Origin of the sequence: Serratia ureilytica, assembly GCF_013375155.1 — a bacterium.
GTDB classification, from domain to species: Bacteria; Pseudomonadota; Gammaproteobacteria; order Enterobacterales; family Enterobacteriaceae; genus Serratia; species Serratia ureilytica.
The window spans coordinates 228,826-285,737 of sequence record NZ_JABXOF010000009.1; the positions used below are offsets into that span (position 1 = coordinate 228,826).

At 58.1% G+C, this 56,912-nt stretch carries 56 protein-coding genes and 1 pseudogene (2 of these 57 only partly in view); 21 read left to right on the top strand and 36 right to left on the bottom strand.

Going from position 1 to position 56,912, the window contains the following annotated elements:
- Together ibpB and ibpA are read right to left on the bottom strand one after the other, a co-directional pair.
- Positions 1 to 12, bottom strand: partial view of a small heat shock chaperone IbpB gene (gene ibpB, locus HWW83_RS17845; protein ID WP_004933922.1) — the 5' portion only. It extends 417 nt beyond the left edge of the window; 12 of the gene's 429 nt are visible here — the first part of the coding sequence; it begins with the start codon at positions 10 to 12; its stop codon lies off the left edge, out of view.
- A 106-nt stretch (positions 13 to 118) separates the two neighbouring features.
- Positions 119 to 532 (bottom strand): small heat shock chaperone IbpA, encoded by a 414-nt coding sequence (ibpA, locus tag HWW83_RS17850; protein ID WP_004933919.1) that lies wholly within the window; start codon positions 530 to 532, stop codon positions 119 to 121.
- A 309-nt stretch (positions 533 to 841) separates the two neighbouring features.
- Here ibpA and HWW83_RS17855 point away from each other — a divergent pair, with 309 nt between their 5' ends.
- Positions 842 to 1,189, top strand: coding sequence for a YceK/YidQ family lipoprotein (locus tag HWW83_RS17855; protein WP_016929593.1), 348 nt, complete (start codon positions 842 to 844; stop codon positions 1,187 to 1,189).
- 30 nt (positions 1,190 to 1,219) lie between these two features.
- On the opposite strand, the gene HWW83_RS17860 is transcribed toward HWW83_RS17855, so the two are convergent.
- Positions 1,220 to 2,500, bottom strand: a complete 1,281-nt coding sequence (locus HWW83_RS17860) for a YidR family protein (RefSeq protein WP_103101713.1) — start codon at positions 2,498 to 2,500, stop codon at positions 1,220 to 1,222.
- A gap of 462 nt (positions 2,501 to 2,962) precedes the next feature.
- Between HWW83_RS17860 and HWW83_RS17865 the strand changes: the two genes are divergently transcribed.
- Together HWW83_RS17865 and HWW83_RS17870 are read left to right on the top strand one after the other, a co-directional pair.
- On the top strand, positions 2,963 to 3,931 hold the full coding sequence (locus HWW83_RS17865; protein WP_042783385.1) for a threonine/serine dehydratase: 969 nt from the start codon (positions 2,963 to 2,965) through the stop codon (positions 3,929 to 3,931).
- Positions 3,918 to 4,859, top strand: coding sequence for an ornithine cyclodeaminase family protein (locus HWW83_RS17870; RefSeq protein ID WP_033645142.1), 942 nt, complete (start codon positions 3,918 to 3,920; stop codon positions 4,857 to 4,859). The genes HWW83_RS17865 and HWW83_RS17870 overlap by 14 nt, the downstream gene beginning before the upstream one ends.
- Before the next feature lie 25 nt (positions 4,860 to 4,884).
- Here HWW83_RS17870 and yidA read toward each other — a convergent pair whose 3' ends face one another.
- The 5 genes from yidA to dnaA form a co-directional block, all read right to left on the bottom strand.
- On the bottom strand, positions 4,885 to 5,700 hold the full coding sequence (gene yidA / locus HWW83_RS17875; protein WP_033645143.1) for a sugar-phosphatase: 816 nt from the start codon (positions 5,698 to 5,700) through the stop codon (positions 4,885 to 4,887).
- 125 nt (positions 5,701 to 5,825) lie between these two features.
- Positions 5,826 to 8,240: a DNA topoisomerase (ATP-hydrolyzing) subunit B gene (gyrB, locus tag HWW83_RS17880; RefSeq protein WP_004933898.1), complete on the bottom strand. Its 2,415-nt coding sequence runs from the start codon at positions 8,238 to 8,240 to the stop codon at positions 5,826 to 5,828.
- An 18-nt stretch (positions 8,241 to 8,258) separates the two neighbouring features.
- The gene (gene recF, locus HWW83_RS17885) at positions 8,259 to 9,344 is read right to left on the bottom strand and encodes a DNA replication/repair protein RecF (protein WP_004933895.1); all 1,086 of its coding nucleotides are present in this window, start codon (positions 9,342 to 9,344) and stop codon (positions 8,259 to 8,261) included.
- Positions 9,345 to 9,389: 45 nt separating this feature from the next.
- A complete protein-coding gene (dnaN, locus tag HWW83_RS17890) occupies positions 9,390 to 10,490 on the bottom strand; it encodes a DNA polymerase III subunit beta (RefSeq protein WP_004933892.1) in 1,101 nt (366 codons plus the stop codon).
- A gap of 4 nt (positions 10,491 to 10,494) precedes the next feature.
- Positions 10,495 to 11,889, bottom strand: coding sequence for a chromosomal replication initiator protein DnaA (dnaA, locus tag HWW83_RS17895; RefSeq protein ID WP_004933889.1), 1,395 nt, complete (start codon positions 11,887 to 11,889; stop codon positions 10,495 to 10,497).
- Between the two features lie 682 nt (positions 11,890 to 12,571).
- On the opposite strand from dnaA, the gene rpmH reads away from it, so the two are divergent.
- The 6 genes from rpmH (at position 12,572) to HWW83_RS17925 (ending at position 17,359) form a co-directional block, all read left to right on the top strand.
- Positions 12,572 to 12,712: a 50S ribosomal protein L34 gene (rpmH, locus tag HWW83_RS17900; RefSeq protein ID WP_000831330.1), complete on the top strand. Its 141-nt coding sequence runs from the start codon at positions 12,572 to 12,574 to the stop codon at positions 12,710 to 12,712.
- 17 nt (positions 12,713 to 12,729) lie between these two features.
- Entirely contained in the window at positions 12,730 to 13,089 is a 360-nt protein-coding gene (gene rnpA / locus HWW83_RS17905; protein WP_004933883.1) for a ribonuclease P protein component, read from the top strand.
- Positions 13,053 to 13,310 carry a membrane protein insertion efficiency factor YidD gene (gene yidD / locus HWW83_RS17910; RefSeq protein ID WP_004933881.1) on the top strand — a complete coding sequence of 86 codons (258 nt, stop codon included), beginning with the start codon at positions 13,053 to 13,055 and terminating at the stop codon, positions 13,308 to 13,310. Before rnpA ends, yidD begins: the two co-directional genes overlap by 37 nt.
- A gap of 2 nt (positions 13,311 to 13,312) precedes the next feature.
- A complete protein-coding gene (yidC, locus tag HWW83_RS17915; protein WP_176589460.1) occupies positions 13,313 to 14,950 on the top strand; it encodes a membrane protein insertase YidC in 1,638 nt (545 codons plus the stop codon).
- A gap of 96 nt (positions 14,951 to 15,046) precedes the next feature.
- Positions 15,047 to 16,411, top strand: coding sequence for a tRNA uridine-5-carboxymethylaminomethyl(34) synthesis GTPase MnmE (gene mnmE / locus HWW83_RS17920; RefSeq protein ID WP_004933873.1), 1,365 nt, complete (start codon positions 15,047 to 15,049; stop codon positions 16,409 to 16,411).
- 147 nt (positions 16,412 to 16,558) lie between these two features.
- On the top strand, positions 16,559 to 17,359 hold the full coding sequence (locus tag HWW83_RS17925) for an MBL fold metallo-hydrolase (protein WP_069101018.1): 801 nt from the start codon (positions 16,559 to 16,561) through the stop codon (positions 17,357 to 17,359).
- A gap of 10 nt (positions 17,360 to 17,369) precedes the next feature.
- On the opposite strand, the gene HWW83_RS17930 is transcribed toward HWW83_RS17925, so the two are convergent.
- Complete coding sequence (locus HWW83_RS17930) at positions 17,370 to 18,377, bottom strand: amino acid permease (protein ID WP_230358662.1); 1,008 nt, start codon at positions 18,375 to 18,377, stop codon at positions 17,370 to 17,372.
- Between HWW83_RS17930 and HWW83_RS25730 the strand changes: the two genes are divergently transcribed.
- Positions 18,376 to 18,522 (top strand): hypothetical protein, encoded by a 147-nt coding sequence (locus HWW83_RS25730; RefSeq protein ID WP_226772979.1) that lies wholly within the window; start codon positions 18,376 to 18,378, stop codon positions 18,520 to 18,522. The genes HWW83_RS17930 and HWW83_RS25730 overlap by 2 nt on opposite strands.
- Positions 18,523 to 18,547: 25 nt before the next feature.
- Here the strand turns inward: HWW83_RS25730 and HWW83_RS17935 are convergent, their stop codons facing one another.
- Positions 18,548 to 19,441 carry a hypothetical protein gene (locus HWW83_RS17935; protein ID WP_176589461.1) on the bottom strand — a complete coding sequence of 298 codons (894 nt, stop codon included), beginning with the start codon at positions 19,439 to 19,441 and terminating at the stop codon, positions 18,548 to 18,550.
- 193 nt (positions 19,442 to 19,634) lie between these two features.
- On the opposite strand from HWW83_RS17935, the pseudogene HWW83_RS17940 reads away from it, so the two are divergent.
- The 4 genes and pseudogenes from HWW83_RS17940 (at position 19,635) to HWW83_RS17955 (ending at position 22,594) form a co-directional block, all read left to right on the top strand.
- Positions 19,635 to 19,736: pseudogene (locus HWW83_RS17940) on the top strand.
- 275 nt (positions 19,737 to 20,011) lie between these two features.
- Positions 20,012 to 20,737, top strand: coding sequence for a 4'-phosphopantetheinyl transferase family protein (locus HWW83_RS17945; RefSeq protein ID WP_033645147.1), 726 nt, complete (start codon positions 20,012 to 20,014; stop codon positions 20,735 to 20,737).
- 161 nt (positions 20,738 to 20,898) lie between these two features.
- A complete protein-coding gene (locus tag HWW83_RS17950; protein WP_033645148.1) occupies positions 20,899 to 21,465 on the top strand; it encodes an NADPH-dependent FMN reductase in 567 nt (188 codons plus the stop codon).
- 76 nt (positions 21,466 to 21,541) lie between these two features.
- On the top strand, positions 21,542 to 22,594 hold the full coding sequence (locus HWW83_RS17955) for an alpha/beta hydrolase (RefSeq protein ID WP_033645149.1): 1,053 nt from the start codon (positions 21,542 to 21,544) through the stop codon (positions 22,592 to 22,594).
- A gap of 35 nt (positions 22,595 to 22,629) precedes the next feature.
- Here the strand turns inward: HWW83_RS17955 and HWW83_RS17960 are convergent, their stop codons facing one another.
- Positions 22,630 to 23,967 carry an NCS2 family permease gene (locus tag HWW83_RS17960; RefSeq protein ID WP_176589462.1) on the bottom strand — a complete coding sequence of 446 codons (1,338 nt, stop codon included), beginning with the start codon at positions 23,965 to 23,967 and terminating at the stop codon, positions 22,630 to 22,632.
- A 235-nt stretch (positions 23,968 to 24,202) separates the two neighbouring features.
- On the opposite strand from HWW83_RS17960, the gene HWW83_RS17965 reads away from it, so the two are divergent.
- Both HWW83_RS17965 and yieH read left to right on the top strand, forming a co-directional pair.
- Positions 24,203 to 24,607, top strand: coding sequence for an NUDIX hydrolase (locus HWW83_RS17965; protein WP_033645151.1), 405 nt, complete (start codon positions 24,203 to 24,205; stop codon positions 24,605 to 24,607).
- A gap of 46 nt (positions 24,608 to 24,653) precedes the next feature.
- Complete coding sequence (gene yieH / locus HWW83_RS17970) at positions 24,654 to 25,322, top strand: 6-phosphogluconate phosphatase (protein ID WP_004933845.1); 669 nt, start codon at positions 24,654 to 24,656, stop codon at positions 25,320 to 25,322.
- Here yieH and HWW83_RS17975 read toward each other — a convergent pair.
- The 23 genes from HWW83_RS17975 to asnC form a co-directional block, all read right to left on the bottom strand.
- Positions 25,319 to 26,059, bottom strand: coding sequence for an amino acid ABC transporter permease (locus tag HWW83_RS17975; RefSeq protein WP_033645153.1), 741 nt, complete (start codon positions 26,057 to 26,059; stop codon positions 25,319 to 25,321). The two genes, yieH and HWW83_RS17975, sit on opposite strands and share 4 nt — an antisense overlap.
- 1 nt (position 26,060) lies before the next feature.
- The gene (locus HWW83_RS17980) at positions 26,061 to 26,774 is read right to left on the bottom strand and encodes an amino acid ABC transporter permease (RefSeq protein WP_033645154.1); all 714 of its coding nucleotides are present in this window, start codon (positions 26,772 to 26,774) and stop codon (positions 26,061 to 26,063) included.
- An 81-nt stretch (positions 26,775 to 26,855) separates the two neighbouring features.
- Positions 26,856 to 27,695: an ABC transporter substrate-binding protein gene (locus tag HWW83_RS17985; protein ID WP_025304747.1), complete on the bottom strand. Its 840-nt coding sequence runs from the start codon at positions 27,693 to 27,695 to the stop codon at positions 26,856 to 26,858.
- Positions 27,696 to 27,863: 168 nt separating this feature from the next.
- Entirely contained in the window at positions 27,864 to 28,598 is a 735-nt protein-coding gene (gene phoU, locus HWW83_RS17990; protein WP_004933833.1) for a phosphate signaling complex protein PhoU, read from the bottom strand.
- An 11-nt stretch (positions 28,599 to 28,609) separates the two neighbouring features.
- A complete protein-coding gene (pstB, locus tag HWW83_RS17995) occupies positions 28,610 to 29,380 on the bottom strand; it encodes a phosphate ABC transporter ATP-binding protein PstB (protein WP_016929614.1) in 771 nt (256 codons plus the stop codon).
- Between the two features lie 54 nt (positions 29,381 to 29,434).
- Positions 29,435 to 30,325, bottom strand: coding sequence for a phosphate ABC transporter permease PstA (gene pstA, locus HWW83_RS18000; protein WP_019455481.1), 891 nt, complete (start codon positions 30,323 to 30,325; stop codon positions 29,435 to 29,437).
- Position 30,326: 1 nt separating this feature from the next.
- Positions 30,327 to 31,283, bottom strand: a complete 957-nt coding sequence (pstC, locus tag HWW83_RS18005; protein ID WP_004933822.1) for a phosphate ABC transporter permease PstC — start codon at positions 31,281 to 31,283, stop codon at positions 30,327 to 30,329.
- Positions 31,284 to 31,374: 91 nt separating this feature from the next.
- Positions 31,375 to 32,415, bottom strand: a complete 1,041-nt coding sequence (pstS, locus tag HWW83_RS18010) for a phosphate ABC transporter substrate-binding protein PstS (protein ID WP_033645155.1) — start codon at positions 32,413 to 32,415, stop codon at positions 31,375 to 31,377.
- 336 nt (positions 32,416 to 32,751) lie between these two features.
- Positions 32,752 to 34,581, bottom strand: a complete 1,830-nt coding sequence (gene glmS / locus HWW83_RS18015; protein WP_089197565.1) for a glutamine--fructose-6-phosphate transaminase (isomerizing) — start codon at positions 34,579 to 34,581, stop codon at positions 32,752 to 32,754.
- 152 nt (positions 34,582 to 34,733) lie between these two features.
- Positions 34,734 to 36,107, bottom strand: a complete 1,374-nt coding sequence (gene glmU / locus HWW83_RS18020) for a bifunctional UDP-N-acetylglucosamine diphosphorylase/glucosamine-1-phosphate N-acetyltransferase GlmU (protein ID WP_046687989.1) — start codon at positions 36,105 to 36,107, stop codon at positions 34,734 to 34,736.
- Between the two features lie 290 nt (positions 36,108 to 36,397).
- On the bottom strand, positions 36,398 to 36,817 hold the full coding sequence (locus HWW83_RS18025) for a F0F1 ATP synthase subunit epsilon (protein WP_004933814.1): 420 nt from the start codon (positions 36,815 to 36,817) through the stop codon (positions 36,398 to 36,400).
- 20 nt (positions 36,818 to 36,837) lie between these two features.
- Complete coding sequence (gene atpD, locus HWW83_RS18030; protein ID WP_004933813.1) at positions 36,838 to 38,220, bottom strand: F0F1 ATP synthase subunit beta; 1,383 nt, start codon at positions 38,218 to 38,220, stop codon at positions 36,838 to 36,840.
- A 32-nt stretch (positions 38,221 to 38,252) separates the two neighbouring features.
- The gene (gene atpG / locus HWW83_RS18035; protein WP_004933811.1) at positions 38,253 to 39,116 is read right to left on the bottom strand and encodes a F0F1 ATP synthase subunit gamma; all 864 of its coding nucleotides are present in this window, start codon (positions 39,114 to 39,116) and stop codon (positions 38,253 to 38,255) included.
- 59 nt (positions 39,117 to 39,175) lie between these two features.
- Positions 39,176 to 40,717 carry a F0F1 ATP synthase subunit alpha gene (gene atpA / locus HWW83_RS18040; RefSeq protein ID WP_004933808.1) on the bottom strand — a complete coding sequence of 514 codons (1,542 nt, stop codon included), beginning with the start codon at positions 40,715 to 40,717 and terminating at the stop codon, positions 39,176 to 39,178.
- Positions 40,718 to 40,729: 12 nt separating this feature from the next.
- A complete protein-coding gene (gene atpH, locus HWW83_RS18045) occupies positions 40,730 to 41,263 on the bottom strand; it encodes a F0F1 ATP synthase subunit delta (protein ID WP_025160298.1) in 534 nt (177 codons plus the stop codon).
- A 14-nt stretch (positions 41,264 to 41,277) separates the two neighbouring features.
- Complete coding sequence (gene atpF, locus HWW83_RS18050) at positions 41,278 to 41,748, bottom strand: F0F1 ATP synthase subunit B (RefSeq protein WP_004933804.1); 471 nt, start codon at positions 41,746 to 41,748, stop codon at positions 41,278 to 41,280.
- A gap of 57 nt (positions 41,749 to 41,805) precedes the next feature.
- Positions 41,806 to 42,045 (bottom strand): F0F1 ATP synthase subunit C, encoded by a 240-nt coding sequence (gene atpE / locus HWW83_RS18055; protein ID WP_004093904.1) that lies wholly within the window; start codon positions 42,043 to 42,045, stop codon positions 41,806 to 41,808.
- Between the two features lie 49 nt (positions 42,046 to 42,094).
- A complete protein-coding gene (gene atpB / locus HWW83_RS18060; protein WP_015376132.1) occupies positions 42,095 to 42,874 on the bottom strand; it encodes a F0F1 ATP synthase subunit A in 780 nt (259 codons plus the stop codon).
- Positions 42,875 to 42,896: 22 nt separating this feature from the next.
- On the bottom strand, positions 42,897 to 43,280 hold the full coding sequence (gene atpI / locus HWW83_RS18065) for a F0F1 ATP synthase subunit I (protein ID WP_004933796.1): 384 nt from the start codon (positions 43,278 to 43,280) through the stop codon (positions 42,897 to 42,899).
- 639 nt (positions 43,281 to 43,919) lie between these two features.
- Positions 43,920 to 44,540 (bottom strand): 16S rRNA (guanine(527)-N(7))-methyltransferase RsmG, encoded by a 621-nt coding sequence (gene rsmG / locus HWW83_RS18070; RefSeq protein ID WP_025304738.1) that lies wholly within the window; start codon positions 44,538 to 44,540, stop codon positions 43,920 to 43,922.
- Positions 44,541 to 44,678: 138 nt separating this feature from the next.
- Positions 44,679 to 46,568 (bottom strand): tRNA uridine-5-carboxymethylaminomethyl(34) synthesis enzyme MnmG, encoded by a 1,890-nt coding sequence (gene mnmG, locus HWW83_RS18075; RefSeq protein WP_033645158.1) that lies wholly within the window; start codon positions 46,566 to 46,568, stop codon positions 44,679 to 44,681.
- A 380-nt stretch (positions 46,569 to 46,948) separates the two neighbouring features.
- Complete coding sequence (gene mioC / locus HWW83_RS18080; RefSeq protein ID WP_015379470.1) at positions 46,949 to 47,389, bottom strand: FMN-binding protein MioC; 441 nt, start codon at positions 47,387 to 47,389, stop codon at positions 46,949 to 46,951.
- Between the two features lie 100 nt (positions 47,390 to 47,489).
- Entirely contained in the window at positions 47,490 to 47,951 is a 462-nt protein-coding gene (gene asnC / locus HWW83_RS18085) for a transcriptional regulator AsnC (protein ID WP_004933786.1), read from the bottom strand.
- A 155-nt stretch (positions 47,952 to 48,106) separates the two neighbouring features.
- Between asnC and asnA the strand changes: the two genes are divergently transcribed.
- On the top strand, positions 48,107 to 49,099 hold the full coding sequence (gene asnA / locus HWW83_RS18090; RefSeq protein WP_033645159.1) for an aspartate--ammonia ligase: 993 nt from the start codon (positions 48,107 to 48,109) through the stop codon (positions 49,097 to 49,099).
- Between the two features lie 6 nt (positions 49,100 to 49,105).
- On the opposite strand, the gene viaA is transcribed toward asnA, so the two are convergent.
- Complete coding sequence (viaA, locus tag HWW83_RS18095; protein WP_004933781.1) at positions 49,106 to 50,569, bottom strand: ATPase RavA stimulator ViaA; 1,464 nt, start codon at positions 50,567 to 50,569, stop codon at positions 49,106 to 49,108.
- 2 nt (positions 50,570 to 50,571) lie between these two features.
- On the bottom strand, positions 50,572 to 52,080 hold the full coding sequence (gene ravA / locus HWW83_RS18100; protein WP_089197564.1) for an ATPase RavA: 1,509 nt from the start codon (positions 52,078 to 52,080) through the stop codon (positions 50,572 to 50,574).
- Between the two features lie 283 nt (positions 52,081 to 52,363).
- Here ravA and kup point away from each other — a divergent pair, with 283 nt between their 5' ends.
- From kup to rbsC, 4 genes are all read left to right on the top strand, one after another.
- Positions 52,364 to 54,232, top strand: a complete 1,869-nt coding sequence (gene kup, locus HWW83_RS18105; RefSeq protein ID WP_015379467.1) for a low affinity potassium transporter Kup — start codon at positions 52,364 to 52,366, stop codon at positions 54,230 to 54,232.
- A gap of 170 nt (positions 54,233 to 54,402) precedes the next feature.
- Positions 54,403 to 54,822 carry a D-ribose pyranase gene (gene rbsD / locus HWW83_RS18110; protein ID WP_033652331.1) on the top strand — a complete coding sequence of 140 codons (420 nt, stop codon included), beginning with the start codon at positions 54,403 to 54,405 and terminating at the stop codon, positions 54,820 to 54,822.
- A gap of 7 nt (positions 54,823 to 54,829) precedes the next feature.
- Positions 54,830 to 56,335, top strand: a complete 1,506-nt coding sequence (gene rbsA, locus HWW83_RS18115; protein ID WP_033652332.1) for a ribose ABC transporter ATP-binding protein RbsA — start codon at positions 54,830 to 54,832, stop codon at positions 56,333 to 56,335.
- 6 nt (positions 56,336 to 56,341) lie between these two features.
- A protein-coding gene (rbsC, locus tag HWW83_RS18120; RefSeq protein ID WP_019455467.1) for a ribose ABC transporter permease crosses the window boundary here: on the top strand, positions 56,342 to 56,912 show its 5' portion. The gene runs 398 nt beyond the window's last position; only the first 571 of its 969 coding nucleotides appear in the window; it begins with the start codon at positions 56,342 to 56,344; the stop codon falls past the right edge of the window.

The window sequence follows — 56,912 nt, forward strand, 5'->3', positions numbered from 1 at the left end:
GTAATTACGCATAGGAACAACTCCTTTCATTAAGCGAGATGTGTTTATTCAGCCCCCTGACGGCAGGCGGATTATTACTGCATATTTGCCGACAGCGTTCCTGCCGGCGAAAACGGAATTATTTAATTTCGATACGGCGCGGTTTTAATGTTTCCGGCACGATGCGCTGCATATCGATATACAGCAGACCGTTCTCCAGTTTGGCGCCTTTAATTTGAATATGTTCGGCCAGCTGGAATTTACGCTCGAAATTACGCTCAGCGATGCCCTGATATAAATAGGTTTTTTCTGCCGGTTCGTTATTGTGCGCACCGCGCACGATCAGCAGATTATCTTGCGTGGTGATCTCCAGCTCCTGCTCGGCAAACCCGGCTACCGCAATGGCGATGCGATAATGATTTTCGTCCACCAGCTCGACATTATAAGGGGGATAACCGCCGTTGCCCTGGCTCTGGCCGGCCTCCAGCGCGTTGAACAGGCGATCGAAACCAATGGCGGAACGGTATAGCGGAGAAAGATCGAAATTACGCATAAAACAGCCTCCTAAGGCACTTCAGCGAGGTTGAAATAAATACGCCTTCCATTCTGGACAGGCTAATTAAGCCAGAATTCCCTTACGGCAAATTCTCAATCCGGCTCTGATGATAAAATGGGGGTTGATTTCATCAATTCAACGGGCGAGGATCAAAAAAAGCGCTTTTCGGTTAGGTGAAAGTTTTTTTACCACTTACACTAAAGTGAGAGAGCCGCCACAGAGCGGGATTTTGCTTCTTTTAAAGCAGCAACAGGATGTTATAAATCAGCTTAATTTAGGGGCACAGCAACCCTGCAGGATGGATTAATGACGACGATGAAAGCGATAGCGACGGGCTGCATGTTGTTGGCGACCAGCGGTTGCTCCAGCGTGATGAGCCATACCGGCCCGAATCAGGGTTACTATCCCGGCACCCGCGCCAGCGTGGACATGCTGAAGGACGACAACACCAGCTGGGCGATGATGCCGCTGGTGGCGCTGGATCTGCCGTTCTCCGCAGTGATGGATACCGTGCTGCTGCCTTACGACTATCTGCGTTCAGGCAATGACGCCACCGCAGACTCGCCAAAAGCGCGCATCCTGCGCAGCGAGCAGCAGAATCTGGCGGCAACCGGCAACCCCGGCGAGGGCAACGACAGCACCGCCACACACTAATCACGCACGCAGCGGGCCATCAGGCCCGCCTTACGCCTCAACCACAAAGATCTGGTTGAATCCGGCAATCTCGCGCATAAATGCCACTTTCTTGCCATCCGGCGAAAACACCACGGCATCCCCCGACGGCGGCTGCACGCTGCGCTGCGTTAAACGCTGCAGGCGGCCGCTGGCGACCTCACACAGCATCACGCTGTTGTCACACACCAGGGCTATCGTCCCGCCCTGCGGGTGCCAGCTGAACGCCGACTGGATGTCATGCTCGCCGCGGCTGACCTGGCGCGGCTCACCGCCGTTCGGCGACACCGTCCACAGTTGCACCACGCCGCCGTCATCCTTCATCAGAAAAGCTATCTGGCTGCCGTCCGGCGAGCTGCGCAGCCAATGGCGCGGCGCACCGACCACGCCCGGAAAACGGCGTTCACCGGTAAAGGTCACCCGCCGCTGCCTGACGCCAAGCGGCGGCGCCGGCAGCTCGCTTTCCGTCCCCTGCAGCGGCACCGCGCCGGCCCTGGCGTAGTCGGCGTCGCTCTCCGGCAGATCGACGATAAACACCTCCGGCAGTTTCTCGCCGGCGGCGGAAAGCGTATCGCCGATGAACGCCAGCGCCCAGCGCTGTCGGCTGCCGTCGGCCTTACGGTAGCCTTCGCGGCCAATCCAGCCTTCTTCGTAGGCGCGATTGATCTGATCGCTGCCCGGCTGCGGCTGCGGCACGGTCTCGCTAACCAGCACGCAATAGTGGCTGCCGTCATATTCACGGGGATGCTGTTTCGGCGGATTGACCCCGTGCAGCGGCACAGCCACGCCGACGTTGCGCAGATCGCGCGCCGGATCGCATTCATGCATCACGTGATCGTTGTAGGTAAAGCTGAGGCGGCTGCCGTCCGGGCTGAAAACGTGCACATGGCTGCCGCCGCGCAGCGCGCCGGGCGTGTAGGGCGCCGTGATATCCAGCGCGTCGAGGGTAATGGCCAACTCGCGATCCGGTTCGCTGACGATCACCCCGCGGCGGTGATGAAAATCATACTGCCAGGCGCTGTCCGGGTGTTCCGGGCCGTGGATGAAGACGTAACGCGCCGGCGCATCGGGGCTGACCGTGACCACGCCGACGTGTGCGCCGTGCTGGGCGCGATAAACCACTTCCACCGCGCCGCTGGCGACGTTAACCCGCTCGATGCTCAGGCCGGTGAAAGAGGCGCCGCGCGGGCGCACGTCATAAGCCAGCCATTGGCTGTCCGGCGTCCAGACGTTGATATTGGTTAACTGATGCCCGCGTGGGTCGAAAGTCAGTTGTTTTTCCCGATGGCTCATGGCGGCTCTCCTGCGCATGCTGGCACTGAACGGCCATCTTACCGGATCGGCAGCCGCGTTTCATATGGCCGGCGAGGACGAGCCGGGGGCTTTCCCGCGTCGAAATGTCCATGAGACTTATCCGTTAAGCCTATCGACGACGCCGGCAGGAAATAAACGCCCGGCTAGCCGGCCACATTCCTGATGGGGAAACTCAACGACGCCCAAACGGTATAAGTAAAGGAAGCGAGCATTATTTTATTGATTATCCTTCTCCTCATTAAATACGCCCACAGCGGCACCTTACTTAACGCAAATAAATAAAAAATTGTGCCGCTAAACGCCCAGTAATGTTTATTTTCACCGCATACGCGATGCCGTACCCCCGCCATTTCCGCTTTCTGGCCGGGTTGCCCGACGGGGTTTACAATCCATACAAAAAAGTACAAACTGGATTTTAAGTCTAAAAAATCCGGAGCCGGTATGAACCCCCTTTTCGATGCCATTGTTTCTGCCCATCAGCAACTGCGCCCTCAGGTGCGAGTCACGCCATTGGAGCGCAGCGTGCTGCTTTCTCAGCAATTGGGTTGCGAGCTGTATTTGAAATGCGATCACCTGCAGCACACCGGTTCCTTTAAATTTCGCGGCGCCAGCAACAAGCTGCGGCTGCTGGATAACGAGCAACGCCGGCGCGGCGTGATCGCCGCCTCTACCGGCAACCACGGTCAGGCCGTCGCTTTGGCGGGGCAACTGATGGGCGTTGGCGTCACGGTTTATGCGCCGGAGACGGCGGCGAGCATCAAGCTCGACACCATTCGCGCGTTGGGCGGCACCGTGGAATTGGTGCCGGGCGATGCGCTGAACGCCGAACTGGCGGGGGAACAGGCCGCACGCGAACAGGGGAAAACCTATATCTCGCCGTATAACGACGAGCAGGTGATCGCCGGCCAGGGCACCTGCGGCATGGAGCTGGTTGAACAGCTCACCGATCTGGACGCCGTGTTCGTGGCGGTCGGCGGCGGGGGTTATATCGCCGGCATCGGCACCGTTCTGCGGCAACTGTCGCCGAACACGCAGCTTATCGCCTGCTGGCCGGAAAACGCCACCAGCCTGTACAGCGCGCTGGAAGCGGGCCATATCTTCCCGGTGGAAGAGCAAGAAACCCTGTCCGACGGCACCGCCGGCGGCGTCGAGCCGGGCGCCGTGACCTTTCCGCTGTGCCAACAGCTGATCGACCGCAAAGTGCTGGTCAGCGAGGCGGAGATTAAACACGCGATGCGCCGGATAGCCGCCAGCGATCGCTGGATTATCGAAGGCGCGGCCGGCGTGGCGCTGGCGGCGGCGATCAAACTGGCGCCGGAATACCAGGGTAAAAAGGTGGCGGTGGTGCTGTGCGGCAAGAACATCGTGCTGGAGAAATACCTCAAGGCCATCGCCGATGCACATCCTTAATCGGCAGCAAATCCTCGCCGCGTTCGATGCCGAGACCATAACGCCGCTGCTGAAGCAGGGTTTTATCGCCTACTCGCAACAGCGGGTGCAACAGCCGCCGGTGCAGCATTTCCTGTTCGAGCGGGCCGACGGCGACTGCTGCATCAAGTCCGCCTGGTTGGAAGGCGACGAACTGTTCGTGGTCAAGATCTCTACCGGTTTCTATCGCAATGCCGAACACGGCCTGCCGAGCAATCAGGGGCTGATGATGGCGTTCTCCGCCCAAACCGGCGAGCCGCAGGCGCTGCTGCAAGATGAAGGTTGGCTGACCGCGCTGCGCACCGCCCTGGCCGGCCGCATCGTCGCCGAGCTGTGCGCGCCGCCGCATATCCAGGCGATCGGCATTGTCGGCACGGGCCTGCAGGCGCGGCTGCAGCTGCAATGCCTGAAACCGGTGACCGATTGCCGCGAGGTGTGGGTGTGGGGGCGAGACGAACAGGCGCTGGCGGCGTATCGGCGCGATACCGAAGCCGAGGGTTTTCGGGTGCGGGTTACGCAGAATGCGGCGGAACTGGCGGCGCACTGTCAGCTGATCGTGACCACCACGCCCAGCCGCGAACCGATATTGCAGGCGGCGGATATTCGGCCCGGTACGCACATCACCGCCGTGGGCGCCGACACGCCCGGCAAGCAGGAACTGGCGACCGAGCTGGTGGCCCGCGCAGACGCGCTGCTGGTCGATGCGCTGACGCAGTGTGCGGACTATGGCGAGATCGCGACGGCTTATCGGCAAAATAGGCTGATTTCAACGCCAATCGTCGAAATTGGCGCCGTCTTGGCGCAGGGAGGGCGGGTACGACGCGAGCCGCAGCACATCACCATCGCCGATCTCACCGGCTTGGCGATTCAGGATCTGCAGATCGCCAAAGGGGTGTTGGCGAAAGTATAAAGGGGCGCCGCAGCGCCCCGCGTTATCAGGCGTTGAGCACGAACTTCTCGATAGCGCGCGCCACGCCGTCTTCGGTATTGGCGCTGGTGACAAACTGCGCCACCGCTTTCAGCTCGGGAATGGCATTGCCCATCGCCACGCCGACGCCGGCATATTCGATCATCGCCGTATCGTTGGCCTGATCCCCCAGCGTCATGATGTTCTCCCGCGCCACGCCGAGATGCTCGGCCAGCATTCTCACCCCGGCGCCTTTATCGACGTTTTTGTGCAGGATCTCGAGGAAATAAGGCGCGCTTTTCAGGATGGTGTAACGCGCGCGCGTTTCCGCCGGGATGCGCGCGATGGCGCGGTCCAGCAGCTCCGGCTCGTCGATCATCATCACTTTCGGGAAACGCATCTGGCGATCCATCTCTTCCACGCTGCGGTATTTCAGCGGAATACCGGTCATTTCCGCCTCGTGTATGGTGTACTTGCCGATGTCCTTGTTCGGGGTATACAGGGTATCGAAATCAAACGCCTGGAAGTGAACGCCGAACTCGCGCGCCATCTGCTCGAAATGCAGATAATCCTCAAAGCCCAGCGTTTCTTGCAGAATGCAGGCGCCGTCGACCGCACGCAGCACCAGCGCGCCGTTATAGGTGATACAGAAATCGCCGGGGCCCTGAATGTCCAACTGGCGCAGATAATCCTGCACGCCGACATAAGGCCGCCCGGTGGCCAGCACCACGTGTACCCCTTTGCGCCGCGCCGCCGCGATAGCCTGCTTTACCGCCGGCGTGATTTGGTGCTGCGGATCCAGCAACGTGCCGTCCATGTCGATCGCAATCAGTTCAATAGCCATTCAACGCTTCTCCCAGTGGTTTTTATTCATGCTAACGCGTTTCAGCCTCGGCTGTCAGCGCCAAAAAAGGCCAAAAAAAAATCCGCGCGGGTCGCCCGGCGCGGATTTTCACAGCCATTAACGCATCAGATATCGATGTTCGCCGCTTTCAGGGCGTTTTCTTCGATAAAGGCGCGACGCGGTTCAACCGCATCGCCCATCAGCGTGGTGAACAGCTGATCGGCAGCGATGGCGTCCTTGACGGTCACGCGCAGCATGCGGCGGCTTTCCGGATCCATGGTGGTTTCCCACAGCTGCTCCGGGTTCATCTCGCCCAGACCTTTATAACGCTGCACCGACAGGCCGCGGCGCGACTCTTTCACCAGCCACTCCAGCGCCTGTTCGAAGCTGTCTACCGGCTGACGGCGTTCGCCGCGCTCAATGAACGCGCCCTCTTCGATCAGCCCGCGCAGCTGCTCGCCCAGCTGGCAGATCTTGCGGTATTCACCGCCGTGGATGAAATCGAAGTCCAGCTTATAGTCGGTATCCACGCCGTGGGTACGGATGCGCAACGCCGGCTCGAACATCTGGCGCTCGCGGTTCTCGAAGATCACGAAGTCATAGCTGCTGCCGTGCTGCTCTTTGTCGTTCAGCGCCTGCACCAGCGACGCGATCCAGGTTTTCACCTTGGCTTCATCGCTGAGATCGCCTTCGTTCAGCGTCGGCTGGTAGATCAGGCTGTTCAGCAGCGCGCGCGGGTAGCGGCGCTCCATGCGGCCAATCAGCTTCTGCACGCCGTAGTGCTCGGCCACCAGTTTCTCCAACTGCTCGCCGCCGAGCGCCGGTGCGCTGGCATTGGTGTGCAGCGTAGCGCCATCCATCGCGATGGCGATCTGATACTGATCCATCGCCTCGTCATCTTTGATGTACTGCTCCTGCTTGCCTTTCTTCACCTTGTACAGCGGCGGCTGTGCGATGAACACGTGGCCACGCTCGATGATTTCCGGCATCTGGCGGTAGAAGAAGGTCAACAGCAGCGTACGGATGTGCGAACCGTCGACGTCGGCATCGGTCATGATGATGATGCTGTGGTAACGCAGCTTGTCCGGGCTGTACTCGTCGCGGCCGATGCCGCAACCCAGCGCGGTGATCAGCGTCGCCACTTCCTGCGAAGAGAGCATTTTGTCGAAACGCGCTTTCTCGACGTTGAGGATTTTCCCCTTCAGCGGCAAGATAGCCTGATTCTTGCGGTTGCGCCCCTGCTTGGCAGAGCCGCCCGCGGAGTCCCCTTCCACCAGGTACAGTTCGGACAGCGCCGGATCGCGTTCCTGGCAGTCCGCCAGTTTGCCCGGCAGGCCGGCCAGATCCAGCGCGCCTTTGCGGCGGGTCATCTCACGCGCTTTACGCGCCGCTTCGCGCGCGCGCGCCGCGTCGATGATTTTGCCGACCACGATTTTCGCGTCGCCCGGATTCTCCATCAGGTAATCCACCAGCTTCTCGTTCATCAGCGTTTCAACCGCGGTTTTCACCTCGGAAGAGACCAGCTTGTCCTTGGTCTGAGAAGAGAACTTCGGATCCGGCACCTTCACCGACACCACGGCGATCAGGCCTTCACGCGCGTCATCGCCGGTGGCGCTGACCTTGGCCTTCTTGCTGTAGCCTTCCTTCTCCATGTAGCTGTTCAGCGTACGGGTCATCGCGGTACGGAAACCGACCAGGTGCGTGCCGCCGTCGCGCTGCGGAATGTTGTTGGTGAAGCAGTAGATGTTTTCCTGGAAACCGTCGTTCCACTGCAGCGCCACTTCCACGCCGATGTCGTCTTTCACGGTGGAGAAGTAGAACACGTTCGGGTGAATCGGGGTTTTGTTCTTGTTCAGGTACTCGACAAACGCCTTGATGCCGCCTTCGTAATGGAAGTGGTCTTCACGGTCGGTGCGCTTGTCCTTCAGGCGAATAGACACGCCGGAGTTGAGGAAGGACAGCTCGCGCAGACGCTTGGCCAGAATGTCGTACTCGAATTCGGTCACATTGGTGAAGGTCTGGTGACTCGGCCAGAAGCGCACCATGGTGCCGGTCTGCTCGGTTTCGCCCACCACGTTCAGCGGCGCCTGCGGCTCGCCGTGGCTGTAAGTTTGTTCGTGCACTTTGCCTTCGCGGCGGATCACCAGCTCCAGTTTCTCCGACAGGGCGTTAACCACCGAGACGCCCACGCCGTGCAGGCCGCCGGAAACTTTATAGGAGTTGTCGTCGAATTTACCGCCGGCGTGCAGCACGGTCATGATGACCTCTGCGGCTGAAACCCCTTCTTCCGGGTGAATGCCGGTCGGAATGCCGCGGCCGTCATCCTGCACCGATACCGAGTTGTCGGCATGGATGGTGACCTGAATGTCACTACAGTGGCCCGCGAGCGCTTCGTCGATAGCGTTGTCCACAACCTCGAATACCATGTGGTGCAGACCGGTGCCGTCATCGGTATCGCCGATATACATGCCCGGGCGCTTGCGCACCGCATCCAGCCCTTTTAATACCTTGATACTTGAGGAGTCATAAGAATTCGACATCAACGTTTCTCGCTCATTTTAGTCCTGTGGTTGAACCTCTATTTTACCCTGTTCCACGCGGAACATCTTGCCCTTTTCACCGGCCATGTCGGTCACTTGTTCAGCGCTGACCGCGCTGACAAAAACCTGGGCCTGGGTGGCTTTCAGGCGATCGGCCAGCAACCGGCGACGGCCGGTGTCCAGCTCGGAGGCAAAATCATCAATCAGATACAGGCAACGCCGCCCGCTCTGCCGGGTGAGAAACTCACCCTGCGCCAAGCGCAACGCGCACATCAGCAGCTTAAGCTGACCGCGCGATAACAAATCCTCTACCGGCGTGCCGTCGGCACGAATGCGAAAGTCCGCTTTATGCGGCCCCACCGCGGTATAGGTCAACGCCCTGTCGCGCTCAAACTGGCGCTCCAGCAGCTCGCCGTAGTCGCTCTCTTTGTCCCAGCCGCGCTGGAAGGAGAAGCTCAGGGCGAATTCAGGCAGAAACTGCGCGCAGGTCGCGGTGATATCCGCGGCGATCGCGTCGCTGTATTCCGCCCGCCATTCGCTGATGCGCTCCGCGAGCGGGATCAGTTCCTGATCCCAGGCGCGGATCTGCGCATAGCGACTCACCTGGCGCAGCGCGGCATTGCGCTGCTTCAGTAACCGTTTCAGGTTGCTCCAGGCGGTGAAAAAACCGGGTTCGTTATGAAAACAGCCCCAGTCCAGGAAAGCGCGCCGGAATTTCGGCCCGCCGTTCAGCAGGGTAAAACCTTCGGGGGTGATCAGCTGCATGGGCAGCAGCTGCGCCAGCTCGGCCACCTTGTGGCCGTCGCTGCCATCGATGCGTACTTTGCTGTCACCCTGACGGCTCTTGCTCAATCCTACCGATAGCTCGCGCTCCGCGCCTTCGATGCGGCCATGCAGCACGAACTCCGGTTGGTCGTGGCGGATCACCCGACCGGCCTGCAGACTGCGAAAGGCGCGGCCATGGCCGAGCGTATACACCGCCTCCAGCACGCTGGTCTTGCCGCTGCCGTTAGCGCCGACCAGGAAGTTGAATCCCGGCGCCAGCGCCAAATCCGCCGCCTCGATATTGCGGAAATCTTTAATCAATAAACGCGTCAGAGCCATGCAATCTCTTTACCGATGACGGTGCTGTAATTCAAGGTAACGAGACTACAACCGCATTGGCATGACAACGTAGGCCGCCGCCTGGCTGGCGCCGTCTTCGATCTGCACGCTGGAGACCGAGTCGGTCAACAGCAGGCGCACGTCTTCACACTTGAGCGCGTTCAACACGTCCAGCACGTAGCTGACGTTGAAGCCGATCTCCATCTCCGCGCCGTCGTAGCTGACGTCGAGGATCTCTTCCGCCTCTTCCTGTTCCGGGTTGTTGGCGGTGATCTTCAGCTGATTCTGGCTGACGTACAGCCGCACGCCGCGGAATTTCTCGTTCGAGAGAATAGCCGCGCGGGCGAACGCCTGCTTGAGCAGATCGCAGCCGGCTTCCAGCGTTTTGTCCGGGTTCTTCGGCAAAACGCGGCGATAGTCCGGGAAACGGCCGTCAACCAGCTTGGACGTGAAGATGAAATCGCCGACGTGGGCGCGAATGTTGTTGCTGCCGATCTGCAGCTGCAGCAGCGAATCGCCGCCGTCCAGCAAGCGCACCAGCTCCATCACCCCTTTACGCGGCACGATCACCGAATGCGACGGCAACTGCTGGCCGATCGGCATCGAGCACACCGCCAGGCGGTGGCCGTCTGTCGCGACGGTGCGCAGCTCTTCGCCTTCGGTTTCAAACAGCATGCCGTTCAGGTAGTAACGTACGTCCTGATGGGCCATCGAGAACTGGGTGGCTTCGATCAGGCGCTTCAGCGTCGCCTGCGGCAAGGTGAATTCCACCTCGCTCTGCCAGTCGTCCAGGTTCGGGAAGTCCGCCGCGGGCAGCGTGGACAGCGAGAAACGGCTGCGGCCGGATCGCACCAGCATGCGCTCGCTCTCCAGCGTGACGGCGATCTCCGCCCCTTCCGGCAGGCCACGGCAGATATCAAAGAATTTGCGCGCGGGCACGGTGGTCGCGCCCGGCTCATGCGGCTGGGACAGGGCGACGCGCGCCACCATCTCCATCTCCAGATCGGTGCCGGTCAGCAGCAGGGAGCCTTCCGTCACCTGCAACAGCAGGTTGCCCAGGATCGGCAAGGTCGGGCGGCCGCCCAGCGGGCTGCTCACCTGTTGCAGCGGTTTTAGCAGATGCTCACGTTCAACGATAAATTTCATAGCGCTATGAAGATAATGTTCTGATTAAATTGGAGAAATCTTCTTTGATGTCGTGACTTTCCTCACGCAGCTGCTCGATCTTCCGGCAGGCGTGCAACACCGTGGTATGGTCGCGGCCACCAAACGCATCGCCGATTTCCGGCAGGCTGTGGTTGGTGAGTTCCTTCGCCAGCGCCATCGCCATCTGGCGCGGGCGGGCAACGGATCGCGAACGCCGCTTGGACAGCAAATCCGCGACTTTAATCTTGTAATACTCCGCCACCGTCTTTTGGATATTGTCGATGGTGACCAGCTTTTCCTGCAGCGCCAGCAGATCGCGCAGCGCTTCGCGCACGAAATCGATGGTGATGGCCCGGCCGGTAAAGTTGGCGTTGGCGATCACGCGGTTCAGCGCCCCTTCGAGCTCACGCACGTTGGAACGCAGGCGCTTGGCGATGAAGAACGCCACTTCGCCCGGCAGGCGAATGTCGTTTTCGTCGGCCTTTTTCATCAGGATCGCCACGCGGGTTTCCAGCTCCGGCGGCTCGATCGCCACCGTCAGCCCCCAGCCGAAGCGGGACTTCAGACGATCTTCCACTCCGTTGATCTCTTTAGGGTAGCGATCCGAAGTCAGGATGATCTGCTGATTGCCTTCCAACAGGGCGTTAAAGGTATGGAAGAACTCTTCCTGCGAACGCTCCTTGTTGGCGAAGAATTGGATGTCATCGATCAGCAACGCGTCGACCGAACGGTAGTAGCGCTTAAACTCTTCGATGGCATTGTTCTGCAACGCTTTGACCATGTCCTGCACGAAGCGTTCCGAGTGCATGTAGACCACTTTGGCGTTGGCTTTGCGCGCCATGATGCCATTGCCGACCGCGTGCAGCAGGTGAGTTTTACCCAGGCCGGTGCCGCCATACAGGAACAAAGGGTTGTAGGCGCCGCCCGGGTTGTCCGCCACCTGGCGAGCCGCCGCGCGCGCCAGCTGGTTGGACTTACCCTCGACGAAGTTGTCGAAGGTGTGCTTGGGGTTGACGTTGGAGCGGTAAGAGAGCTCGGGTTGCGCCGCCGCGTTGTCCCAGCTCGGGCGCGAAGGCGCGGCCGTGCGCGCCGCCGGGGCTGCGGGGGCGCTGCTGACGCTGGCGGTCACGGTCTGGCTGATCACCTGCGTGATCGGCTTGCTGCCGACTTCAAAACGCAGCAAAGGCGCATCCGTGCCGCAGAAATCATTCAGCAGACCATTGATGTTGTTTAAGTACTTATCGCGAACCCAATCCAGCACAAAACGGTTAGGCGCGTACAGCGCCAGGGTGTTGTCACTCAGTTCCGCCTGCAATGGGCGAATCCACATACTAAATTCTGTGGCAGGTAACTCATCCTGCAATCGGGCAAGACACTGCTGCCAAAGCGAAAGTGACACGGCGGACTCCACTCGAACAAGATCAATAAAGAAAAGAAACGGGCAACTTTTTTATAACTCATGATTTTTGACACATACCCGGCATCGGCTGTTTGCCTGTGGGGGATGCGAACCGCCTTTCACGGTTTGTGTCCCTCACGATCCCGGTATGAGGGATCGCGATCGGAATGACGGATCATAGCGCAATCCGCGCAAGAGATCCTCCCCTTCCTCACAGATTAGATCCATTTTATCCACAGGCCGCAGCCGGCGGCGATCTTTTCACCGCCGGCGCCGAATGGCCGCGCAGATCCCGGCCGCTGCGCCGCGTTTTTTACATTGTCAACCGGTTATACCCTGTTATCCACGCCGGATCCTGAGATCGCGCGCAAAGGATCTCACGGGGATCCTTGCGATTTCACCCCGAGTCCGTATAATCTTCGCCCTACGTGTGATACCTGGTTCCTTATGGTGCGTCATTAGCCAGACAGGATTCTGCGGTGACCACGGGCCAAGACCGGATTTTGTTCCGTTATTGGCAGACAACCAGGTAGGCTGGCGCGATGCGAATTGACTCAGGACTGTACAATTATTACAATCCCGCTTCTTTATGTATTGCGATTGAGGCGTCGGTCATCTTCACGCCGAGTAGCCAAACGCGTTTACTGATCAGTAATTATTTTAAGTTTAGGTAGAAATCGCTATGAAACGCACTTTCCAACCGTCCGTATTGAAGCGCAACCGTAGCCACGGTTTCCGTGCTCGTATGGCCACCAAAAATGGTCGTCAAGTTCTGGCCCGCCGTCGTGCGAAAGGCCGTGCTCGTCTGACTGTTTCTAAGTAATAAAGCTAACCCGCTGAGTGGTTAAGCTCGCTTTTCCCAGGGAGTTACGTTTGTTAACTCCCACTCATTTCACTTTCGTCTTCCAGCAGCCACAACGGGCTGGCACGCCGCAAATCACCATCCTCGGCCGCCTGAACCAGCTGGGGCATCCCCGCATCGGTCTTACCGTCGCCAAAAAACACGTCAAACGCGCGCACGAGCGTAATCGGATCAAACGCCTAACCCGCGAAAGCTTCCGCCTGCGTCAGCACGAATTACCGGCGATGGATTTTGTCGTGGTGGCCAAAAAGGGGATAGCGGATTTGGATAACCGCGCGCTGACGGAAGCTTTGGATAAATTATGGCGTCGCCACTGTCGCCAGGCTCCCGCATCCTGATCGGGCTGGTGCGGGCCTATCAGCTCGTCATCAGTCCGCTGCTAGGGCCTCGTTGTCGCTTCCAGCCGACATGCTCTCATTACGCAATTGAGGCATTAAGCAGGTTTGGCATGATAAAAGGCAGTTGGTTAGCATTGAAACGCGTATTAAAATGCCACCCTTTGAACCCAGGTGGCGATGATCCGGTGCCGCCAAAAACCGACGATAACAGAGAACACTAACGATGGATTCGCAACGCAATCTTCTCCTCATCGCTCTGCTGTTCGTGTCTTTCATGATCTGGCAGGCATGGCAAACGGACAACGCTCCGCAGCCGGCCGCACAGACCACGCAACAGACTTCGAACGCAGTAGCCGGTGATGCCGCCAACCAGGCCGTGCCAGCCAGTGGTCAGGGTAAGCTGATTACCGTGAACACCGACGTGCTGTCACTGACCATCAACACCCGTGGTGGCGATATCGAGCAGGCTAAACTGTTGGCCTACCCGGAAACTCTGGGTTCATCGACTCCGTTCCAACTGCTGGAAACCACTCCGTCGTTCGTCTATCAGGCGCAAAGCGGCCTGACCGGTAAAAACGGCCCGGACAACCCGGCCAACGGCGAACGCCCGCTGTACCAAGCGGCGCAGGACAGCTACACCCTGCCGGAAGGCCAGGACGAGCTGCGCATCCCGCTGACCTACACCGATAAAGACGGCGCGGTCTACACCAAGACCTTCGTGCTCAAACGCAACCACTATGCGGTCGGCGTGGATTACAGCATCGACAACAAAGGCGCGGCGCCGCTGGAGCTGACCCTGTTCGGCCAGCTGAAGCAGACCACCGAATTGCCTAAGCACCGCGATACCGGCAGCAGCAACTTCGCGTTGCACACCTTCCGCGGCGCGGCATACTCGTCCAGCGAGGACAAGTACCAGAAATACGCGTTCGACAAAGACGAAAACCTGAGCGTCACCACCAAAGACGGTTGGGTCGCCATGCTGCAGCAGTACTTCGCCACCGCGTGGGTACCGGCGACCAAGGGTGACAACACCTTCTACACCGCCAAACCGGGTGACAACTTGTCCACCATCGGCTTCAAATCTACCCCGGTCGTGGTGCAGCCTGGCGCTCAGCAGCAGCTGAACGCGACCCTATGGGTCGGCCCGGAGCTGCAGGACCAGATGGCCCAACTGGCGCCTCACCTGGACCTGACCGTGGATTACGGCTGGCTGTGGTTCATCTCCCAGCCGCTGTTCAAACTGCTGAAGTTCATCCACGGCTTTATCGGCAACTGGGGCTTCTCCATCATCATCATCACCTTCATCGTGCGCGGCATCATGTACCCGCTGACCAAGGCGCAGTACACCTCGATGGCGAAAATGCGCATGCTGCAGCCGAAGCTGCAGGCGATGCGCGAACGCATCGGCGATGACAAGCAGCGCATGAGCCAAGAGATGATGGCGCTGTACAAGGCGGAGAAAGTCAACCCGCTCGGCGGCTGCCTGCCGCTGATCATTCAGATGCCGATCTTCCTGGCGCTGTACTACATGCTGATGGGTTCGGTCGAGCTGCGCCATGCGCCGTTCGCCCTGTGGATCCATGACCTGTCGGCGCAAGACCCGTACTACATCCTGCCAATCCTGATGGGCGTGACGATGTTCTTCATCCAGAAGATGTCGCCGACCACCGTGACTGACCCGATGCAGCAGAAAATCATGACCTTCATGCCGGTGATCTTCACAGTGTTCTTCCTGTGGTTCCCGTCCGGTCTGGTGCTGTACTACATCGTCAGCAACCTGGTGACCATCCTGCAGCAGCAGCTGATTTACCGTGGTCTGGAAAAACGCGGTCTGCACAGCCGCGACAAGAAAAAAAGCTAAGCGTATTGTAGGGGTTCGGCGCGCCGACCCTTGCAGTCACCCCAAAGGCGGTCATTAGACCGCCTTTTTGCATCTTAATCGTCAGAGAGAACCGTTATGAGCACCACCGATACCATCGTAGCCCAAGCCACCCCGCCGGGACGCGGCGGCGTCGGCATTCTGCGCATTTCCGGAAGCAAGGCCAAAGACGTCGCCCAGGCGTTGCTCGGCAAGCTGCCGAAGCCGCGCTACGCTGACTATCTGCCGTTCCGCGACGCTACGGGCGCCACCCTCGATCAGGGCATCGCGCTGTGGTTCCCGGGGCCGAACTCCTTTACCGGCGAAGACGTGCTGGAACTGCAGGGCCACGGCGGGCCGGTGATCCTCGATCTGCTGCTCAAGCGCGTGCTGGCGCTGCCCGACGTGCGCATCGCGCGGCCGGGCGAGTTCTCCGAGCGCGCGTTTCTCAACGACAAACTCGATCTGGCGCAGGCCGAAGCGATTGCCGATCTGATCGACGCCAGCTCCGAGCAGGCGGCGCGTTCGGCGATGAACTCGCTGCAGGGCGCGTTCTCCACCCGCATCCACCAGCTCGTGGAAGCGCTCACTCACCTGCGAATCTATGTGGAAGCGGCGATCGACTTCCCGGACGAGGAAATCGACTTCCTGTCCGACGGTAAAATCGAGGCGCAGCTCAACGACGTGATGGCGGATCTGGACAACGTGCGCGGTGAAGCGCGCCAGGGCAGCCTGCTGCGCGAAGGGATGAAGGTGGTGATCGCCGGGCGCCCCAATGCCGGCAAATCGAGCCTGCTCAATGCGCTGGCAGGACGCGAGGCGGCGATCGTCACCGATATCGCCGGCACCACCCGCGACGTTCTGCGCGAACACATCCATATCGACGGCATGCCGCTGCACATCATCGACACCGCCGGCCTGCGCGACGCCAGCGACGAAGTGGAACGCATCGGCATCGAACGTGCATGGAACGAGATCGAACAGGCCGACAGGGTGCTGTTTATGGTTGACGGCACCACCACCGCCGCCACCGAGCCGGCGGAGATCTGGCCGGAGTTTATGGCGCGCCTGCCTGGCACGCTACCTATCACCGTGGTGCGCAACAAAGCCGACATCACCGGTGAAACGCTGGGTCTGACGGAAGTGAATAACCACTCACTTATTCGCCTGTCGGCCCGCACCGGCGAAGGCGTCGATGTGCTGCGCGATCATCTTAAACAGAGCATGGGCTTCACCAGCAACATGGAAGGCGGCTTCCTGGCGCGCCGCCGCCACCTGCAGGCGCTGGAACTGGCGGCGCAGCACCTGGTGCAGGGCAAAGAACAGTTAGTGAGCGCTTACGCGGGGGAGCTGCTGGCCGAGGAACTGCGCCAGGCGCAGCTGGCCCTGAGCGAAATCACCGGCGAATTCACCTCCGACGATCTGCTGGGCCGCATCTTCTCCAGCTTCTGTATCGGCAAGTAACATCGCCAGACGCCTTCACGGCCGGGACAAGCCCTTGTTCCGGCCGTTTTTCTTTTCCGCTCTCGCTCTGCGCGCCGGCTCACAGAGCCGCCGCAGCGTCCCGCGCTATACTGGCCAGTCAGGAATCTCTCTCAGGAACGAGTCAACATGGCATTGACCCTCAGGGTACTGCTGGAAAACCGCCGCGCCGCCGGCGCCAACCCGCTATTGCAGGCCAAGGCCGGGTTAAGCCTGCTGATTGAGGATGATACGACGTCCATACTGTTCGATACCGGCCCCGACGACAGCTTTCTGCGCAATGCGGCGCTGATGGGTGTCGATCTCTCCCGTATCACCGCGACGGTGCTCTCCCACGGCCACTATGACCACTGCGGCGGCGTCGCCTGGCTGCCAGACAACAGCCGTATCATCTGCCACCCGCAGGTCGGCGATGAGCGCTATGCGGCGCTGAAGGTGCTGGGCCACACTCGGAAAATAAAAAAGCTCTCTTTGGATATCGACTACTCGCGCCACCGCATGCAATACAGCCGAGAGCCGCTGGCGATCGGCGATCGCTTTATGTGGTCAGGCGAAATCGCGGTGCCCGCACCCCGCGCCTACGGGGTGATCGCCGGGGAGAACGCAGCGGTAGATTACGTTATTGACGAAGGGGTGCTGATTTACAAATCGGATCGCGGTCTGGTGATCGTGACCGGCTGCGGGCACCGCGGGATCGTCAATATCGTGCGCCATTGCCAGCAAATCACCGGGGTCGATCGGATCCACGCCTTGATCGGCGGTTTTCATCTGCGCTGCGCTTCCCCGCGCACGCTCTGGCGCGTCCGCCGTTTTTTGCGCCAGCATCAGCCGGAAAAGATTATGGGCTGCCACTGTACCGGCGCCTGGGGCCGGCTATGGCTGCCGGAAGGGATCGCGCCGGCCACCGGCGATAGGCTGGTGCTGGATTAAGCGTGCAGCTTTACACCAACAACGTTGCGATTACCGCGATCCCGCAGCCCAGCACGACGACGCCGATCCCCTTTTGCCTGCCGTCGCCCCGTAGCAAAAAATACAGTGATGGAATGAAAAAGACGGTCATCACGATAACGGGTATCGACCAGCCCGAGATGATCTTGATAATGCTCGGGTTGATCGCGCCAATAAACGTACAGACAACGATATTCCCTGCGATGATTCTCTTTTTGCCCGCCACGCCGAAGGACGTAATGCCATCGATCACGCCGGTCAACGTGCCGATATAGGCGCCGCCGGTCAGTAAACACAGCAACAGGGCAGCGCCTAACCACGCCGTGGCGTTGCCGGTCAAACCGGCGGTATAAAACAGCGCATCTACATTGCGGCTGTTAATGATTGAGATGTCATCCAGCGTCAGCAAACGGCTGATGGCGATAACGATCATGACGATAAACGCCATGATCAGTACCTTGCCAAACAGAATACTGCGCGCCTGCGGTCGTAAGGCGCTTTTCGCAAAGCGCTGGATGCACGGGGTAAAGTTAAATGTAAAAAGAAAAATCGGCAGCAGCAGCCACGTCTGCAATGAAATGCCAGGCGGCGCCTGCACCGCCTGCTGCCCCACCGCAGGTTGTAACAGGAAAAACACCGCCAGGATCGCCACCAGTACGATAGAAACCAGTGCCATTCTGGAAATCAGGTGCTCGATTCGCTGACTAAACGCCAACCATGCCACCGACAGCGCGGCACTCAGCAACAGCGAAATGCCGCCCCTGACCCAGAATCCGTTGTGGAAAAAAGACGCGACGACGTTGACCAAGGTGATGAAATTTATCAGCACGATAATAATCATCGACAAAATAAACAGCACACAGACGATTGCCGCTGCCCGCTCGCCGATAAATGTCGATGATGCCGCCAGGAAATCTTTCTCCGGGTGCGAAATGATGAATTTGAAAAAAAGATAGTGCGCCATCATCGATACCGACATGGCGATAACGATAAACAGCATGAACACTTTCATCCCCAGCACGCCCGGCCCCACCGCCTGTGGCAAAAAGAAAATCCCGGCGCCGAATGCCGTGGAGAAGAAAGTGACAGGCCAATACAGGTGTGAGATTTTCATGATGATGCTCGACCATCATGGCTATGCGTGACGCATAGCCAGCTGGCACAAAAATGTCATTCGAAACAGGATTTGCCGAAGAAGACCAGTAAAGAAGGCAAAGTGAAGTTATCGTAAAAAGTTGCGGCCGCACGATAGCCGTTAAGCACGTTGACGCGTGAACACAGCGGAAAAACACCAATATGCGACGTGTAATTATCAAAGATTTTATTGGAGGAAATGCGATACCGAATAGCCCTGAACGTCGCAGCATTTCCCGCCGCGCAGGTCGGTTTATTTTCCTTGATGATATCGAACGCGTGTTCACCCACCGTCATCTTCACATTTCCGTCTTGGCGCTGAAAATACGCCTCTTTATCCATACGGTTTTTAATGTGGCGTTTAAAGCGATCCGCCATGTTTTTCTCACTGACATAAAATGCTTTTATATCAATGCCATGACGTTGATTCGACGCCAGAATGTAGGCGTTTATTTTTTCCGGAATAATGTACGGCGATGTCGCCATCTTCCTGAATTCGTTAGCGCCGTCTATCTCGCTGCCATCGCTTTTTTCCATATAGAAATCATTTATTTCCATCAAGAAGTCAGGCTGAACACTGAGCCGTCTGATGGATTCGGCAATGTAGTCGATGCAGAAGCGCGCGGACTTTTCCACTTCACTGCTGACAGAAAAACGATCGTCCAAATTAACCACGGTATGCCCACCGGAAATCACCACATTATCCGTCAAAAAAGACGATGCCAGCGCGATGAGGTCTTCAACGTTGTTATTTGAAACCTCATTGTTGATAACCTCAGCGATCCCATTCTGATCGGCTTTGTAGACAATAAAGCGATCTTCACCCTTCCAACCTTTTTTGCAGTTACATTTATATTCTTTAAAAACAACACGTTCAGCTGTCTTATAAAAATCGGCGCTTTGCAGCGGCATTAATTCGAGATCTGGCATACCCTTCTTCCCTATTCGTAGCCAATGACGCCAACTTTTTATAACAATAGCTAATGTAAATTTAGTGACCTGACTCTGATAATTAATAAACACCCACAATAAATAGGGTTTTTGTGGGTTTGCTCACATTTTCAAGTTCAGGTTATTTTAACCATTTTTATTATGTGGTTTTATATTTCCAACAAACGAATGCGGAGAGGTGGGCGAGTGGTTTAAGCCAGATTTAAGAAACTAACCGTTTCTTAAATCCACACGAGTCATCGTGTCGTAGGTTCGAATCCTGCTCTCTCCGCCAACTTTTTCTTATCAGGCGATATTTTATGGGTTCATTGGACGCCGTCGATTCGAAAGCGGCTGGCTTCGGAACTGATTAATTTTATGCACGACCCCGTTACGCAACGCGATTTGAGGTCTGAATAACCTTCGCCTTGCATGCCCCCATCCCCTCCTGCACAGCGCAAAAGCCAACAAATCGGATAATCCGCATAGTGTTTTTTGATGATAAATCCTCAACTTAGTCTTAATCTAACACCCCTGCGTTCTTAGCGACCCTCTGTCATGGAGTGAACAATGGCGTGTCATTTTGCCCGATGGACCCCGGCCTCCGCTGTCCTGGATACCCAGAGACTCTCCGACGAAGTGATAGCCGCCACCCGCACCTTTTCCGTTAAGCGCCGCACGCGTTACCTGCAAGGGCGCATTCTGCTCGCCGAAATGATGTTTTACCTGTACGGCCTGCCGACGCTTCCCCCTATAGCCACCACCCCGACCGGCCGCCCCTGCTTCGCCGATCATCAGCTGCCCGATTTTAGCCTCGCCTACGCCAGCAACACCGTGGGCGTGCTGCTCAGCGACGAAGGCAAAGTCGGACTGGATATCGAAGTGATGCGGGCGCGCGGCACCCGGCAAAGCGCGCTGCAACACGCGCATCAGACGCCGGCGGAAAGTGCCTGGATCGGCGCGCAGGACGATCGGCTGGAGGCGGAAACTCAGCTGTGGAGCATCCGGCAAAGCGTGCTGAAAATTTCCGGCCTGGGCAACAGCGGCCAGTCTACGCTGCGTCTGCATCCGTTCTCCGGGCACCTGCGCTCCAGCGCCACGCCGGACGTTCAGGTGATGAGCGACGCCGATGAATACCTGAGCTGGGCCTGCGCCGGCAGCCCCGGGCTGGATCGCCTGCTGTGCTGGCGCTACGAAGAGCGCCGCGGCCTGCACAAAGACGGGGAAATCTCGCCCCGCAGCCCGGCGGCGTCCTCGCGATTCGTCAAACTGACGGGCCTGAAGACGCCCGGTTAACGTGGCGCAAGGCGGATAAAGCCGTTTTTACCGCACGAATTTCTGCCGTAATTTGTAAAAACAGCTAAATGTTGAGCAATCGCCTATTCTCGACCCGAGCTTTAGCCTACTATTCGCCCATGTTGTCCGCTGAATCTGCTCATTCGAAAGGGAGAATCATCATGTCAGACCAAGCCTTAAAAATCGTCACTCTGCTCGGCAGCCTGCGCAAAGGCTCCTACAACGCCATGGTGGCCCGCGCCCTGCCAGGCCTGGCTCCGCAGGGCGTCACCATTGAAGCGCTGCCTTCCATCCGCGATATCCCGCTGTACGACGCCGACATGCAACAGGGTGAGGGTTTCCCTGCCGCGGTCGAAGCGATAGCAGAGCAGATCCGCCAGGCCGACGGCGTGATCATCGTCACCCCCGAATACAACTATTCCGTGCCCGGCGGGTTGAAAAACGCCATCGACTGGTTGTCTCGCTTGCCGAATCAACCGCTGGCCGGCAAGCCGGTGGCCATTCAAACCAGCTCGATGGGGCCCATCGGCGGCGCGCGCTGCCAGTACCACCTGCGCCAGATCCTGGTGTTCCTGGATGCGATGGTGATGAACAAGCCCGAGTTTATGGGCGGCGTGATCCAGAACAAGGTCGATGAACAGGCCGGTGAACTGAGCGATCAGGGAACGTTGGATTTCCTGACCGGCCAGCTGTCCGCGTTCAGCGATTTCATTCGCCGCGTGGAATGACGGTCTCGCGGCGCCCGCAGGGCGCCGCAACAGGACATGAAGTCCGCCAATTTATTGAAATTAAAGCCATAGCATCATGTATTTTTTCATTTTAGCGTTATTTTTCGTTTCCATCACCAGTCCCGCTTTCGCCGCAGACATGCGTTATCCCGCCGGTGAAGAGCCGCTGGAGCTGCCTGCGCACAGTGCGCTTAACGCCCAACTGTCGCGATCCGCGCAAAACCAGGAAGATAAAAAGCTGGGCGCCATGTCGCTGTACCTGACGCTGATGCGCGAAGACGGCCGCAACGTCTGGGCCCCCTACCAGTTGGCGGTATCGTCGGCGGAGAAAGGGCAAACCGAGCTGGCGGAGCGCTATCTGCAGCTGAGCGCCGATCGCGGCCTGTGGTACTACTACAATCTGCTGGAGGACGACGCCTTCAACAGCATCCAGCATTCCGCCACCTACCAATCCATTCTGGCCGCCACCAAAGCGCGCTATCTGCAGCACGCCCGCCGCTATGAAGGCAAAGCCAGCTACGCGATACCGGACGGCGAAGCGCCGCCCGAAGGTTGGCCAACGGTGATCTTCCTGCATACCTACGGCAAGGCCGCCGCCATCAGCCCCGAGGAACGGCTGCTGTTCGGCGAAATGGGCGTGGCCTATATCGAGATCAACGGCACGCAGATGTTGTCGGAAAACAGCTTCCGCTGGTCGAATTACAGCGACGAAAGCACCCAGGCCGCCCTTCAGCGTACGGTGCAACAGCTGGCTCCACAGTTAAAGCTGAACCCCCAGCGGATTTATCTCAGCGCTCGCGGCCAGGGTGCGCTGCACGCCGCCAATCTGATCGCGAAGTACCCGCAGTTTTACGCCGGCGCGCTATTGATCGCCCCCAACGGCGAGATCAAGCCGGCCCAGCAGTCGCTGGCGGCGAAAAAGAAAATCGTGATGGCGTATTACGATCGGCAGAACTTCAGCGAGCAGGCGCTGGCATTGCACTTCGCCAATCTGTTCGGAGAGGATAATCAGGTGCAGACGCTGCACTTCGCCCAAGGGGAGGATGCCGCCGGCAGTTGGCAGGCGCGCTTCAGGCGGCCATTGCAATGGGTGCTGGATCGGGCGCCGGATGCGACGCCGGGAGTCTAGGGTTTCAGGGCCGACGGACGTCGGCCCTTTGGCTGTCAATGGCCGTCGACGAAGACGATCTTCAGCACGAACAGCAGCGCCACGACCACCACGCACGGGCTGATTTCACGCCAGCGGCCGGTGCCGAGCTTCATCACGCAGTAGGAGATAAAGCCGAGCGCAATGCCTTCGGTGATCGAGAAGCTGAACGGCATCATCACCGCGGTGACAAACGCCGGTACCGCTTCGGTCAGATCGTCCCATTTCACCCGCGCCAGGCTGGAGGTCATCAGCACGCCGACGTAGATCAGCGCGCCGGCGGCGGCATACGCCGGCACCATACCCGCCAGCGGCGACAGGAAGATCACCAGCAGGAACAGCAGGCCGGTGACCACCGCCGTCAAACCGGTGCGGCCGCCCACGGCGACGCCGGATGAGCTTTCAATGTAAGCGGTTACGGAAGAAGTGCCCGCCAGCGAACCGGCCACCGAGCTGATGCTATCGACGAACAGCGCCTGCTTCATACGCGGGAACTTGCCCTGGTTGTCGGTCAAGCCGGCCTTATCGGTGACGCCGATCAGGGTGCCGGAGGAGTCGAACAGGTTCACCAACATGAACGAGAAGATGATCCCGGCCAGCCCGATGTTCAGCGCGCCGGCCACGTCGACCTGGCCCACCACCGAGGTGATGCTTGGCGGCAGGGAGAACAAGCCACCGTATTTCACATCGCCCAGCATCCAGCCGATCAGGGTAGTGACCACGATCGATACCAGCACCGCCGCGTGGAAGTTGCGCGAAGAGAGCACGGCAATGATGAAGAAGCCGAGTGCCCCCAGCAGCACATTGTGCGAGGTCAGGCTGCCAATGGTCACCAGCGTGTCCGGGTTGGCCACCACGATGCCGGCGTTTTTCAGCCCCATCATGCCGATGAACAGACCGATGCCGCTGGTGATGCCGACCCGCAGGCTGACCGGAATGTTGGCGATCATCCAGTAGCGAATGCGGAAAATGGTCAGCAGCAGCAGGCCGACCGCGCCCCAGAAGATGGCGCCCATGCCCACCTGCCAGGAGATGCCCATCGCGCCGACCACCACGAAGGCGAAGAAGGCGTTCAGGCCCATCGCCGGCGCCAACGCCACCGGCAGGTTCGCCAGCAGGCCCATAAAGATGCTGCCGAAGGCGGCAATCAAACAGGTGGTGACAAATACCGCCTGGGTATCCATGCCCGCCGCGCCCAAAATTTGCGGGTTAACGAACACGATATACACCATGGTGAGGAAAGTGGTGATACCGGCAATCGTTTCCGTACGCGCCGTCGTGCCATGTTGCTTGAGTTTAAACACGCGCCCAAGCAAGCCTTGCTCAGCGTCAAGGCCAGATACTGGTTTGGTCATTATCAGAATTCCGAAAATGGGAATGGACAGTCGCCGGCTATCCTATAACAAAAAATGGGGCTTTTGACGCCGGTCACAGGTTTTTTTCGCCGTCTTTACGGCTAAACGCGTCAACGGCTTGTATTTACAGGCATTCATTCTCCATCACAGCCCGCCGCGTTGCCGTTTGCCGACACGGCCGATAAAATGGCCTATCGCATCTCTTACCCTACCCGCTAAAAAAACAGGAACCCGCATGTCTTCGACCTTTATCGATAAGCTCGCGTTGATCGCGCTGAAAGATGACAAAGTGGCGCTGGTGCGCTCGCACAACAAGACGCTGTTTTATGTACCGGGCGGAAAGCGCGAAGCGGGTGAAACCGATGAGCAGGCGCTGTGCCGCGAAATCGACGAAGAGCTGACCGTTGCGCTGCAGCCGCAATCCATCGCGTTTTACGGCGAGTTCACCGGCCCGGCGGACGGCAAGCAGGACGGCACTCAGGTGCGCATTCGTTGCTACCAGGCCGACTTTACCGGGCAGTTGCAGCCGGCCGCCGAAATCGCCGAGCTGAAGTGGTGCGACAGCCGCGATCTGCCGCAGTGTTCACACGTCGCCGCGCTGATTTTGCACGATCTCAAGGCGCGTAGCCTGATCAAGTGATCGCTGAGCGGCCTCAGCGGCGTTAACCCGAAGGAACCTGTCCCGCATGAATCAGATTGACTGCATTTTGTTCGACTGCGACGGCACGCTGGTGGACAGCGAAGTGCTGTGCAGCAAAGCCTATGTCCATATGTTCGCCCGCTACGGCATTCATCTGTCGCTGGAAGAGGTATTCAAGAAATACAAAGGGGTGAAGCTGTACGAGATCATCGATCGGGTCAACGCCGAGCAGGGCACGGACCTGGCAAAAGAGACGCTGGAGCCGCTGTATCGGCAAGAAGTGGCGCGGCTGTTCGACAGCGAACTGCAACAGATTGCCGGCGCCCGCGAGCTGCTGGCGCAGGTGACGGTGCCAGTCTGCACCGTCTCCAACGGGCCGGTCAGCAAGATGCAGCACTCGCTCGGCCTGACCGGCATGCTGCCTTATTTTGATGACCGGTTGTTCAGCGGCTATGACATTCAGCGCTGGAAGCCGGACCCGGCGATCGTGTTTCACGCCGCCGAACAGATGCAGGTGCCGGTGACGCGCTGCATCCTGGTGGACGATTCGCCCGCCGGCGCGCAGGCCGGCATCAATGCCGGCATCCCGGTCTTTTACTTCTGCGCCGATCCGCATAACCCGCCGATCGACCACCCGCTGGTGACAACGTTTGACGACCTGGCTCAATTGCCCGCGCTGTGGCGCGAACGCGGCTGGCGGCTGACGGCCGATTAACTGGCCGGCAACGGCGGCTTGTTGCGCCACCAGCGCCAGGAGCGCTTCAGGCCGCGGGTTTGCGCGCCGAAGCGGCGGTTGACCGCGTTGGCCAGCAGATCGAGCGCCAGGCAGAACACGAAATAGACCAGCGCCACGAACAGGAAGACTTCCATCGGGTAGACCATGCTGCGGTTGTTGACCTGGGTCGCCAGGAAGGTCAGTTCGCCAACGCCGACGATATAAGCCAACGAGGTGTCTTTGATCAGAGAAATCCACTGATTGATGAACGACGGCACCATCATGCGCAGCGCCTGCGGCAGCACGATCATGCGCAGCGTCTGCCAGCGGGTCAGCCCCAGAGAAAGCCCGGCCTGCCACTGGCCAGGGCCGATCGCGGCGATGCCGGCTTTCACCGCATGGGCCAGATAGGCCGAGGCGATCAGCGCCAGCGCGCACACGACGGTGGTGATTTCCGGGATCTCGACGCCAAACACCATCGGCAACAGGAAATAGGTCCAGAAGATCAGCATGATGACCGGAATGGCGCGGAAAAAGCCCAACACCGCCGCCAGCAGCCCGGCGGCGATGCCGCGCGACATCGCCAGCGCCACGCCGAGTAGGGTGCCGAGCACCGCCGAGGCGACCCCGGCCATCAGGCTTATCGCCAACGTCAGCGCCGCGCCGCCCAGCGGCCCATCCGGCCAGGTGCCCCACAGCAGGTAGCCCAGGTTGTCGTGAATCACGCTGAAATCCATCTCAATGCCCTCCCAGCGGTTTACGCTGTTGTCGCCACATGCCCCAGCCTTCCAGCAGCGCGATGATGGCGATATACAGTACCGTCGCCACGCCGAACGCCTGGAAAGTGCGCAGGGTTTCGGTTTCGACCTGACGCGAGGCGTAAGAGAGTTCGGCCACGCCGATCGCCATGGTCAACGACGAGTTCTTGATCACGTTCATGTATTGGCCCAGCAGCGGCGGCAGCGCGATTTTCAGCGCCTGCGGCAGCACCACATAGCGCATCGCCTGCCAGCCGGTCAGCCCCAGCGCCTGAGCGGCATATTTCTGCCCGCCGGCGACGCCGCGAATGCCGGAGCGGATCTCTTCGGCGATAAAGGCGGTGGAGTACAGCGTCAGGCCGAAGAAACCGGCGAGAAACTCGAACGACGGCCACTCAAGCGGGCCAACCTGATGGGCGCTGTTCAGCCACTGCATGGCGGCGGACGGCAGGATCTGCCCGGCGGCGAAGTACCAGAAGAACAGCTGCACCAGCAGCGGCGTATTGCGAAACAGCGAGCTGTACCCCATCGCCAGCCAGCGCAACGGCCGCAGGCTGCTGTCGCGCATCGCCGCCAGCACAAAGCCCAGCAGCGTAGCCGCCAGCCCCGCACAGGCGGAAAGCCACAGCGTCAGCAGAAAACCGTGCCACAGCCAGCTCAGGTATTGCGGCGCCAGCAGCCAGTCCAGGTTCATGTTCAATCCTTGTCTTGCAGAATGCATCAGGGGCGCAGCAAGCTGCGCCCCTCCGTGCCTATCTCACCGCAAGCGGTTAAGTCAGGCTTTTGGTTGCTGATCCAAAGGCGCGATTTTGAAATCGCCGCGCGGTTGAGCGGATTTGGTTTCCGGCCCGAACCAGCGATCGTAAATCTTAACCGCTTCGCCGTCTTTTTCCAGCTTGATCAGCGTCTCGTTCACCGCGGCGGTCAGGCGATCTTCACCCTTGGGAATGCCGACGCCCTGATACTCTTTGGTCAGGCTGAACGGCGAAATTTCAAACTCCGCCTTTTGCGCCGCCGGCAGGTTGCCGAGCAGGCCGACCAGCTTGGCGTCGTCCTGAGTGATCGCCTGCACGTTGCCGTTACGCAGCGCCACGAACGCCAGCGGGGTATCATCGTAGGAGATCACTTTCGCCGTCGGGAAACGCTCGCGCAGGGTGATTTCCTGCACCGTGCCCTTATCCGCGCCGATGCGCAGCTTCTTGATGTCTTCCGGCGTTTTCAACACGCCTTTGCGGGCGATGAATTTCTGGCCAGTGGCGAAGTACGGCACGCTGAAGTTCACTTCCTTGGCGCGCTCGTCGGTAATGGTGAAGTTGGCGGCAATCAGGTCAACCTTCTTCGACACCAGCAGCGGAATGCGGTTGGCCGGGTTGGTGGCGCGCAGCTCCACTTTCACCCCCAGCGCTTTGCCGATCGCGTCGGCGACATCCACATCGTAGCCCACCAGCTTCTTGCTCTGCGGATCGATGTAGCCGAACGGCGGGTTGCTGTCGAACACCGCGATGCGCACCACGCCGGCTTGCTTGATATCGTCAAGTTTGTCCGCGTGCGCGGCGCCGGCGGCGAAACCGGTCAGACTGGCTAACAACGTTAAGGCCAAAGCGCGATGTTTCATAGAAAGCTCCTAAGTGGTTGATGTCCTGCTGGCGGATAAGCTAGCAAGCGCCACATAGGTCAGGAAATAATATAAAAAGCTATATTTATAACCTTTTTATCTTTACGCGCTTAAGATGGAATAAAGGCGCGGGAAACCGCGCCTTGGAAGGATATTACCCGGAAAGGGTTAGTCGTCTTTTTCGTCTTTACCGCCCGGAGACAGCAGCTTTTCCAGGGCGTCGCCGCCCAAATGACGGAAATCCTGTCCTTTGACGAAATAGAAGATAAATTCGCAGATGTTCTGGCAGCGATCGCCGATACGCTCGATAGAACGGGCGCAGAACAGCGCGGTCAGCACGCTCGGAATGGTGCGCGAATCTTCCATCATGTAAGTCATCAGCTGACGTACGATGCCTTCGTATTCCTGGTCGACCTTTTTATCTTCACGGTAAATACGGATCGCTTCGTCCAGATCCATGCGCGCGAACGCGTCCAGCACGTCGTGCAGCATCTGCACGGTGTGGCGCCCCAGCGACTCCAGGCTGACCAGCAGCGGCTGGTGCTGGTGCGAGAACTTCTCCAGCGCGGTGCGGCAGATCTTGTCCGCCACGTCGCCGATGCGTTCCAGCTCGGAAATGGTTTTGATGATCGCCATCACCAGACGCAGATCGCTGGCGGTCGGCTGGCGCTTGGCGATAATGCGCACGCAGGCTTCGTCGATCGCCACTTCCATCATGTTGACCTTGGCGTCGCCTTCGATCACGCGCTTGGCCAGCTCGCCATCCTGATTGTGCATCGCGGTGATGGCGTCGGTCAGCTGCTGCTCCACCAGCCCGCCCATGGTCAGCACCTGGGTGCGGATATGCTCGAGCTCTGCGTTGAACTGGCCGGAAATGTGTTTGTTTAAATTCAGGTTATCCATGATGCTTCCTATCAACCATAACGGCCAGTGATGTAGTCTTCAGTCTGCTTTTTCTGCGGCGCAGTGAACAGGTTATCAGTATCACTGAACTCGATCAGCTCGCCCAGATACATAAATGCGGTAGAGTCGGAGCAGCGCGCCGCCTGCTGCATGTTGTGCGTCACGATCACCACGGTGTAATCAGCCTTCAGCTCGCTGATCAGCTCTTCAATCTTGCCGGTGGAGATCGGATCCAGCGCCGAGCAAGGCTCATCCAGCAACAACACTTCCGGACGAATGGCGATGCCGCGGGCGATGCACAGACGCTGCTGCTGGCCGCCGGAGAGGCTGTAGCCGCTCTGGTGCAGCTTGTCCTTGGTTTCGTTCCACAGCGCCGCTTTGGTCAGCGCCCACTGCACGCGCTCGTCCATATCGGCGCGCGACAGCTTTTCAAACAGGCGAACGCCGAAGGCGATGTTGTCGTAAATCGACATCGGGAACGGCGTCGGCTTTTGGAACACCATGCCGACCTTGGCGCGCAGCAGCGCGATATCCGAGTTGTCGGTCAGGATGTTCTGGCCGTCCAGCAGGATGCCGCCTTCCGCACGCTGTTCCGGGTACAGCTGGTACATCTTGTTGAAGGTGCGCAGCAGGGTGGACTTGCCACAGCCGGATGGGCCGATAAACGCGGTGACCTTGTTCTTGGCGATATCCAGCGTGATGTTCTTCAGCGCATGGAATTTGCCGTAGTAGAAGTTCAGATCGCGTACCTGAATTTTGCTGCTGGAAGCGTCAGTAACCATACTCATCAAGACTTCTCTCTTTTCATCAGCGCCGCCAAAGCGGCGCTCAAAATTTTATGAATGCTTTTTCTTGGCGAAAATCACGCGCGCCAGGATATTCAGTAACAGTACGCACAGGGTGATCAACAGCACCCCGGCCCAGGCCAGCTGTTGCCATTCGGCGAACGGGCTCATGGCGAATTTGAAGATGGTCACCGGCAGGTTGGCGATCGGCTGCATCAGGTCGGTGCTCCAGAACTGGTTCGACAGCGAGGTGAACAGCAGCGGCGCCGTTTCCCCCGCAATGCGCGCAATCGCCAGCAGCACGCCGGTGATGATGCCGGACACCGACGCCTTCAGCGTGATGGCGGAAATCATGCGCCATTTCGGCGTGCCCAGCGCATAAGCGGCCTCGCGCAGCGTATCCGGCACCAGTTTCAGCATGTTCTCTGTGGTGCGAATGACGATCGGCACCTGCAGCAGCGCCAGCGCCACGATGCCAGCCCAACCGGAGAAGTGTTCCATCTTCGCCACCACAATGGTGTAAACGAACAGGCCCACCACGATCGACGGTGCGGACAACAGAATATCGTTGATAAAGCGGATCACTTCCGCCAACCAGGATTTACGTCCGTATTCCGCCAGGTAAATACCGGCCATGATGCCCAGCGGCGTGCCGAAAATGGTCGCCCACAGGATCAACAGGCCGCTGCCGGCGATGGCGTTGGCCAAGCCGCCGCCCGCGGTGTTCGGCGGCGGGGTCATCTCGGTGAACAGCGCCAGCGACATGCCGTCGAAGCCTTTGGTCACGGTGGCGATAAGGATCCAGATCAGCCAGAACAGCCCGAACGCCATGGTCGCCATCGACAGGAACAGCGCGAGGCGGTTTTTCTGCCGGCGCCAGGCCTGCATTTTGCGGCGGCTTTCCGCCAGAACGACTGCGTTTTGCATATCCATCGTCGCCATGTTAACGCCCCTCATTCTTGGCCAGACGCATGATCATCAGTTTCGACAGCGCCAGCACGATAAAGGTGATAACAAACAGAATCAGGCCCAGCTCCATCAGTGCGGCGGTGTGCACGCCGGATTCGGCTTCGGCGAATTCGTTGGCCAGCGCCGAGGTGATGCTGTTGCCCGGCATGTACAGCGAAGCGCTGTCGAGCTGGTAGGTGTTGCCGATGATAAAGGTTACCGCCATGGTCTCCCCCAGCGCTCGGCCCAGACCCAGCATCACGCCGCCGATGACGCCGTTTTTGGTGAACGGCAGCACGATGCGCCAGATGACTTCCCAGGTGGTGCAGCCGATGCCGTAGGCCGACTCTTTCATCATCACCGGGGTCTGTTCGAACACGTCGCGCATCACTGCGGCGATGTAAGGAATGATCATGATAGCCAGGATCACCCCGGCGGCCAGAATGCCGATGCCGAAGGCCGGGCCGGAGAACAGCTCGCCGACGATAGGAATGCCCGACAGCACTTCGCCCACCGGCGTCTGGAAATATTCGGCGAACAGCGGGGCGAACACGAACAGGCCCCACATGCCGTAGACGATGCTCGGGATGGCCGCCAGCAGCTCAATGGCGATGCCCAGCGGCCGCTTCAACCAGTTCGGCGCCAGTTCGGTCAGGAACAGCGCGATGCCGAAACTCACCGGCACGGCGATAATCAGCGCGATGAGCGAGGTGACCACGGTGCCGTAGATAGGCACCAGCGCGCCGAACTGCTCCGCCGGCGCATCCCACTCTTTGGTCCACAGGAAGGCGAAGCCGAATTTCTGCATGCTTGGCCAGGAGGCGAAGATCAGCGAAACGATGATGCCGCCCAGCAACAATAGGGTAATCAGCGCAGCCAGTCTCACCAGCGCGCTGAAAATGATGTCACCGTTTTTGCCCGGTGCTTTGATGGTCGGCTTGTACTCAGCCATAGATTACTCTCTGTTTGAACCCTGGCAGCCCCAACCGGGATCGGAGCCTGAAGAACTGTGTGGGGCGCGGCGAACCCGCGCCCCTGCGTTGTTAGTACAGCGCTTTACCTGAACTGTCTTTTACGTTGGTTTTCCAGGCCGCACGCACCTGCTCAACCACTTCTTTCGGCAGGGTGGCGTAATCCAGTTCGTTAGCCTGCTTGCCGCCGGTTTTGTAGGCCCAGTCGAAGAACTTCAGCACTTCGGCGCCCTGAGCAGGGTTTTTCTGCTCTTTATGCACCAGGATGAAGGTGGTGGAGGTGATTGGCCACACGTTGTCGCCTTTCTGGTCAGTCAGATCCTGAGCGAAGGTTTTGCTCCAATCCGCACCCTTGGCGGCGTTGCTGAAGCTCTCTTCGGTCGGGCTGACCGGTTTGCCGTCGGCGGACACCAGCTTGGTGTAAGCCAGGTTGTTCTGCTTGGCGTAAGCGTATTCTACGTAGCCGATAGAGCCAGGCAGACGCTGAACGAAGGCGGCGATGCCGTCGTTGCCTTTGCCGCCCAGACCGGTCGGCCAGTTAACGGTAGAACCGGCGCCGATCTTCTCTTTCCACTGCGCGTTCACCTTGGACAGGTAGCTGGTAAACACGAACGAGGTGCCGGAACCGTCGGCGCGGCGCACCACGGCAATGTTCTGGTCAGGCAGTTTCACGCCTGGGTTCAGCTTGGTGATAGCCGGATCGTTCCACTTTTTGACGTTGCCCAGGTAGATATCGCCCAGGGTTTTACCGTCCAGCGTCAGTTCGCCGGATTTGATGCCCGGGATATTCACAGCCAGCACCACGCCGCCGATCACGGTCGGGAACTGGAACAGGCCATCGGCCGCCAGTTTGTCGTCAGACAGCGGGGCGTCGGAAGCGCCAAAGTCAACGGTGTTGGCCACGATTTGCTTCACGCCGCCAGAGGAGCCGATGCCCTGATAGTTAACTTTGTTGCCGGTTTCTTTCTGATAAGAATCTGCCCACTTGGCGTAAACCGGAGCGGGGAATGTCGCACCTGCACCGGTCAGGCTGGCAGCAGCGAACGCGGACACGGCGGTCAGGGAGAAGGTCGCTGCCACAATACTGGCGACGGTGGTACGCATCAGTTTCATAATCCCTCCTAATGGGATACTTAAAATCGACGTCGAGTCGTTTTAATCAGAGTAAGTATTGCTGCAGGAGGGAAAATAGGACAGTTTGGTGACAGAAAAATGTACGCAATATGACAGTTATATTACAGTGCATTTGAATGGGGTTTGTTTATTTAAAAATCAATCAATTAACTCAAAAATAGCGCAATTGCCAAACAACAAAAAAACCGTTTGGGCACGGCCTATCCGCTTGAATATGACAATGTTTATCGCCGAATCGGTCGCGCTGTCATCTTTAAGGTCACTCATGAAAAAAGCCGGCGCGAAGGCCGGCTTTTGCAGTTTACCTGCGGCAAATTACTCTACGGTGACAGACTTCGCCAGGTTGCGCGGCTGGTCAACGTCGGTGCCTTTGATCAGCGCCACATGGTAAGACAGCAGCTGCAACGGCACGGTGTAGAAGATCGGCGCCACGATTTCCTCAACGTGCGGCAGAGGAATGATGGTCATGCCTTCGCTGCTGACGAAGCCGGCGTCCTGATCGGCGAACACGTACAGCTGACCGCCGCGCGCGCGCACTTCTTCAATGTTGGACTTCAGCTTTTCCAGCAGTTCGTTGTTCGGCGCCACCACGATCACCGGCATATCGGCGTCGATCAGCGCCAGCGGGCCGTGTTTCAACTCACCCGCCGCATAAGCTTCAGCGTGAATATAGGAGATCTCTTTCAGCTTCAGCGCCCCTTCCATGGCGATCGGGTACTGATCGCCGCGGCCGAGGAACAGCGCATGATGTTTGTCCGAGAAACCTTCCGCCAGCGCTTCGATCTCTTTATCCATCGACAGCATCTGCTCAATACGCGCCGGCAGCGCCTGCAGGCCGTGCACAATCTCCTGCTCCACGCTTTCCGCCATGCCTTTCAGACGGCCCAGGCGCGCCACCAGCATCAACAGCACGGTGAGCTGCGTGGTAAAGGCTTTGGTCGAAGCAACGCCGATTTCCGTGCCCGCTTTGGTCATCAACGCCAGATCGGATTCGCGCACCAGCGAAGACCCCGCAACGTTACAAACGGCCAGCGAACCGAGATAACCCAGCTCTTTGGACAGACGCAGCGCCGCTAACGTGTCGGCGGTTTCGCCGGACTGCGACAGGGTGATGATCAGGCTGCCCGGACGCACCGCCGATTTGCGGTAACGGAATTCGGACGCGATCTCGACATCGCACGGCACGCCGGCCAGCGCTTCAAACCAGTAACGCGCCACCATCCCGGAGTGGTAAGAAGTCCCACAGGCGATGATCTGCACGTGCTGCACCTTGGCCAGCAGCTCGTCGGCGTGCGGGCCCAGCTCGCTCAGGTTGATTTGGCCATGACTGAAACGCCCTTCCAGGGTGTTTTTCAGCGCCAGCGGCTGTTCGTAAATCTCTTTTTGCATGTAGTGGCGGTAAGCGCCCTTGTCGCCGGCGTCATACTGCACCTGGGACTCGATCTCAGGGCGCTCGATGGCGTTACCCTGCTTGTCGAAGATGTTGACGGTGCGGCGAGTCACCTCCACCACATCGCCTTCTTCCAGGAAGATGAAGCGGCGGGTGACCGGCAGCAACGCCAGCTGATCGGAAGCGATGAAGTTTTCCCCGACGCCGCGACCGATAACCAGCGGGCTGCCGGAGCGCGCCGCGACCAATACGCTCGGATCGCGGCTGTCCATCACCACGGTGCCGTAAGCGCCGCGCAGCTGTGGGATCACGCGCTGAACCACTTCGAGCAGCGTACCGCCCTGCAGCTGTTCCCAGTGCACCAGGTGCGCGATCACTTCGGTGTCGGTTTCAGAGTTGAAGCGGTAACCGCGTTCGATCAGCAGTTCGCGCAGCGGCTCGTGGTTTTCGATGATGCCGTTATGCACCACGGTAATGTAGTCGGAAACATGCGGGTGCGCGTTCGCTTCGGTCGGTTCACCGTGCGTTGCCCAACGGGTGTGAGCGATGCCGGTGCCGCCGTGCAGATCGGTCTGCTCCGCCGCTTCGGCCAGTTTTTGCACCTTGCCTACGCGACGCAGGCGACTGACGTTGCCTTGATCGTCGACCACCGCCAGACCGGCGGAGTCGTAACCGCGGTACTCAAGACGACGTAAACCTTCCAGCAGAATTTCTGCGATATCACGTTGCGCTACTGCGCCTACAATTCCACACATTCGGTTATATTCCTAATGAACGCCTTTTATGGGCGTTTTCGATGCCTTGACCTGATTTTTGCCGGTTTTACCGTGCGTCCCCCGAGCCTGTAGATGGTGGGGGTTATTATGTTTTGTATTGGGCTCGTGAATGGAGCCCAACGCAAAACACACTATGACTTCTTCTTCACCGGGCGCTGCCAGCCCTGAATGTGCACCTGCTTGACGCGGCTCAGCACCAGTTCGTTTTCGGCGATATCTCGCGTCACCGTGGTGCCGGCGGCAATGGTGGCCCCTTTGCCGACCGACACCGGCGCCACCAGCTGAGTATCGGAACCGACGAACACGCCATCGCCGATCAGCGTCTTGTGCTTGTTGGCGCCATCGTAATTGCAGGTGATGGTGCCGGCGCCGATATTCACGTCATCTCCAATGTCGGCATCGCCCAGGTAGCTGAGGTGACCGGCCTTGGAGCCTTTGCCCAATCGCGCCTTTTTCATTTCCACGAAGTTGCCGACGTGGGCCCCTGTTGCCAGCTCCGCGCCAGGGCGCAGGCGGGCGAACGGCCCAACGGAGCAGGCGGCTTCCAGCACGCTGTCTTCCAGGACGCTGTAAGGGCTGATCTCGCAGTCATCACCGATCACGCAGTTTTTCAGCACGCAGCCGGCGCCGATTTTCACCCGGTCGCCCAGCTTGACGTGACCTTCGATAATCACATTCGCATCAATAGTGATGTCGCGGCCGTGAACAAGTTCACCGCGCAGGTCGAAACGCGCCGGATCCAACAACATTACGCCGGCCAGCAGCAGTTTTTCAGACTGTTCCGACTGGAACACGCGCTCCAGGGTCGCCAGCTGCTGTCGGTTGTTCACGCCTTCCACTTCGCTCAAACGCGATGGGTGCACGGCTTCGATTTTCTTGCCGTCGGCATGCGCCAACGCAATGATATCGGTGATGTAAAACTCGCCCTGAGCGTTGTCGTTGTTCAACATCCCCAGCCAGCGCTTCAGATCGCGCCCATTCGCCACCAGGATGCCGGTATTGATCTCATTGATCTGACGCTGCGCTTCGCTGGCGTCCTTGTGTTCGACGATGCCCACCACGTCACCCTGCTCGCGCACGATGCGGCCATAGCCACTCGGATCGTCCAGCTTGACCGTCAGCAGGCCGATGCCGCCCTGCGGCTTGGCCGCCAACAGGCGCGTGAGCGTATCGACGGAGATCAACGGCACGTCGCCATACAGCATCAACACGTCTTCATCGTCGGCAAAATGCGGCGCCGCCTGCTGCATCGCATGGCCAGTGCCCAGTTGCTCGGCCTGCAGCACCCAGTTCAGCGCGCCTTCGGTCAACGTGCTTTTCAGCAGATCGCCGCCATGACCGTATACCAGGTGTACATGTTGCGCGCCCAGTTTCATCGCGGCATCAATGACGTGTTGCACCATCGGCTTGCCGGCCAACGGATGCAACACTTTGGGAAGATCGGAATACATGCGCGTACCCTTGCCTGCGGCGAGGATAACCACGCTCATTGCGCTGTTCGACATAAGCAACCTGATAACTCCATTTTGATAGACGAAAGTAAAACCGTTTAGCGACGATATTACTACATATTTCTCATCACGAAACCGTCGCAGGCCGCGCAGCGCTTGGCCTGCCACCATCATGTCCAATTAGGCTTCAGGACGAAAAAACTGTCGGTGATTGGCGACGACTCCACCCTGGATATCAGGGTTACATACCACTTTCTACGCCGGGCTGAAATACTTATTTTAAAGTAAAAAAAAAGCGACCCTATAGGCCGCTTTCTTAAAGTTGGGTGCTCTGCACCCAAACATTACATCGCTTTTCTGGTGAGCTCGATAACGCGCAGTTTTGCGATCGCTTTCGCCAGTTCAGCGGATGCCTGAGCATAGTCGACATCGCCATGAGAGCTGCGAATGTGTTCTTCAGCTTTACGCTTAGCTTCCAACGCTCTCGCTTCGTCGAGGTCAGTACCACGGATAGCAGTGTCCGCCAGCACGGTAACCACGCTCGGCTGCACCTCGAGGATGCCGCCGGACAGGTAGATGAACTCTTCTTCACCGTGCTGCTTAACAATACGCACCATGCCAGGCTTGATGGCAGTCAGCAGCGGCGCATGGCCAGGGAAGATCCCCAGTTCACCTTCGCTGCCTGTCACCTGGATCTTCTGCACCAGGCCGGAAAACATCTGTTTTTCCGCGCTGACTACATCCAGATGGTAAGTCATAGCCATATCACCCTCCTCTCAAGGCGTTACAGTTTCTTGGCTTTTTCCACTGCTTCTTCAATGGTGCCAACCATGTAGAACGCCTGCTCCGGCAGGTGGTCATAGTCGCCGTCCATAATGCCTTTGAAACCACGGATGGTGTCTTTCAGCGATACGAACTTGCCCGGAGAACCGGTGAAGACTTCTGCCACGAAGAACGGCTGAGACAGGAAGCGTTGGATCTTACGCGCACGGGATACGACCAGTTTGTCTTCTTCAGACAGCTCGTCCATACCCAGGATCGCGATGATATCTTTCAGTTCCTGGTAGCGTTGCAGAATGGACTGCACGCCACGCGCTACGTCGTAGTGCTCCTGGCCAACAACCAGCGGATCCAGCTGACGGCTGGTGGAATCCAGCGGGTCAACGGCCGGGTAGATACCCAGAGAAGCGATGTTACGGCTCAGTACCACGGTTGCGTCCAAGTGCGCAAAGGTGGTGGCTGGAGACGGGTCAGTCAAGTCATCCGCAGGAACGTAAACGGCCTGTACGGAAGTGATGGAACCGGTCTTGGTCGAGGTGATACGTTCTTGCAGAACGCCCATCTCTTCCGCCAGCGTCGGCTGATAACCTACCGCGGATGGCATACGGCCCAGAAGTGCGGACACTTCGGTACCGGCCAGGGTGTAACGGTAGATGTTGTCAACGAACAGCAGAACGTCACGGCCTTCGTCACGGAATTTCTCCGCCATGGTCAGACCGGTCAGCGCAACGCGCAGACGGTTACCTGGTGGCTCGTTCATCTGGCCGTAAACCAGGGATACTTTGTCCAGAACGTTGGAGTCGGTCATTTCGTGGTAGAAGTCGTTACCCTCACGAGTACGCTCGCCCACGCCCGCAAACACGGAATAACCGGAGTGCTCGATCGCGATGTTACGGATCAGCTCCATCATGTTTACGGTTTTACCTACGCCCGCACCGCCGAACAGACCGACTTTACCGCCCTTGGCGAATGGACAAATCAGGTCCATTACCTTGATACCGGTTTCCAGCAGTTCCTGGGAGCTGGACAGCTCTTCGTAGCTTGGCGCCGCGCGGTGAATCGCCCAACGCTCTTCTTCGCCGATGTCGCCTTTCATGTCGATCGGTTGACCCAATACGTTCATGATACGGCCCAGGGTAGCTTTACCCACCGGCACTTCAATCGGGTGGTCCAGGTTGTTCACTTTCAGACCGCGACGCAGACCGTCGGAGGTCCCCATTGCGATACAGCGAACCACGCCACCGCCCAGCTGTTGCTGAACTTCCAACACCAGTTTTTCGGTGCCGTTTTCTACCTCAAGGGCATCGTACACTTTTGGTACGGCATCCTGAGGGAACTCGACGTCCACCACGGCGCCGATTACCTGGATAATCTTTCCAGTAGCCATCTTGAATCCTCTACGTAATTCGTAAACCTAGCTTAAACCGCGGAGGCTCCCGAAACGATCTCGGTGAGTTCCTGAGTGATGCTGGCCTGACGCGCCTTGTTGTATACCAACTGCAGCTCTTTGATCAGGCTACCGCCGTTATCGGTTGCGGCTTTCATCGCGACCATTCGTGCGGCCTGCTCGCTGGCCAGGTTTTCCACGACGCCCTGATAAACCTGCGACTCCACATAGCGGCGCAGCAAGGTATCAAGCAGCACTTTTGGATCCGGTTCATACAGGTAATCCCAAGGCGTTTTCTTCAGCTCTTCGTCATCGGCGGGCGGTAACGGCAGCAGCTGAAGCACCTGCGGCTCTTGGGACATCGTATTAACAAATTTGTTGCTGACAATGTACAGCTTGTCCAAACGACCTTCGTCGTAGGCCTGCAGCATCACTTTCACCGGCCCGATCAGATCCGACAGGGAAGGTTTGTCCCCCATGCCGGTCACCTGGGCAACCACGTTGCCGCCCACGGAACCAAAGAAAGAGGCCGCTTTAGAGCCAATCAGCGCCAAATCGGTTTCGACGCCTTTTTCGGACCAGGCTTTCATCTCCGCCAGCAGCTTTTTGAACAGGTTGATGTTCAAGCCGCCGCAGAGACCACGGTCAGTAGACACCACCAGATACCCGACGCGCTTAACGTCACGCTCATCCAGGTACGGGTGCTTGTACTCCAGATTCCCTAACGCAAGGTGACCAATCACTTTGCGCATGGTCTCTGCATAAGGACGGCTGGCCGCCATGCGATCCTGCGATTTACGCATTTTGGAGGCGGCGACCATTTCCATCGCTTTAGTGATCTTTTGCGTGTTTTGCACGCTAGCGATCTTACTACGTATCTCTTTTGCGCCGGCCATCTCTGCTTCTCCTCAGTGCCAGACGGCCTGCTGTCTTTCAACAGCAGGACCGTTCGGCGTTACCAGGACTGGGTTTTCTTGAAGGTCTCGAGGATGTCTTTCAACTTGCCCTCGATCTCATCATTGAAGTTGCCAGTTTGGTTGATGTGGTTCAGCAGCTCGGCGTGCTCGCGGTCCGCATAGGCGACCAGCGCGGCTTCGAAGCTCACCACTTTGGCGACTTCGACGTCGTTCAGGTAACCGCGTTCTGCGGCAAACAGCACCAGAGACTGTTGTGCAACCGACATCGGCGCATACTGTTTCTGTTTCAGCAGCTCGGTCACTTTCTGACCGTGGCTCAGCTGTTTGCGGGTCGCGTCGTCCAGATCGGAGGCGAACTGGGAGAACGCAGCCAGTTCACGATACTGCGCCAGCGCGGTACGGATACCACCGGACAGTTTCTTCATGATCTTGGTCTGCGCGGCGCCACCAACACGGGATACGGAGATACCCGGGTTAACTGCCGGACGAATACCGGAGTTGAACAGGTTGGATTCCAGGAAGATCTGACCATCGGTAATCGAGATTACGTTGGTCGGAACGAACGCGGAAACGTCACCCGCCTGGGTTTCAATGATCGGCAGAGCGGTCAGTGAACCGGTTTGGCCTTTAACTTCACCTTTGGTGAAGGCTTCAACGTACTCGGCGTTAACGCGCGCTGCACGCTCCAGCAAGCGGGAGTGCAGGTAGAATACGTCGCCTGGGTAAGCTTCACGACCTGGCGGACGACGAAGCAGCAGGGAAATCTGGCGGTAAGCAACGGCCTGTTTGGACAGGTCATCGTACACGATCAGCGCATCTTCGCCGCGGTCACGGAAGTATTCGCCCATTGCGCAACCGGCGTATGGCGCCAGGTATTGCAGTGCAGCGGATTCGGAAGCGGTCGCCACCACCACGATGGTGTTGGCCAGTGCGCCGTGCTCTTCCAGTTTGCGCACCACGTTAGCGATGGTGGACGCTTTCTGGCCGATAGCCACGTAAACGCATTTGATGCCGGAGTCGCGTTGGTTGATGATCGCATCGATCGCCAGCGCGGTTTTACCGGTCTGACGGTCACCGATCACCAGCTCACGCTGGCCGCGGCCGATTGGAATCATGGCGTCAACGGATTTGTAGCCAGTCTGAACCGGCTGATCAACGGACTGACGCTCGATAACGCCTGGGGCGATAGCTTCTACCGGAGAGAAACCGTCGTTTTCAATCGGGCCTTTGCCGTCGATTGGCGCGCCCAGGGTGTTAACGACGCGGCCCAGCAGACCACGACCGACTGGAACTTCCAGGATACGGCCGGTGCATTTAACCTTCATGCCTTCGGCCAGATCCGCGTACGGACCCATGACCACGGCACCAACGGAGTCGCGCTCCAGGTTCAATGCGATTGCGTAACGGTTGCCAGGCAGCGCGATCATTTCGCCCTGCATAACTTCGGCCAGGCCGTGTACGCGGATGATCCCGTCGCTGACGGAAACGATAGTACCTTCATTGTGAGCTTCGCTCACTACATTGAACTGAGCAATGCGCTGCTTGATCAGTTCGCTGATTTCGGTGGAATTCAGTTGCATGCTCCAGTCCCCTTAAGACTGCAAGACGTCTGTCAGGCGTTCAAGACGACCGCGAACGCTGCCATCAATCACCATATCGCCGGCGCGAACAACGATGCCGGCCAGTACAGACTTGTCAATTTTGCAATTCAGCTTAACTTTGCGTGACAGACGTTTTTCCATCGCAGCGGCGATTTTCGCCTGCTGTTCGTCGCTCAGCGCGCTCGCAGAGAGCACTTCGACTTCGACGGTGGATTCCAGCGAGGCGCGCAGTTCGATGAACTGCTGCAGCACGGCAGGAAGAACCAGTAAACGTCCATTTTCGGCCATTACACGGATAAAGTTCTGGCCATGTTCGTCGAGCCGATCGCCACAAACCGCGATGAACGTCTTGGACAGCGTTTCTGGCGCAACCGCGCCAGACAGCAGTTCAGAAATCTGTTCATTGCGAGTGACTTCAGCCGCAAACGCCAGCATGTCCTGCCAGCGCTCTACGCTTTGGTGCTCAACGGCAAAGTCAAAAGCTGCTTTGGCGTAGGGGCGAGCTACAGTTACAAATTCAGACATCAGCCCCTCCCTCCTTACAGTTCAGCGACCAGTTTATCAACGATGTCGCTGTTAGCAGCTTCATCCACGGAACGTTCGATGATCTTCTCGGCGCCGGCAATTGCCAGCATCGCGACTTGCTTACGCAACTCTTCACGAGCGCGCTTACGTTCGGCTTCGATCTCAGCCTGAGCCTGCGCCACGATTTTGTTACGTTCCTGCTCGGCTTCGGCTTTCGCTTCATCCATGATCTGAGCTTTGCGTTTGTTCGCTTGCTCGATGATCACCTGAGCTTCTGCTTTGGCAGTTTTCAGCTGGTCGGTCGCATTGGCTTGCGCTAAGTCCAGATCTTTTTTGGCACGCTCTGCAGAAGCGAGGCCGTCAGCGATTTCTTTCTGACGTTTCTCGATGGCAGCCATGATCGGCGGCCATACGTACTTCATGCAGAACCAGACAAACAGAACGAACGCGATGGCCTGGCCGAGGATTGTTGCGTTAAGATTCACAGCACAATGCCTCTTTAAAAGTTAATAGTTTGGTTACGTCGTAGAGGGTTGCTCTACTTACGCGACGGCGAACATCACGTACAGACCCAGACCTACAGCGATCATCGGGATGGCGTCGACCAGACCCATAACGATAAAGAACTGTGTACGCAGCAGAGGAATCAGGTCAGGCTGACGAGCAGCGCCTTCCAAGAATTTACCACCCAGGATGCCGATACCGATCGCAGCACCGATTGCCGCTAAACCCATCATCACAGCGGCAGCCATGTACAGCAGATCCATACTCAGGTTTTCCATGACAGTCTCCAGTTTGTTTCAGTTTAAAAGTGCAAGTGTTTTAAGAAAATCAGTGCTCTTCAGATGCCATCGACAGATAGACGATCGTCAGAACCATGAAAATAAAGGCTTGAAGCGTAATGATCAGGATGTGGAAGATAGCCCAAGGCAAGCTCAGGACCCACTGTGACCACCACGGCAACAGGCCGGCAATCAGGATGAAGATCAACTCACCCGCATACATGTTGCCGAACAGTCGCAGACCCAGTGAAACAGGTTTGGACAGCAGGCTGACACCTTCAAGAATCAGGTTGATAGGAATGAATACAGGGTGGTTGAACGGCTGCATGGTCAACTCTTTAACGAACCCGCCAACGCCTTTCATTTTGATGCTATAGAACAGAATCAGGATAAACACGCCCAGCGCCATCGACAGCGTGACGTTCACATCGGCGGTAGGCACTACGCGCAGCGCAGGCAGGCCGAGGATGTGTTCGCCAACGTAAGGCAGGAAGTCGATGGGCAGCAAGTCCATCAGGTTCATCAGGAACACCCAGACGAACACGGTCAGCGCCAGCGGCGCAATCACCTTGCTCTTGCCGTGGTACATGTCGCGCACGCTGCTGTCGACGAAACCGACTACCAGCTCCACGGCGGTTTGCAGTTTACCCGGCACGCCGCTGGTGGCGTTTTTGGCCACTTTGCGGAAGATCACCAGGAAAAGCGCCCCGAGGACGACGGAGAAAAACATCGAGTCGATGTTGATCGACCAGAACCCAGTCCCGACCTGAAGCTGCGTCAGGTGGTGACCGATATACTCCTGTGGAGTCAAGACTTCTCCTGCAGACATGATGCCTCTTACCCTTATTTAGTTAAGTTCGGTAACTGTTAATCACGGCCGGTGCCACTATCTGCACCACTAACACCGCTAAATAGGTCAGGCCAAGCGGTATAAACTCCGCCTTGAACACCCCCAGCGCCACGATCAGCAAAACGATGGTGATCACGACCTTTAGCCCCTCGCCGATGGCGAACGACCAGGCAACCCTACCGGGCGCCGGCGTTTGCGCCTGATGGCGCAAGGCAAACAGCATAAACATTGCACTCGGCAACCAGGCGGCGAGACCGCCTGCCAACGCCGAAGCGCTCCATTCCGGGCTTTTCAGCCAGAAAGCAACGCTGATCAGAACAAAAGTCATTAACTGCAAAAACAGCAGTTTGCGTGCGACTTTCCCGCTGTATAGGGACACAGACATGACGTTTGTTCTCTCCGTACCCCAGAGGGGGTATGCTGAGTGACGTATACAACTGTTTTTGCTGTCCTGAGTCAAGCAGCAAAAAACGAGCAAATTATACGGGGCATACCAACGAATTCAATCGATAAGTAGCGAAAAGGTGAACAATTATTTAAATTTCCCTATTCCAGCCTATTTTCACAAGAAAACGGTCGGAATAATAGGGCGCATTTAATTGTCTGATTATTCCAGCGTTGCGTTTAGAAACGCGAAGCCGATCACAATAATGCCCTTCACTGATTTATAGCCGATGGACAATCAAACCGTCTTTAGCAATTTGAGCGATCAAAAGATTATATAAATCAAAACATTATCAGTTAACTGTTCAAAAACAATCCGTATACCCGATGAAAACCTTTTATTGACAAGCAACGGGGCAATATTCCAACAGCCAATTAACATTAGCAGCAAAGGCCAATCTTTCGCACATGATTGCTAACGTGACTATTTCTAATTGCAATTACTCTATTGTCGCTAATTAGCCGCGTTTTTTGTGTTAATAGAAAGTAAATTAACTAAAAAAAGCGACCAACTAATTAGCCTGCTTACCTTTACACGCCGTACTACCGTTAATTCACGCTTGTTTGATCAAAAACAAACTCAGTTTGCCTTAAGCACCACCAGATGGCGTTCGCCTTCCAGTTCAGGCACCTGCAACCGCACGATAGACTCCAGGCTAACGCCCTCCGGCAGGTGCGCCAATTCTTCATCCGGGCGCACGCCTTTCAATGCGTAAAAACGCCCCTGCCCTTTCGCCGGCAGGTGATGGCACCAGGACAGCATATCCTGCAGCGAAGCGAACGCCCGGCTGATCACGCCGTCGAACGGCGGCTCGGCCGGAAACGCTTCAACGCGGCTCTGAACCGGCTCGATATTGTTCAGGCCCAGTTCATGCTGCACCTGGCGCAGGAAACGCACGCGCTTGCCCAGGCTGTCGAGCAGCGTGAAATGCGCATCCGGACGCACGATCGCCAGCGGAATGCCCGGTAAACCGGGGCCGGTGCCGACATCGATAAAACGCGATCCCTGCAGATGCGGGTTGACCACGATGCTGTCGAGGATGTGGCGCACCAGCATTTGCTGCGGATCGCGCACCGACGTGAGGTTATAAGCCTTGTTCCACTTATCCAGCATGCCGACATAGCCCAGCAGCTGCTGTTTCTGCTGATCGGGCAGCTCAATGCCTGCTGCCGCGAGCAGCGAGTCTAATTTTTTTTGCACAACGGATCCTCTGGCAGGCGCTGAACGACCAGCGGATGGTTAGCTGGCGCAATGAGGCGCCTATGATAATTCAGCGCGCAGGTGATGTCAGCGGCCGTTTGGCTACGGGTTGAGCAAACGGCCGCCTGGATGCGGGATTTATGCGCTGCGGCGCAGCAGCCCCTGCTTTTTCAGCCAAATCAGCAAAATCGAGATCGCCGCCGGCGTAATGCCGGAGATGCGTGAAGCCTGGCCGATGGAGTTCGGTTTGTGATCGTTCAGTTTGGCGATCACTTCGTTCGACAACCCCGAAACCTGACGGTAGTCGAGATCCAACGGCAACACGGTGTTCTCGTTGCGCTGCTGTTTTTCGATCTCTTCCTGCTGGCGAGCGATGTAGCCTTCGTATTTGACCTGGATCTCAACCTGCTCGGCGGCTTGTACATCGTCCAACGGCGGCGCGAAGGCCTCGGTGGCGGTCAATTGCGCGTAGTCCATTTCCGGACGGCGCAGCAGCTCTTCGCCGTTTGCTTCGCGTGACAGCGGCGCTTTCAGCAACGCATTGACCTGTTCGACGTTCTCGGCGTGCGGGTGCATCCAGATGTCGCGCAGGCGCTGACGTTCACGTTCGATCCGCTCCAGCTTCTCGCTGTAGCGCGCCCAACGCACGTCGTCCACCAGGCCGAGTTCACGGCCTTTTTCTGTCAGGCGGAGATCGGCGTTGTCTTCGCGCAGCATCAGACGATACTCGGCGCGTGAAGTAAACATGCGGTACGGTTCTTTGGTGCCGAGGGTGCTGAGGTCGTCCACCAGCACGCCGAGATAAGCCTGATCGCGACGTGGCGCCCAGCCTTCTTGCTCGGCGGCGAAGCGACCGGCGTTCAGACCGGCCAGCAGCCCCTGTGCGGCGGCTTCTTCATACCCGGTGGTGCCGTTGATTTGACCGGCAAAGAACAGCCCCTGAATGAATTTGCTTTCCAGCGTCGGTTTCAGGTCGCGCGGATCGAAGAAATCGTACTCGATAGCATAACCAGGGCGAATAATACGCGCGTTTTGCATTCCTTCCATCGAACGGACGATCTGCATCTGCACATCGAACGGCAGGCTGGTGGAGATCCCGTTAGGGTAAATCTCATTGCTGGTCAGGCCTTCCGGCTCGAGGAAGATCTGGTGCGCGTTGCGATCGGCAAAGCGCATGACCTTGTCTTCGATCGACGGGCAGTAACGTGGGCCGATCCCTTCGATGATCCCGGCATACATCGGGCTGCGATCGAGGTTATTGCGGATCACGTCATGGGTTTTTTCATTGGTATGGGTGATATAGCACGCCATTTGTTCCGGATGCTGGCTGGCATCGCCCAGGAACGAGAATACCGGCACCGGCGTATCGCCGTGTTGCGGCGCCAGTACGCTGAAATCGATAGTGCGGGCGTCGATGCGCGGCGGTGTCCCGGTTTTCAAGCGGTTGACGCGCAGCGGCAGTTCACGCAAACGCTGAGACAGCGAGATCGAAGGCGGATCCCCGGCGCGGCCGCCGCTGTAATTTTCCAGGCCGATATGGATCTTGCCGTCCAGGAAGGTGCCTACGGTCAATACCACCGCTTTGGCGCGGAATTTCAGGCCCATTTGGGTGACGGCGCCCACGACGCGATCGTTTTCGACGATCAGATCCTCAACCGGCTGTTGGAAGATCATCAGATTGGGCTGGTTCTCCAACGCGGTACGGATAGCCTGGCGATACAACACGCGATCCGCCTGAGCGCGTGTGGCGCGAACGGCTGGGCCTTTGCTGGCGTTTAGTATCCTAAACTGTATGCCGGCATGGTCGATCGCTGTCGCCATCAGGCCGCCGAGTGCATCAATTTCCTTAACCAGATGCCCTTTACCAATACCGCCAATCGCCGGGTTACAGGACATCTGTCCCAGCGTGTCGATATTGTGTGTCAATAATAAAGTCTGACGTCCCATGCGCGCCGCGGCCATGGCGGCCTCGGTACCTGCATGGCCACCACCGATGATGATGACGTCAAATTGATCTGGATAAAACATGGAACTGCACCTCGCCGTATTGCGAACGATCGTATTTGCCCTGGGGTCGGGGATTCTACTCAAGTTTAGACGATCGACCAAGTGGTCAGGATCGTCGGTAATTAAAAGAAGATCTTTTTTATTTAAAGATCTCTTTATTAGATCTCTTATTAGGATCGCGATCCTCTGTGGATAAGTGACTATTCACGATGAAGATCAGCAGATTAAGGAGGATCGTTTGCTGTGAATGATCGGTGATCCCGACGCAGATAAGCTGGGATCTAAAAGGCTTGTTATACACAGGACAAAAAGCGCACTACGGTTGTTATTGGGATAACTACGGCTTTTACCCTGCTTTTAAGCTTAGTTATCCACAATCGTTCGCACGATCTTTAGACGAATTAGAGTAAATTAATCCAGTTTTTTACCCATTCCTCGGCTGGATCCTCGGGAATTTCATGCTCGGTCACGTCGATCTCGAGACGATCGCCGATCCTTTTAGCGCCTCTGGCGATCAATAGATCGTCGATCTGTTTGATCGCACCGCAGAAGGTGTCGTATTCCGAACTGCCTAAACCGACGGCGCCGAACTGCACCTCGGAAAGATCCGGCTGCTGCTCAGCGATCTGTTCCAACAGCGGCTGAAGGTTATCCGGCAGTTCGCCGGCACCGTGCGTGGAAGAGACCACCAGCCAGCGGCCGTTCAACGGCAGTTCATCCAGTTCAGGGCCGTGCAGCATCTCGGTAGAGAAGCCGGCGTCTTCCAGCTTTTCAGCCAAATGTTCAGCCACGTATTCGGCGCTGCCAAGCGTACTGCCACTGATCAGAGTAATGTCTGCCATGAACCAACGATCCCAACCTTCTCACTCAAAGTGGCTGCATTGTACGCTGTGAATCGGCTGGGATCTACCTGTGGATAATGTGGGTATGCAATTTGGCGGGTTACGGCACGATGGTGCGCATAATGGGGTTCTGCAGCGAGATCAGCGTTTCGGTGGACTGGATCTCGTCGATGGTCTGGATCTTGTTGATAAGTACCTGTTGCAACGCGTCGATCGAGCGGCACATCACTTTAATAAAGACGCTGTAATGGCCGGTGGTGTAATAGGCTTCCACCACTTCCTCCAGGCTTTCCAGCTTCTTCAGTGCCGAAGGGTAGTCCTTGGCGCTCTTTAATATGATGCCGATAAAGCAGCACACGTCGTAGCCCAGCTGTTTGGGACTGACGTCGATACGCGCGCCGGTGATGATCCCGGCCTGTTTCATCTTCTCCACCCGCACGTGAATGGTGCCGGGGCTGACGGCGAAGTTTTTCGCCAGTTCGGCGTACGGTGTGCGCGCATTGTCCATCAGGGCGTTGAGGATGCCGCGATCGAGATTATCGATCTGATAAATTTCCGCCATTTAATCCCCCATTAATTAACGATTGTTGAATTCAGTCCGGGTAAAAATGAACGATTAAAAGTGAAAAGGCAATATTGATTAACGGATATTGAATTGGCGTATCGTTTTGTTGCTTAATCGATGGCAACAGAGACAGGTTTACAAGAGATACGGCAATGAAAAAACAGTTTATCCAAAAACAACAACAAATCAGCCAGGTCAAATCCTTCTTCTCCCGCCAGCTGGAACAGCAGCTCGGTCTGATCGAAGTGCAGGCCCCGATCCTTAGCCGCCTGGGCGACGGCACGCAGGATAACCTCTCCGGCAGCGAGAAAGCGGTGCAGGTCAAAGTCAAAACTTTGCCGGACGCCACCTTCGAAGTGGTGCACTCACTGGCGAAATGGAAACGCAAAACCCTGGGCAGCTACGATTTCGGTGCCGGCGAAGGCCTGTATACCCATATGAAGGCGCTGCGCCCGGATGAAGACCGCCTGACGCCAATCCACTCGGTGTACGTCGATCAGTGGGACTGGGAGCGGGTGATGGGCGACGGTGAGCGCGGTCTGGACTATCTGAAAAGTACCGTGCGCAGCATTTACGCCGCGATCAAGGCGACGGAAGCGGAAGTCAGCCGTGAGCATGGCCTGACCCCGTTCCTGCCGGAACAGATCCACTTCGTGCACAGCGAAACCCTGCTGCAGCGCTATCCGGATCTGGACGCCAAAGGGCGTGAGCGGGCGATCGCCAAAGAATTGGGCGCGGTGTTCCTGATCGGCATCGGCGGCAAGCTGTCGCACGGCAAATCGCACGATGTGCGTGCGCCGGATTATGATGACTGGACCACGCCGACGGCGGATGGCCTGGCGGGCCTGAACGGCGATATAGTGGTGTGGAACCCGGTGCTGCAGGACGCTTTCGAGCTTTCTTCCATGGGCATCCGCGTCGACGCCGCGGCGCTGAAACATCAGCTGGCGCTGACCGGCGATGAAGATCGCATGAAGCTGGAATGGCATCAGTCGTTGCTGCGCGGCGATATGCCGCAGACCATCGGCGGCGGCATCGGTCAGTCGCGTTTGGTGATGTTGCTGTTGCAGCTGTCGCATATCGGCCAGGTGCAGTGCGGCGTGTGGTCACCGGAAGTGCGCGGCGCGGTTGAAGGCCTGCTCTGATTCTGCCTAGCGCCGCCAGCGGCGCATCAACCGGCTTTTCAACCCGGTATCGAAGCGCCAGATGTGATCGAAGATGCGCATGATGCCGGGTTTGCCGTAGGCGGACATCGCCACCGCGTGGAAACGCTGCTGGTGGCTTTGCTGCTGCTGTTTCACCTTCTTTATTACCTCCTCCGGCAACCGCTGGGCGATAAAATCAGAAATGATCACCGCATCGGCATCGAACCAGCCGCTCTCCGCCATTTTGGTGACGGTGGCGTTCAGGCAGGCCGCCAGATCGGTGCCGCCGCGAAACTGCTGGCCGAGAAAACGCACTGCCTGCTCAATGCCGCTGGCGGCGGTGAGTTCGTAATGTACGATCTGGTTGGCGAACAGCATGATGTAGCAGCGGCGGTTATCCGCCAGCGCAATGCGCAGCAGCGCCAGACAGAACGCCTTGGCGCACTGTTCGTTGAAGCCGCCCATCGATCCTGAGGTGTCCACGCAGACGATAAACGGCCCGCGCGGCTGCTGATCCTGCTGCTGGTGGGTGACCTGACGGATCAGGATCTGTTCCTGCCAGACGTCGCCCTGCAGGCGGTAGCTCAGCAGTCGCTTTTCCAGCAGGCGGCGATAAAACTCGAATTCCAGCTCTTCAATCCCCAGCGTCGCCAGCTCCGGCGGCAGCAGGCGCAGAATGTCGTCGCTTTGATGAATGCCGCTCACTTCTTCCGGCAGCGTGGCCGGCACCTGCACCATAACCCTGAACGGCTCCGGCTGCGCGTCCTGTTGCTGCACCGCTTTGGCCTGATAGCTGCGGCCCAGCTGTTGCGCCAGCTTTTTCAGCTCCGGCTGCTGCTGCAAAAAGTTGCCGTACTCCACCAGCCGCTGGTAATCGCCGCGCTGCAGCTGGCCTTTGCTCATGTCCCACAGCCTGCCGGCGGCGGTGTCGTTTTCCGACAGCAGCGGTTCCAGCGCGCCGCTCAGCGCCAGGCGTTCCTGCAGTTCCGCCATCAGCTGCTCACGCTCTTGTTCCAGCAACTGGTGGTGCAGCATGGTGGCCTGCAGCGTCAGGCTGATGCGCCAGCGCTGCAGAAACAGCGTTTGAAAACTGTCGTCCAACGGATGATTGGGCAGATCGGCGGCGTCCACCAGCGCGCGCGCCTGTTCATAAAACGGGGAAACCAGCTGGCGCAGCAGCTCCATCGTGTCGTTGAGGTTGTGATAGAACTGGGTATTGTTCTCCAGCTGGCACTGTTGGTAGCGGTAAAATTCCTGCGCCAACGCCGGCGGCACCATGGCCTCCTGCAAACGCTCCTTTAGCTGCAGCTTCCAGCGCGGCAGATCGCGATCCAGCGCCCGCCGTAGGGCCGGAAACTTTTTAAAGAATACCGACAGCTGCGGCGCGGCCAGCATGCCGACGATCATCTCCTCGATCATCTCGCCTTCGGTGATCGCCAGCAGCAGATCGAGCGTCTCCAGACTGAGCATGGTTACTGGCCGCGCATTTGCTGCTGTTGCTGTTTAACCTGTTCCGCGACCTGCAGCAAACTGGCTTCGATCTTGGCCAGACCGGCGGCGGACGTGAACAGGCAGGGCTGATGTTGGCTGAAGGCGCGGCGCTGTTCCGCCAGGCGCTGGGCCAATGCGTCCATTTCATCCAGCAGCGCCTGCGGCGTAGCGGTAGCCTGTTTGCCCGGCAGCGCCAGCAGCGACGGCTGGCGGCTGACGTCCAACACCGTGAGGTGCAGTTGATCGTCCACTTCCAGGTCGATCGGCTGCGCAAAGCCGATGCCGTTCAGCTTGGCGCGCACGTCGCCGCCTTTTTGCAGCCAGTTGTCCAGCGCGCTGCTTTCGATGCTCAGATGATTGACCTGAATGTCATGCAGCTGCAGCGGTTTTTGCAGCAGCAGGGTGAGGGTGCCGCCGGCGAACGGCGTGGCCGGCGCGTATTGCGGTTTGCGGCTGAACATCCCGCCTTTTTTCACCAGGCTGATGGCCTGTCGGTCGCTTTGTTGCTGCTGGTCCTGCATCCAGCGGGTATGGATCTGTTGCAGTTGGATCAACATCGACTGCTGCTGATAGGCCGATTCGGTCAGCAGTTGATCGATCTGCTGTTGCAGCAGCTTCAGCGAGGTGAGATCGTGCCACAGGCAGTCTTTCAACAGCATCAGATCGAGCGGGGCGATGGCGTCGCGCCCGCTGAAGAAGGCGCAGGCCTGCAGCAGGCGCAGGGCTTTCTTCCAGCGCCGATCGGAGACGTACGGCGCCTGTTCCAGCGCGTCCAGCCGCTGGCGCAGTTGGAAAATCAGCTCAAAGCAGGCTTCCGGCAGCGCCACCTTATCGATCTGCGGCTGCCACTGCAGAAACTCTTCGTCGCTGACGCTCAGCGCCGCCGGCACCGGGTTTTGGCTTTCGCTCTGGCGGTTGACCAGCAGCGAGCGGAAATTCTGTTTATCCTGCACCTTGTCCAGCCACAGGCGAATCAGCATGCGGTCATACAGGGCTTCGAGGCTGTTGTCCGCTTCGGGCAGTTCGTTGGAAGCGGTGACCAGCAGGCGCAGCGGGATCGGTTCTTCGCTGTTGCCGTTGCGAAAACGCCGTTCATTGATCGCCGTCAGCAGGGTGTTGAGGATCGCCGGGCCGGCCTTCCAGATCTCGTCCAGAAACACGATCTCCGCTTCTGGCAGATAGCCGGCGGTCAGGCGTTGATAGCGCCCTTCATCTTTCAGCGCCTGAATCGAGAGCGGGCCGAAGACCTCTTCCGGCGTGGAAAAGCGCGTCATCAGGTATTCAAAAGAGCGAGCGTTGCGGAAGGCAAACTTCAGCCGGCGCGCGATCAGGCTCTTGGCGATGCCGGGCGGGCCGAGCAAGAATACGCTTTCGCCGCTCAGCGCCGCCAGCAGGCACAGGCGGATCGCCTCTTGCCGCTCATAAAGGCCGCTCTCCAGCGCGCTGCTGAGGCGGGAAATTCGTTCTGCCAGAAGGGATGATGGCGTCATATAATCGTCGTATTGTCCGAGAGTTAGCCAATCTTGGTCGATAATTCGATGATAAACCACCATTATTTTTAATGGTATAGCTTATTGATTAGTAAAAATTTTCTCAGTTGAGTCGGATATCCGGTTCACATTTTGTTTATTTTTCGGCTCTGATATAAGGGTAGGCAAGCCGTATAAATGGTGCATACTGTGCGGCTTTCTGGTGGGCGTGACGGATCTTTGAGCCCGTATTTTGCCTGATGCGGATGCATCGCTAACGGATGTTCTGATAAAGAAACGAATTATGAGCGCAGAGCATAAGCAGTCCCTATCGGCGGTAACCCTGGCTGCCATCGGCGTGGTCTACGGTGATATCGGCACCAGTCCTCTCTATACGTTGAGAGAGTGTTTCTCCGGCCATTACGGCTTCGATGTTCGTCCAGACGTGGTTTTCGGCTTCCTGTCGCTGATTTTCTGGATGCTGATCGTGATCGTTTCCCTCAAATATCTCACCTACGTGATGCGGGCGGACAACGCCGGCGAAGGCGGCATTTTGACGCTGATGTCGCTGGCCGGGCGCAATACCTCGGCGCGCACCACCGCAGTGCTGGTGATACTGGGCCTGATTGGCGGCAGCTTCTTCTATGGCGAGGTGGTGATCACCCCGGCGATCTCGGTGATGTCGGCGATAGAGGGGTTGGAAATCGCCGCGCCTGCGCTCGACGCCTATATCGTGCCGCTCTCGATTCTGGTGCTGACCCTGCTGTTCGTTATCCAAAAACACGGCACCGGCAGCGTCGGCAAGCTGTTCGCCCCGGTAATGCTGTTGTGGTTCATCGTGTTGGCGGTGCTGGGCGCGCGCAGCATCATTTCGAACCCGGAAGTGCTGCAGGCGCTGAATCCCAAATGGGCGCTCAACTTCTTTATGGAATATAAGAAGGTGTCGTTCTTCGCGCTGGGGGCGGTGGTGCTGTCGATCACCGGCGTTGAGGCGCTGTATGCCGACATGGGGCACTTCGGCAAGTTCCCGATCCGCCTGGCTTGGTTCACCGTGGTGCTGCCTTCGCTGGTGCTCAACTACTTCGGCCAGGGGGCGTTGCTGCTGAAAAACCCTGAAGCGATCAAAAACCCATTCTTCCTGCTGGCGCCCGACTGGGCGCTGATCCCGCTGCTGATTCTGGCAACCCTGGCAACGGTCATCGCCTCGCAGGCGGTGATTTCCGGCGTCTTCTCGCTGACTCGCCAGGCGGTGCGCCTGGGGTATTTGTCGCCGATGCGCATCATTCACACCTCGGAAATGGAATCCGGCCAGATCTACATTCCGGTGATCAACTGGACGCTGTATATCTCCGTGGTGCTGGTGATCATCGGCTTCGAACACTCCAGCAACCTGGCGGCGGCGTACGGCATCGCCGTCACCGGCACCATGGTGCTGACCAGCATACTGGTCACTTCGGTGGCGATTAATAACTGGCACTGGAACCGCTTCCTGGCGATCGGCATCGTAACCATCTTACTGATCATCGACGTGCCGATGTTCTCCGCCAACGCCCTGAAGCTGTTCTCCGGCGGCTGGCTGCCGCTGACCCTGGCGCTGGTGATGTTCATCATTATGACTACCTGGAAGAGCGAGCGTTTCCGCCTGTTGCGTCGTCTGCATGAGCACGGCAACTCGCTGGAGGCGATGATTGCCTCGCTGGAGAAATCGCCGCCGGTACGGGTGCCGGGCACCGCGGTCTTCTTGTCGCGCGCCACTAACGTCATTCCTTTTGCGCTGTTGCATAACCTGAAGCACAACAAGGTGCTGCACGAGCGCGTGGTGCTGCTGACGCTGCGCACCGAGGATGCGCCTTACGTGCACAACGTGCGCCGGGTGACCATCGAGCAGCTGTCGCCGACCTTCTGGCGGGTGGTGGCCAGCTACGGCTGGCGCGAAACGCCGAACGTGGAGGAAGTGTTCCACCGCTGCGGGCTGGAAGGGTTGCCGTGCCGCATGTCGGAGACGTCGTTCTTCATGTCCCATGAATCGCTGATCCTCACCAAGCGGCCATGGTACCTCTACCTGCGCGGCAAACTGTTCGTTGCTCTGAGCCGCAATGCGCTGCGCGCGCCGGATCAGTTCGAAATCCCGCCGAACCGGGTCATCGAGCTCGGCACGCAGGTCGAGATCTAACCCGCCTGACAGGGGCTCAGCTAGGCTGAGCCCCTTTTGTTTGCGCTTTCTCCGTGCGCGAACGAAACGTTTCGATGACGATCACACTTCTGCATTGTCCGGGTTGCCTTCCCCTGCCGTTTTTTTACACTCCTCCAGAGAGCGAAACGTTTCGCTAGCGGAGTGAGAAGATGAAAAAAGGCGTATTACTGAATTCCGACGTGTCTGCCGTGATTGCCCGGTTGGGGCATACCGATCAGCTCACCTTGTGCGATGCGGGTTTGCCGATACCGGCGGTGACGCAGCGCATCGATCTGGCGCTGACGCAGGGCGTGCCGACCTTCATGCAGGTGTTCGCGGCGGTCACCCAAGAGATGCAGGTAGAAAGCGCCATCCTGGCGGAAGAAATCGTGAAACAAAATCCGTCGCTCCACGAGGCATTGTTGGCTGAACTGACCGCACTGGGCCAACGCCAGGGCAATACCATCGGCGTGCGTTATATCAGCCATCAGGCGTTTAAAGCGCAAACCGAGCACAGCCGGGCGGTGATCCGCAGCGGGGAGTGTTCGCCTTACGCGAACGTGATCCTGTGCGCCGGCGTAACTTTCTGAGGCGTTTATGCAACCTTTACTGCAACTGAAAGGGATTGATAAAGCCTTTCCCGGCGTGAAGGCGCTTTCCGGCGCCGCTCTCAGCGTTTATCCCGGCAAGGTGATGGCGCTGGTGGGGGAAAACGGCGCCGGGAAGTCCACCATGATGAAAGTGCTGACCGGCATCTATCAGAAAGACGCCGGCAGTCAGTATTTTCTCGGTAAAGAGGTGGCGTTCAACGGGCCTAAAGATTCGCAGGAAGCGGGCATCGGCATTATCCATCAGGAGCTGAACCTGATCCCGCAGCTGACGATTGCGGAAAACATCTTCCTCGGCCGCGAGTTCGTCAACCGTTTCGGCCGCATTGACTGGAAGCGCATGTACGCCGAGGCCGATCGCTTGCTGGCGCGCCTCAACCTGCGCTACAGCAGCCACCGGCTGGTGGGCGAGCTGTCGATTGGCGATCAGCAGATGGTGGAGATTGCCAAGGTACTGAGCTTCGAATCGAAAGTGATCATCATGGACGAACCGACCGATGCGCTGACCGACACCGAAACCGCCTCGCTGTTCAAGGTGATCAACGAGCTGAAGGCCGAAGGGCGCGGCATCGTCTATATCTCACACCGTCTGAAAGAGATCTTTGAAATCTGCGACGACGTGACGGTATTTCGCGACGGGCAGTTCATCGCCGAGCGGCCGGTGAGCGAGCTGCAGGAAGATTCGCTGATTGAAATGATGGTCGGTCGCAAGCTGGAAGAACAATACCCGCGCCTTGATTTACCGCGCGGGGAAAAGCGGCTGGAAGTCAGTCATCTTTCCGGACCCGGCGTTGAAGACGTCAGCTTTACGCTGTATCGCGGTGAGATCCTCGGCGTGGCCGGCTTGATGGGCGCCGGGCGCACCGAATTGATGAAGATTCTGTACGGCGCCGCGCCGCGCAAGGCCGGCACCGTCAACCTCGACGGCCGCGAGGTAGTCACCCATTCGCCGCAGGATGGATTGGCGAACGGCATCGTCTATATCTCGGAAGACCGTAAGCGCGACGGCCTGGTGCTGGGCATGTCGGTAAAGGAAAACATGTCTCTGACCGCGCTGCGCTACTTCAGCCGCGCCGACGGCAGCCTGAAACAGGCCGACGAGCGGCAGGCGGTGGGGGACTTCATCCGCCTGTTCAATATCAAAACGCCGTCGATGGAGCAGCCGATAGGTCTGCTTTCCGGCGGCAATCAACAGAAAGTGGCGATCGCCCGCGGCCTGATGACCCGGCCGAAGGTGCTGATCCTCGATGAGCCGACGCGCGGCGTCGATGTCGGGGCGAAAAAAGAGATCTATCAGTTAATCAACCAGTTCAAGCAGGAAGGGCTGAGCATCATTCTGGTGTCTTCGGAAATGCCGGAGGTGATGGGCATGAGCGATCGCATTCTGGTGATGCACGAAGGGCATCTCAGCGGCGAGTTCCCGATTGAACAGGCCACCCAGGAAGCGTTGATGGCGGCAGCCGTCGGCAAGCAATACGGCGTAAAGCAGGAGTAATCAGATATGAGTTCCCAGACTATCGCAGCTAAGCGCTGGTTCAGTAAAGAGTGGCTGTTAGAGCAGAAGTCGTTGATTGCGCTGCTGGTGCTGATCGCCGTGGTCTCTTCCATGAGCCCGAACTTCTTCACCCTGAACAACCTGTTCAATATTCTGCAGCAGACCTCGGTGAACGCCATCATGGCTGTGGGGATGACGCTGGTGATCCTCACGTCCGGCATCGATCTGTCGGTGGGATCGCTGTTGGCCCTGACCGGCGCGGTGGCGGCATCGATCGTCGGCTTTGAGGTCAACGCGCTGGTGGCGGTGGCGGCGGCACTGGCGCTCGGCGCTGCGGTTGGCGCCTGCACCGGGGTGATCGTCGCCAAAGGCAAAGTGCAGGCCTTTATCGCCACGCTGGTGATGATGCTGCTGCTGCGCGGCGTCACCATGGTGTACACCAACGGCAGCCCGGTCAACACCGGTTTCACCGACGTGGCCGACACCTTCGGCTGGTTCGGCATCGGCCGTCCGCTGGGCGTGCCTACGCCGATCTGGATCATGGCGATCGTGTTCATCGCCGCCTGGTATATGCTGC

Coding starts and splice junctions, on each gene's coding strand:
- ibpA (WP_004933919.1), bottom strand. CDS start 532: ATGCGTAATTTCGATCTTTCTCCGCTATACCGTTCCGCCATTGGTTTC.
- HWW83_RS17855 (WP_016929593.1), top strand. CDS start 842: ATGACGACGATGAAAGCGATAGCGACGGGCTGCATGTTGTTGGCGACC.
- HWW83_RS17860 (WP_103101713.1), bottom strand. CDS start 2,500: ATGAGCCATCGGGAAAAACAACTGACTTTCGACCCACGCGGGCATCAG.
- HWW83_RS17865 (WP_042783385.1), top strand. CDS start 2,963: ATGAACCCCCTTTTCGATGCCATTGTTTCTGCCCATCAGCAACTGCGC.
- HWW83_RS17870 (WP_033645142.1), top strand. CDS start 3,918: ATGCACATCCTTAATCGGCAGCAAATCCTCGCCGCGTTCGATGCCGAG.
- yidA (WP_033645143.1), bottom strand. CDS start 5,700: ATGGCTATTGAACTGATTGCGATCGACATGGACGGCACGTTGCTGGAT.
- gyrB (WP_004933898.1), bottom strand. CDS start 8,240: ATGTCGAATTCTTATGACTCCTCAAGTATCAAGGTATTAAAAGGGCTG.
- recF (WP_004933895.1), bottom strand. CDS start 9,344: ATGGCTCTGACGCGTTTATTGATTAAAGATTTCCGCAATATCGAGGCG.
- dnaN (WP_004933892.1), bottom strand. CDS start 10,490: ATGAAATTTATCGTTGAACGTGAGCATCTGCTAAAACCGCTGCAACAG.
- rpmH (WP_000831330.1), top strand. CDS start 12,572: ATGAAACGCACTTTCCAACCGTCCGTATTGAAGCGCAACCGTAGCCAC.
- yidD (WP_004933881.1), top strand. CDS start 13,053: ATGGCGTCGCCACTGTCGCCAGGCTCCCGCATCCTGATCGGGCTGGTG.
- yidC (WP_176589460.1), top strand. CDS start 13,313: ATGGATTCGCAACGCAATCTTCTCCTCATCGCTCTGCTGTTCGTGTCT.
- mnmE (WP_004933873.1), top strand. CDS start 15,047: ATGAGCACCACCGATACCATCGTAGCCCAAGCCACCCCGCCGGGACGC.
- HWW83_RS17925 (WP_069101018.1), top strand. CDS start 16,559: ATGGCATTGACCCTCAGGGTACTGCTGGAAAACCGCCGCGCCGCCGGC.
- HWW83_RS25730 (WP_226772979.1), top strand. CDS start 18,376: ATGAACACTTTCATCCCCAGCACGCCCGGCCCCACCGCCTGTGGCAAA.
- HWW83_RS17930 (WP_230358662.1), bottom strand. CDS start 18,377: ATGCTGTTTATCGTTATCGCCATGTCGGTATCGATGATGGCGCACTAT.
- HWW83_RS17935 (WP_176589461.1), bottom strand. CDS start 19,441: ATGCCAGATCTCGAATTAATGCCGCTGCAAAGCGCCGATTTTTATAAG.
- HWW83_RS17945 (WP_033645147.1), top strand. CDS start 20,012: ATGGCGTGTCATTTTGCCCGATGGACCCCGGCCTCCGCTGTCCTGGAT.
- HWW83_RS17950 (WP_033645148.1), top strand. CDS start 20,899: ATGTCAGACCAAGCCTTAAAAATCGTCACTCTGCTCGGCAGCCTGCGC.
- HWW83_RS17955 (WP_033645149.1), top strand. CDS start 21,542: ATGTATTTTTTCATTTTAGCGTTATTTTTCGTTTCCATCACCAGTCCC.
- HWW83_RS17960 (WP_176589462.1), bottom strand. CDS start 23,967: ATGACCAAACCAGTATCTGGCCTTGACGCTGAGCAAGGCTTGCTTGGG.
- HWW83_RS17965 (WP_033645151.1), top strand. CDS start 24,203: ATGTCTTCGACCTTTATCGATAAGCTCGCGTTGATCGCGCTGAAAGAT.
- yieH (WP_004933845.1), top strand. CDS start 24,654: ATGAATCAGATTGACTGCATTTTGTTCGACTGCGACGGCACGCTGGTG.
- HWW83_RS17975 (WP_033645153.1), bottom strand. CDS start 26,059: ATGGATTTCAGCGTGATTCACGACAACCTGGGCTACCTGCTGTGGGGC.
- HWW83_RS17980 (WP_033645154.1), bottom strand. CDS start 26,774: ATGAACCTGGACTGGCTGCTGGCGCCGCAATACCTGAGCTGGCTGTGG.
- HWW83_RS17985 (WP_025304747.1), bottom strand. CDS start 27,695: ATGAAACATCGCGCTTTGGCCTTAACGTTGTTAGCCAGTCTGACCGGT.
- phoU (WP_004933833.1), bottom strand. CDS start 28,598: ATGGATAACCTGAATTTAAACAAACACATTTCCGGCCAGTTCAACGCA.
- pstB (WP_016929614.1), bottom strand. CDS start 29,380: ATGGTTACTGACGCTTCCAGCAGCAAAATTCAGGTACGCGATCTGAAC.
- pstA (WP_019455481.1), bottom strand. CDS start 30,325: ATGGCGACGATGGATATGCAAAACGCAGTCGTTCTGGCGGAAAGCCGC.
- pstC (WP_004933822.1), bottom strand. CDS start 31,283: ATGGCTGAGTACAAGCCGACCATCAAAGCACCGGGCAAAAACGGTGAC.
- pstS (WP_033645155.1), bottom strand. CDS start 32,415: ATGAAACTGATGCGTACCACCGTCGCCAGTATTGTGGCAGCGACCTTC.
- glmS (WP_089197565.1), bottom strand. CDS start 34,581: ATGTGTGGAATTGTAGGCGCAGTAGCGCAACGTGATATCGCAGAAATT.
- glmU (WP_046687989.1), bottom strand. CDS start 36,107: ATGTCGAACAGCGCAATGAGCGTGGTTATCCTCGCCGCAGGCAAGGGT.
- HWW83_RS18025 (WP_004933814.1), bottom strand. CDS start 36,817: ATGGCTATGACTTACCATCTGGATGTAGTCAGCGCGGAAAAACAGATG.
- atpD (WP_004933813.1), bottom strand. CDS start 38,220: ATGGCTACTGGAAAGATTATCCAGGTAATCGGCGCCGTGGTGGACGTC.
- atpG (WP_004933811.1), bottom strand. CDS start 39,116: ATGGCCGGCGCAAAAGAGATACGTAGTAAGATCGCTAGCGTGCAAAAC.
- atpA (WP_004933808.1), bottom strand. CDS start 40,717: ATGCAACTGAATTCCACCGAAATCAGCGAACTGATCAAGCAGCGCATT.
- atpH (WP_025160298.1), bottom strand. CDS start 41,263: ATGTCTGAATTTGTAACTGTAGCTCGCCCCTACGCCAAAGCAGCTTTT.
- atpE (WP_004093904.1), bottom strand. CDS start 42,045: ATGGAAAACCTGAGTATGGATCTGCTGTACATGGCTGCCGCTGTGATG.
- atpB (WP_015376132.1), bottom strand. CDS start 42,874: ATGTCTGCAGGAGAAGTCTTGACTCCACAGGAGTATATCGGTCACCAC.
- atpI (WP_004933796.1), bottom strand. CDS start 43,280: ATGTCTGTGTCCCTATACAGCGGGAAAGTCGCACGCAAACTGCTGTTT.
- mnmG (WP_033645158.1), bottom strand. CDS start 46,568: ATGTTTTATCCAGATCAATTTGACGTCATCATCATCGGTGGTGGCCAT.
- mioC (WP_015379470.1), bottom strand. CDS start 47,389: ATGGCAGACATTACTCTGATCAGTGGCAGTACGCTTGGCAGCGCCGAA.
- asnC (WP_004933786.1), bottom strand. CDS start 47,951: ATGGCGGAAATTTATCAGATCGATAATCTCGATCGCGGCATCCTCAAC.
- asnA (WP_033645159.1), top strand. CDS start 48,107: ATGAAAAAACAGTTTATCCAAAAACAACAACAAATCAGCCAGGTCAAA.
- viaA (WP_004933781.1), bottom strand. CDS start 50,569: ATGCTCAGTCTGGAGACGCTCGATCTGCTGCTGGCGATCACCGAAGGC.
- ravA (WP_089197564.1), bottom strand. CDS start 52,080: ATGACGCCATCATCCCTTCTGGCAGAACGAATTTCCCGCCTCAGCAGC.
- kup (WP_015379467.1), top strand. CDS start 52,364: ATGAGCGCAGAGCATAAGCAGTCCCTATCGGCGGTAACCCTGGCTGCC.
- rbsD (WP_033652331.1), top strand. CDS start 54,403: ATGAAAAAAGGCGTATTACTGAATTCCGACGTGTCTGCCGTGATTGCC.
- rbsA (WP_033652332.1), top strand. CDS start 54,830: ATGCAACCTTTACTGCAACTGAAAGGGATTGATAAAGCCTTTCCCGGC.